This window comes from Moorena producens 3L, assembly GCF_000211815.1.
Taxonomy (GTDB): domain Bacteria; phylum Cyanobacteriota; class Cyanobacteriia; order Cyanobacteriales; family Coleofasciculaceae; genus Moorena; species Moorena producens.
Window position 1 is genome coordinate 52124 of the sequence record NZ_GL890848.1, and the last position, 57671, is coordinate 109794.

Annotated in this window: 52 protein-coding genes, 2 tRNA genes and 5 pseudogenes (1 of these 59 cut by a window edge); 22 read left to right on the top strand and 37 right to left on the bottom strand. The window is 43.4% G+C overall.

Annotated features, from left to right (window positions below; all coding sequences use genetic code 11):
- The 3 genes from LYNGBM3L_RS10190 to fba all read left to right on the top strand — a co-directional run.
- Nucleotides 1-478 (top strand): aldose epimerase family protein (locus LYNGBM3L_RS10190; RefSeq protein ID WP_044492596.1); only part of this gene is annotated, 478 nt, incomplete at its 5' end.
- Nucleotides 479-544: 66 nt separating this feature from the next.
- Nucleotides 545-616 (top strand) — tRNA-Lys (locus tag LYNGBM3L_RS10195).
- 542 nt (nucleotides 617-1158) lie between these two features.
- Nucleotides 1159-2238 (top strand): class II fructose-bisphosphate aldolase, encoded by a 1080-nt coding sequence (fba, locus tag LYNGBM3L_RS10200; protein ID WP_008182039.1) that lies wholly within the window; start codon nucleotides 1159-1161, stop codon nucleotides 2236-2238.
- A 136-nt stretch (nucleotides 2239-2374) separates the two neighbouring features.
- Here fba and LYNGBM3L_RS10205 read toward each other — a convergent pair whose 3' ends face one another.
- Nucleotides 2375-2689: a DUF3181 family protein gene (locus tag LYNGBM3L_RS10205; RefSeq protein ID WP_008182040.1), complete on the bottom strand. Its 315-nt coding sequence runs from the start codon at nucleotides 2687-2689 to the stop codon at nucleotides 2375-2377.
- Between the two features lie 238 nt (nucleotides 2690-2927).
- Complete coding sequence (locus LYNGBM3L_RS10210; RefSeq protein WP_008182041.1) at nucleotides 2928-3206, bottom strand: 2TM domain-containing protein; 279 nt, start codon at nucleotides 3204-3206, stop codon at nucleotides 2928-2930.
- 92 nt (nucleotides 3207-3298) lie between these two features.
- On the opposite strand from LYNGBM3L_RS10210, the gene moaB reads away from it, so the two are divergent.
- Nucleotides 3299-3820: a molybdenum cofactor biosynthesis protein B gene (gene moaB / locus LYNGBM3L_RS10215; protein ID WP_008182042.1), complete on the top strand. Its 522-nt coding sequence runs from the start codon at nucleotides 3299-3301 to the stop codon at nucleotides 3818-3820.
- Nucleotides 3821-3922: 102 nt separating this feature from the next.
- Here moaB and moaC read toward each other — a convergent pair whose 3' ends face one another.
- Entirely contained in the window at nucleotides 3923-4417 is a 495-nt protein-coding gene (gene moaC, locus LYNGBM3L_RS10220; protein ID WP_008182043.1) for a cyclic pyranopterin monophosphate synthase MoaC, read from the bottom strand.
- Between the two features lie 75 nt (nucleotides 4418-4492).
- Here moaC and LYNGBM3L_RS10225 point away from each other — a divergent pair.
- Nucleotides 4493-4566: transfer RNA gene (locus LYNGBM3L_RS10225), tRNA-Arg, on the top strand.
- Nucleotides 4567-4575: 9 nt separating this feature from the next.
- Here the strand turns inward: LYNGBM3L_RS10225 and LYNGBM3L_RS10230 are convergent.
- The 3 genes from LYNGBM3L_RS10230 to LYNGBM3L_RS10240 form a co-directional block, all read right to left on the bottom strand.
- On the bottom strand, nucleotides 4576-5844 hold the full coding sequence (locus LYNGBM3L_RS10230) for an MFS transporter (RefSeq protein ID WP_008182044.1): 1269 nt from the start codon (nucleotides 5842-5844) through the stop codon (nucleotides 4576-4578).
- Between the two features lie 555 nt (nucleotides 5845-6399).
- Nucleotides 6400-6744, bottom strand: coding sequence for a hypothetical protein (locus LYNGBM3L_RS10235; protein ID WP_008182045.1), 345 nt, complete (start codon nucleotides 6742-6744; stop codon nucleotides 6400-6402).
- A gap of 362 nt (nucleotides 6745-7106) precedes the next feature.
- Entirely contained in the window at nucleotides 7107-8291 is a 1185-nt protein-coding gene (locus LYNGBM3L_RS10240) for an NAD(P)H-quinone oxidoreductase subunit H (protein WP_008182046.1), read from the bottom strand.
- Nucleotides 8292-8593: 302 nt separating this feature from the next.
- Between LYNGBM3L_RS10240 and LYNGBM3L_RS10245 the strand changes: the two genes are divergently transcribed.
- Nucleotides 8594-10324 carry a sensor histidine kinase gene (locus LYNGBM3L_RS10245; protein ID WP_044492597.1) on the top strand — a complete coding sequence of 577 codons (1731 nt, stop codon included), beginning with the start codon at nucleotides 8594-8596 and terminating at the stop codon, nucleotides 10322-10324.
- A gap of 19 nt (nucleotides 10325-10343) precedes the next feature.
- On the opposite strand, the gene LYNGBM3L_RS10250 is transcribed toward LYNGBM3L_RS10245, so the two are convergent.
- From LYNGBM3L_RS10250 to LYNGBM3L_RS45625, 4 genes are all read right to left on the bottom strand, one after another.
- Nucleotides 10344-11780, bottom strand: coding sequence for a DICT sensory domain-containing protein (locus LYNGBM3L_RS10250; RefSeq protein ID WP_008182048.1), 1437 nt, complete (start codon nucleotides 11778-11780; stop codon nucleotides 10344-10346).
- A gap of 104 nt (nucleotides 11781-11884) precedes the next feature.
- Nucleotides 11885-13405, bottom strand: a complete 1521-nt coding sequence (locus tag LYNGBM3L_RS10255) for a UDP-N-acetylmuramoyl-L-alanyl-D-glutamate--2,6-diaminopimelate ligase (RefSeq protein ID WP_008182052.1) — start codon at nucleotides 13403-13405, stop codon at nucleotides 11885-11887.
- Between the two features lie 108 nt (nucleotides 13406-13513).
- A complete protein-coding gene (locus LYNGBM3L_RS10260) occupies nucleotides 13514-13786 on the bottom strand; it encodes a glutaredoxin family protein (RefSeq protein ID WP_008182053.1) in 273 nt (90 codons plus the stop codon).
- 8 nt (nucleotides 13787-13794) lie between these two features.
- Nucleotides 13795-14040 (bottom strand): hypothetical protein, encoded by a 246-nt coding sequence (locus tag LYNGBM3L_RS45625; protein WP_165691799.1) that lies wholly within the window; start codon nucleotides 14038-14040, stop codon nucleotides 13795-13797.
- Between LYNGBM3L_RS45625 and fghA the strand changes: the two genes are divergently transcribed.
- The 3 genes from fghA to clpB all read left to right on the top strand — a co-directional run bounded on the left by fghA (nucleotide 13927) and on the right by clpB (nucleotide 18891).
- Complete coding sequence (gene fghA / locus LYNGBM3L_RS10265) at nucleotides 13927-14778, top strand: S-formylglutathione hydrolase (protein ID WP_044492587.1); 852 nt, start codon at nucleotides 13927-13929, stop codon at nucleotides 14776-14778. The two genes, LYNGBM3L_RS45625 and fghA, sit on opposite strands and share 114 nt — an antisense overlap.
- A gap of 270 nt (nucleotides 14779-15048) precedes the next feature.
- Nucleotides 15049-15795 carry an MBL fold metallo-hydrolase gene (locus LYNGBM3L_RS10270; RefSeq protein WP_008182061.1) on the top strand — a complete coding sequence of 249 codons (747 nt, stop codon included), beginning with the start codon at nucleotides 15049-15051 and terminating at the stop codon, nucleotides 15793-15795.
- 468 nt (nucleotides 15796-16263) lie between these two features.
- Nucleotides 16264-18891: an ATP-dependent chaperone ClpB gene (clpB, locus tag LYNGBM3L_RS10275; RefSeq protein WP_008182063.1), complete on the top strand. Its 2628-nt coding sequence runs from the start codon at nucleotides 16264-16266 to the stop codon at nucleotides 18889-18891.
- Nucleotides 18892-18994: 103 nt separating this feature from the next.
- Here clpB and LYNGBM3L_RS10280 read toward each other — a convergent pair whose 3' ends face one another.
- Genes LYNGBM3L_RS10280 through LYNGBM3L_RS10290 form a run of 3 tightly spaced genes read right to left on the bottom strand, consistent with a single transcriptional unit; the run spans nucleotide 18995 to nucleotide 22040 of the window.
- Nucleotides 18995-19585, bottom strand: a complete 591-nt coding sequence (locus tag LYNGBM3L_RS10280; RefSeq protein WP_008182065.1) for a hypothetical protein — start codon at nucleotides 19583-19585, stop codon at nucleotides 18995-18997.
- A 41-nt stretch (nucleotides 19586-19626) separates the two neighbouring features.
- Nucleotides 19627-21783, bottom strand: a complete 2157-nt coding sequence (locus tag LYNGBM3L_RS10285) for an AAA family ATPase (RefSeq protein ID WP_008182068.1) — start codon at nucleotides 21781-21783, stop codon at nucleotides 19627-19629.
- 29 nt (nucleotides 21784-21812) lie between these two features.
- Nucleotides 21813-22040, bottom strand: a complete 228-nt coding sequence (locus tag LYNGBM3L_RS10290; protein WP_131826849.1) for a hypothetical protein — start codon at nucleotides 22038-22040, stop codon at nucleotides 21813-21815.
- 19 nt (nucleotides 22041-22059) lie between these two features.
- Here LYNGBM3L_RS10290 and LYNGBM3L_RS48550 point away from each other — a divergent pair, with 19 nt between their 5' ends.
- Nucleotides 22060-22182, top strand: a complete 123-nt coding sequence (locus LYNGBM3L_RS48550; RefSeq protein ID WP_267872010.1) for a hypothetical protein — start codon at nucleotides 22060-22062, stop codon at nucleotides 22180-22182.
- 460 nt (nucleotides 22183-22642) lie between these two features.
- Here the strand turns inward: LYNGBM3L_RS48550 and LYNGBM3L_RS10295 are convergent, their stop codons facing one another.
- The 14 genes and pseudogenes from LYNGBM3L_RS10295 to LYNGBM3L_RS43225 all read right to left on the bottom strand — a co-directional run bounded on the left by LYNGBM3L_RS10295 (nucleotide 22643) and on the right by LYNGBM3L_RS43225 (nucleotide 31248).
- Complete coding sequence (locus LYNGBM3L_RS10295) at nucleotides 22643-22840, bottom strand: hypothetical protein (protein ID WP_008182073.1); 198 nt, start codon at nucleotides 22838-22840, stop codon at nucleotides 22643-22645.
- A 341-nt stretch (nucleotides 22841-23181) separates the two neighbouring features.
- On the bottom strand, nucleotides 23182-24309 hold the full coding sequence (locus tag LYNGBM3L_RS10300; RefSeq protein ID WP_008182078.1) for an RNA-guided endonuclease InsQ/TnpB family protein: 1128 nt from the start codon (nucleotides 24307-24309) through the stop codon (nucleotides 23182-23184).
- 88 nt (nucleotides 24310-24397) lie between these two features.
- The gene (locus LYNGBM3L_RS47190; protein WP_229414420.1) at nucleotides 24398-24559 is read right to left on the bottom strand and encodes a hypothetical protein; all 162 of its coding nucleotides are present in this window, start codon (nucleotides 24557-24559) and stop codon (nucleotides 24398-24400) included.
- A gap of 77 nt (nucleotides 24560-24636) precedes the next feature.
- Complete coding sequence (locus tag LYNGBM3L_RS47195; protein ID WP_008182083.1) at nucleotides 24637-24903, bottom strand: MerR family transcriptional regulator; 267 nt, start codon at nucleotides 24901-24903, stop codon at nucleotides 24637-24639.
- Nucleotides 24904-25006: 103 nt separating this feature from the next.
- Nucleotides 25007-25804, bottom strand: a complete 798-nt coding sequence (locus LYNGBM3L_RS10310; RefSeq protein ID WP_008182085.1) for a PD-(D/E)XK nuclease family protein — start codon at nucleotides 25802-25804, stop codon at nucleotides 25007-25009.
- Nucleotides 25805-26151: 347 nt separating this feature from the next.
- Nucleotides 26152-26847: pseudogene (locus LYNGBM3L_RS50220) on the bottom strand (peptidylprolyl isomerase).
- Nucleotides 26848-27012: 165 nt separating this feature from the next.
- Nucleotides 27013-27423: pseudogene (locus tag LYNGBM3L_RS50225) on the bottom strand (beta-barrel domain-containing protein); the annotation flags it as partial.
- Between the two features lie 4 nt (nucleotides 27424-27427).
- Entirely contained in the window at nucleotides 27428-27574 is a 147-nt protein-coding gene (locus LYNGBM3L_RS47215; RefSeq protein ID WP_207554292.1) for a hypothetical protein, read from the bottom strand.
- Between the two features lie 224 nt (nucleotides 27575-27798).
- Complete coding sequence (locus LYNGBM3L_RS46440; RefSeq protein ID WP_008182093.1) at nucleotides 27799-27990, bottom strand: hypothetical protein; 192 nt, start codon at nucleotides 27988-27990, stop codon at nucleotides 27799-27801.
- 189 nt (nucleotides 27991-28179) lie between these two features.
- Complete coding sequence (locus LYNGBM3L_RS48555) at nucleotides 28180-28302, bottom strand: hypothetical protein (protein WP_008182097.1); 123 nt, start codon at nucleotides 28300-28302, stop codon at nucleotides 28180-28182.
- A gap of 18 nt (nucleotides 28303-28320) precedes the next feature.
- Nucleotides 28321-28752 carry a biotin/lipoyl-containing protein gene (locus LYNGBM3L_RS46445; RefSeq protein WP_008182098.1) on the bottom strand — a complete coding sequence of 144 codons (432 nt, stop codon included), beginning with the start codon at nucleotides 28750-28752 and terminating at the stop codon, nucleotides 28321-28323.
- 191 nt (nucleotides 28753-28943) lie between these two features.
- Nucleotides 28944-30204, bottom strand: a pseudogene (locus tag LYNGBM3L_RS10330) (peptidase domain-containing ABC transporter); the annotation flags it as partial.
- A gap of 195 nt (nucleotides 30205-30399) precedes the next feature.
- A pseudogene (locus LYNGBM3L_RS10335) lies at nucleotides 30400-30762 on the bottom strand (ABC transporter transmembrane domain-containing protein); the annotation flags it as partial.
- 345 nt (nucleotides 30763-31107) lie between these two features.
- Nucleotides 31108-31248, bottom strand: coding sequence for a hypothetical protein (locus tag LYNGBM3L_RS43225; protein WP_154659743.1), 141 nt, complete (start codon nucleotides 31246-31248; stop codon nucleotides 31108-31110).
- A gap of 527 nt (nucleotides 31249-31775) precedes the next feature.
- Here LYNGBM3L_RS43225 and LYNGBM3L_RS43230 point away from each other — a divergent pair.
- The gene (locus tag LYNGBM3L_RS43230; RefSeq protein WP_008182110.1) at nucleotides 31776-31952 is read left to right on the top strand and encodes a hypothetical protein; all 177 of its coding nucleotides are present in this window, start codon (nucleotides 31776-31778) and stop codon (nucleotides 31950-31952) included.
- Nucleotides 31953-32235: 283 nt separating this feature from the next.
- Here LYNGBM3L_RS43230 and LYNGBM3L_RS33845 read toward each other — a convergent pair whose 3' ends face one another.
- The 3 genes and pseudogenes from LYNGBM3L_RS33845 to LYNGBM3L_RS10355 form a co-directional block, all read right to left on the bottom strand.
- Nucleotides 32236-34350, bottom strand: a complete 2115-nt coding sequence (locus LYNGBM3L_RS33845; protein ID WP_267872013.1) for an FG-GAP repeat domain-containing protein — start codon at nucleotides 34348-34350, stop codon at nucleotides 32236-32238.
- 39 nt (nucleotides 34351-34389) lie between these two features.
- A pseudogene (locus tag LYNGBM3L_RS10350) lies at nucleotides 34390-35234 on the bottom strand (IS630 family transposase).
- Nucleotides 35235-35268: 34 nt separating this feature from the next.
- Nucleotides 35269-35946: a DUF4347 domain-containing protein gene (locus LYNGBM3L_RS10355; protein WP_008182116.1), complete on the bottom strand. Its 678-nt coding sequence runs from the start codon at nucleotides 35944-35946 to the stop codon at nucleotides 35269-35271.
- 734 nt (nucleotides 35947-36680) lie between these two features.
- On the opposite strand from LYNGBM3L_RS10355, the gene cbiQ reads away from it, so the two are divergent.
- Nucleotides 36681-37598 (top strand): cobalt ECF transporter T component CbiQ, encoded by a 918-nt coding sequence (gene cbiQ / locus LYNGBM3L_RS10360; protein WP_008182118.1) that lies wholly within the window; start codon nucleotides 36681-36683, stop codon nucleotides 37596-37598.
- 196 nt (nucleotides 37599-37794) lie between these two features.
- Nucleotides 37795-38694, top strand: coding sequence for an energy-coupling factor ABC transporter ATP-binding protein (locus LYNGBM3L_RS10365; protein WP_008182120.1), 900 nt, complete (start codon nucleotides 37795-37797; stop codon nucleotides 38692-38694).
- A 104-nt stretch (nucleotides 38695-38798) separates the two neighbouring features.
- On the opposite strand, the gene LYNGBM3L_RS10370 is transcribed toward LYNGBM3L_RS10365, so the two are convergent.
- Nucleotides 38799-39797: a beta-ketoacyl-ACP synthase III gene (locus tag LYNGBM3L_RS10370; RefSeq protein WP_008182122.1), complete on the bottom strand. Its 999-nt coding sequence runs from the start codon at nucleotides 39795-39797 to the stop codon at nucleotides 38799-38801.
- 413 nt (nucleotides 39798-40210) lie between these two features.
- Nucleotides 40211-41260 carry a phosphate acyltransferase PlsX gene (gene plsX, locus LYNGBM3L_RS10375; RefSeq protein WP_071986850.1) on the bottom strand — a complete coding sequence of 350 codons (1050 nt, stop codon included), beginning with the start codon at nucleotides 41258-41260 and terminating at the stop codon, nucleotides 40211-40213.
- 508 nt (nucleotides 41261-41768) lie between these two features.
- Between plsX and LYNGBM3L_RS10380 the strand changes: the two genes are divergently transcribed.
- Nucleotides 41769-43100 (top strand): D-alanyl-D-alanine carboxypeptidase, encoded by a 1332-nt coding sequence (locus tag LYNGBM3L_RS10380; RefSeq protein WP_008182125.1) that lies wholly within the window; start codon nucleotides 41769-41771, stop codon nucleotides 43098-43100.
- 549 nt (nucleotides 43101-43649) lie between these two features.
- Here the strand turns inward: LYNGBM3L_RS10380 and lptC are convergent.
- The 3 genes from lptC to metG form a co-directional block, all read right to left on the bottom strand.
- Nucleotides 43650-44792, bottom strand: a complete 1143-nt coding sequence (gene lptC, locus LYNGBM3L_RS10385) for an LPS export ABC transporter periplasmic protein LptC (protein ID WP_044492588.1) — start codon at nucleotides 44790-44792, stop codon at nucleotides 43650-43652.
- A 1018-nt stretch (nucleotides 44793-45810) separates the two neighbouring features.
- Nucleotides 45811-46413 carry a LabA-like NYN domain-containing protein gene (locus LYNGBM3L_RS10390; protein WP_008182130.1) on the bottom strand — a complete coding sequence of 201 codons (603 nt, stop codon included), beginning with the start codon at nucleotides 46411-46413 and terminating at the stop codon, nucleotides 45811-45813.
- A gap of 103 nt (nucleotides 46414-46516) precedes the next feature.
- Complete coding sequence (gene metG / locus LYNGBM3L_RS10395; RefSeq protein ID WP_008182132.1) at nucleotides 46517-48109, bottom strand: methionine--tRNA ligase; 1593 nt, start codon at nucleotides 48107-48109, stop codon at nucleotides 46517-46519.
- Nucleotides 48110-48721: 612 nt separating this feature from the next.
- Between metG and LYNGBM3L_RS47220 the strand changes: the two genes are divergently transcribed.
- The 4 genes from LYNGBM3L_RS47220 (at nucleotide 48722) to crtR (ending at nucleotide 51652) form a co-directional block, all read left to right on the top strand.
- A complete protein-coding gene (locus tag LYNGBM3L_RS47220) occupies nucleotides 48722-49009 on the top strand; it encodes a 1-acyl-sn-glycerol-3-phosphate acyltransferase (protein WP_008182133.1) in 288 nt (95 codons plus the stop codon).
- Nucleotides 49010-49046: 37 nt separating this feature from the next.
- Complete coding sequence (locus tag LYNGBM3L_RS47225) at nucleotides 49047-49337, top strand: hypothetical protein (protein ID WP_063747926.1); 291 nt, start codon at nucleotides 49047-49049, stop codon at nucleotides 49335-49337.
- 559 nt (nucleotides 49338-49896) lie between these two features.
- Complete coding sequence (locus tag LYNGBM3L_RS10405) at nucleotides 49897-50133, top strand: hypothetical protein (protein ID WP_008182137.1); 237 nt, start codon at nucleotides 49897-49899, stop codon at nucleotides 50131-50133.
- 616 nt (nucleotides 50134-50749) lie between these two features.
- Nucleotides 50750-51652, top strand: a complete 903-nt coding sequence (gene crtR, locus LYNGBM3L_RS10410; protein WP_008182138.1) for a beta-carotene hydroxylase — start codon at nucleotides 50750-50752, stop codon at nucleotides 51650-51652.
- Between the two features lie 211 nt (nucleotides 51653-51863).
- On the opposite strand, the gene aroH is transcribed toward crtR, so the two are convergent.
- Entirely contained in the window at nucleotides 51864-52250 is a 387-nt protein-coding gene (gene aroH / locus LYNGBM3L_RS10415; protein ID WP_008182140.1) for a chorismate mutase, read from the bottom strand.
- Nucleotides 52251-52324: 74 nt separating this feature from the next.
- Nucleotides 52325-53149 (bottom strand): signal peptide peptidase SppA, encoded by an 825-nt coding sequence (sppA, locus tag LYNGBM3L_RS10420; RefSeq protein ID WP_008182143.1) that lies wholly within the window; start codon nucleotides 53147-53149, stop codon nucleotides 52325-52327.
- A gap of 349 nt (nucleotides 53150-53498) precedes the next feature.
- Here sppA and LYNGBM3L_RS10425 point away from each other — a divergent pair, with 349 nt between their 5' ends.
- The 4 genes from LYNGBM3L_RS10425 to gifA all read left to right on the top strand — a co-directional run.
- Nucleotides 53499-54485 carry a DMT family transporter gene (locus LYNGBM3L_RS10425; RefSeq protein WP_008182146.1) on the top strand — a complete coding sequence of 329 codons (987 nt, stop codon included), beginning with the start codon at nucleotides 53499-53501 and terminating at the stop codon, nucleotides 54483-54485.
- 213 nt (nucleotides 54486-54698) lie between these two features.
- Nucleotides 54699-55967 carry a HEAT repeat domain-containing protein gene (locus LYNGBM3L_RS10430; protein WP_008182150.1) on the top strand — a complete coding sequence of 423 codons (1269 nt, stop codon included), beginning with the start codon at nucleotides 54699-54701 and terminating at the stop codon, nucleotides 55965-55967.
- Nucleotides 55968-56351: 384 nt separating this feature from the next.
- The gene (locus tag LYNGBM3L_RS10435; protein WP_008182152.1) at nucleotides 56352-57443 is read left to right on the top strand and encodes a glycosyltransferase family 4 protein; all 1092 of its coding nucleotides are present in this window, start codon (nucleotides 56352-56354) and stop codon (nucleotides 57441-57443) included.
- A 122-nt stretch (nucleotides 57444-57565) separates the two neighbouring features.
- Nucleotides 57566-57671 carry the 5' portion of a glutamine synthetase inactivation factor IF7A gene (gene gifA, locus LYNGBM3L_RS10440; protein WP_008182153.1) on the top strand. 95 nt of this gene lie beyond the right edge of the window, so the window shows 106 of its 201 coding nt (coding positions 1-106); its start codon is at nucleotides 57566-57568; its stop codon lies off the right edge, out of view.

The window sequence follows — 57671 nt, forward strand, 5'->3', positions numbered from 1 at the left end:
AGTTACCTTTACCTATCGATTAAAAGGCAACACCCTAGACATTGATCAGCGCTATACGAATCATTCCGCTGAACCGATGCCCTTTGCCACAGGTTTCCATCCCTACTTCTTGGCACCTGACAAAACTAAACTGGAGTTTGATATTCCTGCATCGGAGTATCAGGAGAAGCAAACTCAAGCAGTACATCCTTTCACTGGCAGTTTTGATTTTAGCTGTGATGAAATTGATGTATCGTTTGGGCAACTGAGTAATAATACGGCCAGTGTTACTGATGCTGAAAGGGGATTAGCGATCGCATTGACCTACACTGACGCTTACTCGACCTTGGTATTTTGGACAGTTCAAGGCAAGGACTTTTATTGCCTTGAACCTTGGAGTGCTCCCCGTAACGCTCTTAACACTGGAGAAAATTTAACTCACTTAGCTCCCGGAGAGAGTAGTGAGACATCGGTGAGGCTAACGGCGAAATTTTTCTAAATTTCCCTAGACATTTCCTTATCAATGTGATATTCTTAGTAAAGGTATGTTTGATAAAAGCTTACCGGGTCGCTAACTCAATGGTAGAGTACTCGGCTTTTAACCGATTAGTTCCGGGTTCGAGTCCCGGGCGACCCATTTTGACCTAACTTTTAGATAGCCGTATATCTCTATCGATACAAATTCTAGGTACTAGGTACAAGATAAACAGTTGACCACCTCTGTGGTTTAAGAGGGATACTTCCTGGGCTTGTCAGAACCCGCACTCGCCAACGAAGCTTAAATTATTGTTCCAATCAGAAAGGTTAGGAGCTATTATCAAAAATAATAGCAAAAACTACCTATACTTTACTGTTTATCCAGATTTTACCCAGGGGTGGTTGGGGATTATTTTCTATATTTGGGGATTTTTGTCAAGTTTTATAGATTCAGCTTTCTCTAGATGATCTAATTAAGAATTTGAATAAAAGCTGCAAAATATCTTAAGATTATCTAAAGAATTAACCTGTCTTGATGCAGTCGCTCATGGGGGTTTCCCCCAAGACCTCGCTGCATCGCTGTCTAGAAGCAACTAGATTTACATGTCTGGACTGGCGATTCTGTTCACGAGTCACTAGGGAGTGTCAGACGTGAGGCTTCTCGCCGGAATAGCTAACAAACAAAGTTAGGAGGAATATAATATGGCACTTGTACCCATGCGGCTACTGTTGGATCACGCAGCTGAGAACGGCTACGGGATTCCAGCATACAACGTTAACAACATGGAACAAATCCTGTCTATCATGCAGGCTGCTGAAGAAGCGGATAGTCCGGTAATCTTACAAGCTTCTCGTGGTGCCCGCAAATATGCAGGTGAGAACTTCCTCCGCCATCTGGTCACAGCAGCGGTGGAATCCTACCCTCATATTCCCATTGCCATGCACCAAGACCATGGCAATAGCCCAGCCACCTGCTATTCGGCAATTCGTAATGGCTTCACCAGTGTGATGATGGATGGCTCCTTGGAAGCTGATGCTAAGACTCCAGCCAGCTTCGATTACAACGTCAGTGTTACTGCCGAAGTAGTAAAAGTTGCCCATGCTATCGGTGTTAGTGTTGAAGGGGAACTGGGTTGCCTAGGTTCACTGGAAACCGGTAAAGGTGACAAAGAAGATGGTCACGGATTTGAAGGAACTCTGACTCGCGACCAACTATTGACCGACCCCGACGAAGCAGTTGAATTTGTTGAGCGCACCCAAGTTGATGCTCTAGCTGTAGCTATTGGTACTAGCCACGGTGCTTACAAGTTCACCCGCAAGCCGACTGGAGAAATTCTTGCCATTAGTCGCATTGAAGAAATTCATAACCGTCTGCCTAACACTCACTTGGTGATGCACGGTTCCTCATCTGTGCCTCAAGAGTGGCTTGACATGATCAACCAGTACGGTGGTTCTATTCCTGAAACCTATGGTGTACCCCTTGAAGAAATTCAAAAGGGTATTAAGAGCGGTGTCCGTAAGGTTAACATCGACACCGACAACCGCTTGGCTATTACTGCTGCTATCCGGGAAGCTGCTGCCAAAGATCCTTCTAACTTTGACCCCCGTCACTTCCTCAAGCCTTCTATCAAGTATATGAAGCAGGTTTGCTTGAAGCGTTACGAAGCCTTTGGTACTGCTGGTAATGCTAGCAAGATCAAGCAAGCGACTATCGATGTTTTTGCAACTAAGTATGCCAACGGTGAGTTAAGTGCTGTGGCGAAAAAAGCTGTAACTGCCTAGTTTTTCACGCTTCACAGGAAAACCTTTGCTGTTTTGGTGAACCAAGAACAAGCAGAATTATTTGGGTAGCTGTTCAAGTTACCCAATTTTTTGTTATTAGTGATTAGTTATTTTAAAATTGCCTATTTTCAGACACTTACAGCTGTCTTTGATACTCTTCGAGAATATCGATTAGATCCATCTGACACTGCATGGGTAGCAAATCTGCTAGGGGAACTTGCCGTTTACCACCACCTAGCTTCACCTGAATGCTTTGCAGGATTGGCATCATCTGGTCTTCTGTGATTGTATTAGTGTTACCGATTAATAGGGGATAAAATTGTTCAGCCAAAGTGGTATGTAGATGGGCATCCCTGAGGTAAAGATGCCACTTGGCTACATCAATATATACCTTGTCGCCAATTTCAGCAGCGAGAGTTTCGATTGCTTCTGTAGAAGTTGGATTAGCCATGGTAATTAGCTGTTTCTAATTAATTGCATGTTGGGATATCTAAGGAAGGTTTAAAGTTGAAGGTTTAAAGTTAAAGGTTTAAAGTTTAAATTTTCCCTCAAAACAGTTGGCTCATCACCTTGAATTAAAAGAGCCGAGTTTATTTGCTGGCTTTCAGTTAACCGTCAACAGTTAACCGTCAACCGTTAACCGTCAACAGTCAACCGAAAATCAATTACTACAATTATCTTGGGTGATTTCATCCTTGAGGGGATTCGGTTGGAGGTTCTTGAGTAGGCAGGGGGGTATAGTTTGCGATCGCAAATATATAAACCCCATGCCCTACTAAAATCAATCCCCACAGACCAGTAAACCAGTATGCCCAAGTCCATTGAGCATACTGTATAGTTTTGAAGAACCACACTCCGGAATTACAAGCAGCAAAAATTGCCACATGTACAGCAAAGTTCATGCGGTCATCTAGACGACGGTAGGCTGGATCACGTCGATCAGGTTTACGAGGCCAACGAGGAGGCATAGATATTTGTCAGTTTTTAGTTGTGTAACGGCTTGGTCTGATACCAACCCTAGTCAGTTAATTTAATTTTAGAACCTAATGTTGGATTGAAGATGATCCGAACCAAACAGTTTGTTCCTTTAAAGATTGCAGTGATGACGGTGTCCGATTCCCGTACCGAAGCCACGGATAAGTCCGGTAAGCTGCTGGTTGAGAGTTTAACCCAGGCGGGGCATCACTTAGCGGAAAAGGTTCTTGTTCCAGACAACATCTACAAAATCCGTGAGGTGGTTTCCCGATGGATTGCTGACGAATCCGTACAGGTAGTCTTGACTACAGGAGGAACTGGTGTTACTGGTCGAGATGGTACACCAGAAGCGATTCAACCCCTCCTGGATAAGGAAATCCAGGGCTTTGGTGAAATTTTCCGCATGATTTCCTACCAAGAGATTAAGACTTCTACTATCCAATCTCGTGCCCTGGCTGGTGTGGCTAACGGAACATACATCTTTTGTCTGCCTGGGTCTTCTGGAGCTTGTCGAACAGGTTGGGAGCAGATTATCAAAGACCAGCTCGATTTGGGAAATTCCCCCTGTAATCTTGTGGAACTGATGCCACGTTTGCGAGAAACCTAATCTGAGCCATAGATTTCCTGTTCAAACGGTAATTGGCAACTGAGTGCCTCAGTGGATCAGTGCTAAGTGCTGACCCAACTTGACTTGAGCTGATTCCTTAACTTAGCAATCCCCTGAGATTTGGTAATCCCCGGATTTACCTCCGGTCTTACTCAACAGGCGAATCGATTGAATCTCGATAGACTTTTCCAACGCTTTGGCCATATCGTAAAGGGTCAAAGCCGCAACAGAAACTGCTGTTAGTGCTTCCATTTCGACACCAGTTTCAGCTTTAGTAGTCACAGATGCCTGAATCTGGTATCCCGGTAGTTGGGGGTTAGGTTCAATTTGAACTTCTATCTTGTGCAAGGGCAAGGGATGACACAAAGGAATCAGTTGGGACGTTTGCTTTGCTGCCATAATCCCAGCCAGCCTAGCGGTTCCTAAGACATCACCCTTGGGGGCATTACCAGCTTGGATAGTGTTGAAGGTTGTGGTTTTCATCCGTACCTGAGCAGCGGCTACTGCCTGACGCTTCGTAAGCTCTTTGCCAGAAACATCGACCATCTGAGCTTGACCTTGACTATCGAGATGGGATAGCGAGCGATTGATTTCCACAAGAGTATTGCAAAATTTTTGATCTATGTGTTATGATAAGTAACTGTTGACCCACAGAAAAGTGGCAGCAGTTAAGGGCTTGTAGCTCAGTGGACTAGAGCACGTGGCTACGGACCACGGTGTCGGGGGTTCGAATCCCTCCTAGCCCGTTTAATAAGCTAAGACATTATAGTATCTACAGCATATAAATCCCGTTCACGACCGATGGCAAATCTGAGGGAACGGGATAAATTTTTGTTGGACTGGGTCATAAAGATAATCAGTGCCAAAAATGCTATACCAGCACCACAGGAAAAAATCCCTCGATATCCTAAGAGGTCAGCGAAATAACCAAAGATCGGCCCAGCTAGACCAATCCCTAAATCAAACCCACTAATGCAGACAGCGAATACCTGACCCCGTTGATCAGCAGAGGAGCGGTCAGCCATCAAAGCAGTCATCATCGGTATGAATAGTCCAGTGCCAGCTCCTTCTAATAAACCAGCTAGTAAAAATCCAACTCCGGTTTCAGCCTGGGAAATCATCAACATTGAGATGATATAGCAAACCACACTAGCGGTGATAAATACTCCTCGTCCATACCGATCAGATGCCTGACCAGTTAATGCACGAATCACAAAACTAGCGATCGCAGTAGCTGTGAAAAACAATCCTGGATTGAGATTAATACCAGTCTCTCGAATAAACAGAGAGACAAAGCTAACTTTTGTTCCAAATACTATACCGAACAACAGCATGACCAAAGCTGGAATTCCAAGAGGAGGGCTGCTTAACAGCTCCCATAGTTTGACCAATAGCTGCCAACTCGAGTTTAACCAAGATTCTGATTTTCTCGGCTTTTGTTTAGCATGCCTGATTGGTTCACGAATCTGACTCCCTAACAGCACACCCAGCCCACCTAGAGCTGCAGACACTAAGAATAAAACAGTGTAGCTAACCTCTTGTTGTAGAAAACCCCCCAGCGCAGGTCCGAGACCTAAACCAATCGGTGTTGCCAAACTCATGTAACCAATTAACTCACCTCGCTTGTCAACAGGGGACAAATCGGTGACTAGAGCCAGATAACCGATGGTAAAGGCTGCAATACTGATGCCATGAAACATTCGAACCAGCATCAACAGGCTAATCGACTGGGTAAATAGATAGCCCAAAGGCGCTAGAGCGACAGCGATAGTACCAATAATTACTACCAACTTGCGACTGCGCAGGTCTGCCATACGCCCCAGTGGGTTTCTAAACAGCAACAGACCAATGGCAAAGCAACCCATTACTAACCCTACCTGTTGCTTGGTACCACCCACGTCTTCAATATATTGTGGCAGCGTTGGCGACAAAGACGTTAAGCTTGACCAAAACAACAGACCAACAGTAAATAAAATCAGCAAACTTTGGCGTTGCTGCCCTTCCAGGGTCTGAAAAACTTTCACGCGCTCTATAATCCTGAGAAAACTGGCACTTGAGATAGTTAGATAAAATCCGGTTGACTAATCATCATAGTCCTTATCGGGTAATGACTATTTGCGCTTTGGCTTACAGGTAATTGACAATTACCTGTAAGCCAAAGCGCGAACAGCCAAAAATCCGGGGACTATTTGGGAAGTAATTAACTGGACTTTATACTACTTCTCTAGTTTACTCTTCTTAACATTTTGCCCAGAGGCTTAGATAGGGTGATCGGGTGATGCGGTGATCGGGGTTGGGGGAAGAATCTCATGACCTATTATTGTTCACAAATTAATTAGGATTGCGATGCTCTGAAAGAGCCGCTACGCGAACGCAGCAACAACTCAGGTCAAGCTTGGCTACCGGTAGCCCATAATGGAGCGCTTAATATGATCACAAAAGTATTCCCGAAAGCGTTTGTAGAAGGGATAGGGGTCTTGCTGTTAGCACCTTTACAGGTTTTACTGTATCAAGGATAATTTTGAGCAAGCCTTTGGCTTACGCGAAGGGTCACCATTTTCACTATTTTATTTTACGGTTCACGAGCCTCTAATAATCGATTTTCTAGCCCAGTCTTTAGTATTCTCCAGGTAAGTCACCAACATTTTCCATTCCCTAGCTTCTTTTGTCAAATCCTTAACATTGCTCAGGTAGACTAGAGTAATGCGGCGCTCTTCGTTATCAGAACAAACCTCTAGAATGGTTTTGTATAGCTTTTCCCAATGCTCTAACCAGTTATCTTCAATGGGATCAAAAATTGCCTCGAACAAATTACGCCATAACAACTCAATAGTTTTAATAGTTTTGAGATTTTCCTCGGTAGGCTTATCCCAGCCTACATGGCGCTGACGTAATACTTTAATAGGTGGGGGATTTTCACTCATAGACAGCAAGTTGACTATTCAGTCTTTGGAGCTACATTCCTAGAATTCCCTAAATGCTGTCTTAACATCACAGTTTCACAAAAAATCAAAAATTCCTCCTAGTTTAGCAAAGAATAGGAGGAATAGCCGATAATCTTAGCTGCCTAACTTCTAGATATGAGGCTAATGGTAAGCTATCAGCTATCAGCTATCAACCAAATACCAAGACCAAAGGCTGACGGCTGATAGCTGACGGCTGATAGCTGACGGCTAATGCTAAAAGACGGCTAGTTGAGAGCTTCCGTCCTTGAGGCGGAGCTAACTAACGTTGCCCCCGCTTAGTCTAAAACCTAGAGCCTATTACCTAGAACCATTAACCTAATTTAACGGTCTACTGACCCCATAATAATGTCAATACTACCGAGAATCGCCATAATATCGGCAACTTTGACTCCTCTGAGGATATGGGGCAGAATCTGTAAGTTATTGAAATCGGCTGGACGAATCTTCCAACGCCAAGGAAAGACATTATTATCACCAATAATGAAAATTCCTAGTTCTCCTTTCCCAGACTCAAGACGGACATAGTGTTCGCCCTTGGGAATCTTGAAGGTAGGGGCAATTTTCTTGCCCATGAACTGATAATCGAAGTCGTTCCACTGGGATTTGCGACCCTCTGCCATCCGCTTGGCTTCTAGGTTTTCGTAAGGACCACCGGGAAGTGCTTTTAAGGCTTGACGGATAATCTTAACGGACTCCCGCATTTCCCTAATCCGCACCACATACCGGGCAAAACAATCACCCCCGGTTTCCCAGTGTACTTCCCAATCGAAGTCGTCGTAGCATTCGTAGTGGTCAACTTTGCGCAAATCCCACTTGACTCCAGAACCTCGTAGCATCGGGCCAGAAAGTCCCCAGTTAATGGCTTCTTCCCGACTAATGGTACCGACACCTTCAACTCGGCGGCGGAAGATAGGGTTGTTGGTGATTAACCGTTCGTACTCATCAACTTTAGGGTCAAAGTAGTCACAGAAGTCTTCGCACTTATCTATCCATCCATAGGGTAGGTCAACAGCAACTCCACCAATACGGAAGTAGTTGTTGTTAATTAACCGTTGTCCACTGGCAGCTTCCCATAGGTCATAAATCATCTCCCGTTCCCGGAAGATGTAGAAGAATGGGGTTTGGGCACCCACATCTGCTAGGAATGGTCCAAGCCACAGCAGGTGATTGGCAATCCGATTCAACTCCAGCATGATCACGCGGATGTAGCTGGCACGTTTGGGTACCGGAATATCTGCTAATTTCTCTGGGGCATTGACTGTAATTGCCTCGTTGAACATCCCTGCTGCATAGTCCCATCGGCTCACGTAAGGGACATACATAATGTTAGTGCGATTCTCGGCAATTTTCTCCATGCCTCGGTGCAGGTAGCCAATTACCGGCTCACAATCTATCACATCCTCCCCATCTAGGGTGACAATTAAGCGGAGAACGCCATGCATGGAGGGATGGTGGGGACCCATGTTGATCACCATGGGTTCGGTTCTGGTCTCGATCTTTGCCATATTTTGATTAATTGCCCCAACTGTTAGCTGCTAGCTGTTAGCCGCTAGCTATTAGCTTACCAAAACAGAGGCAGATAGGTAGTGTATGTTGTTAACTCTAACAATGCAAGAACAATTTGATATTTTTAATTCAAACTGTTAATTTCTGTTTAAGCTCCTTCTTTCCAATGCTTAGGTTAACGGGAATTGCTACGTAGAAGTTCGGTTCTACGATCCTTAAACTATCAGCAATCACATTACCATCTTTATCAAAGGAGTTGATAGTTTGAATTACTGCACTAGCTGTGCATCGGGGGTGGATTGTGGTGCCAAGGTGGTTATTACCAAGTATAAGTGAAATTTTATCCCAACAGGAATTAATTGAAAGCGATGACAAGGTTACTGTTTCAGTAGAGCAAGCAACTGTGATTGACACTTGCTCAGTAGGTGCTAGCTGTCGCAGAACAAGAGAAGCGGCTAGCCCTAAGCATAGGGCAGCAGCAGCTAAAGCTCAACGGGAATGGCAAAGTGCGATCGCTACCTTGGAACAGTTGCTGTTGCCAGGGGTTTCAGGCAACCGATCAACAAGCCATAATCCCGAACACTCGTCGAAGCAAGGACTAATTATAGCTGGTCCTGCTCCAGTCTTAAGTGATCGAGAGCTACTGGCAAGTTTCGAGACTGGGATTTTTACGAACGACGCCTTGAATCCTTGGGCTTTTATGCCCTTCCAGCTACCTCCGGCTCAACCTGATACTACTCCTTTTGTACAAAATACGACCTACAGGTTACCCCTGTTTCCAGGAGACCCCTTAGCTAACGAGCAGTTTTGTTTAGTTTTTACTAAAGACTTTAGCTTAGTCATGGTCTCTGGGAAAGACCACTTTGGCGTTCCAGGCTTTCAATTCTCCTTTGACCCAGAGGATATCCAACATGTTTGGGCATCACTGCGCCATAGACTATTACTGAGCAGTTCTCATCATCTCAAGCAGTTGGAAGCTTTAATGGAAAAATTTGTGCCAAAGCCCCCCGATTACCGCATTGTAATGAACTTTGGTCGTGGGCTTCTGGAGAATTTACCAGAACTGCCTTCAGTAGAACTGAGCCAGACTATACCGGTTACAATATCCGAGTCAACAATGGTTCAGCCAAGACAACCTCAGCATCAGAGGGATAGGGTCAAAACTGGTAGTCACTCACAAAATGGGTCTTCTAGTACACCCTTTGCCAAGAAACAGAAAGTACAGGAGCCTAACTGGCAACGATTGGTGAAAAATGAAGCGCGAGGCTTTCCTAGAATCTCTGCTGTTCACCCAAAAGAAAATTCTGAAGCTACACCTGACGTTGAGCTGCTCCGAGCTCTGACCCATGAAATCCGGACACCCCTAACTACAATTCACACCCTGACTAAACTACTGCTTAGACGTCGTGACTTGCCTCCAGAAGTCATGCGGCGTATAGAAATTATTGACCATGAGTGTAGCGAACAAATCAACCGCATGGAGTTGATTTTCCGGGCAGTAGAATTAGAAACAACGGCAGCCAAGCAAACCCCTGTTAGCCTGACCTGTATATCTCTGGCTCGGGTTTTTCACAACAGCATCCCCCGCTGGCAAAAACAAGCACAGCGACGTAATTTAACCCTAGATGTAGTCTTACCGCAACAGTTGCCAACAGTGGTCAGTCATCCCGCCTTGCTAGATCAGGTGCTAACTGGCTTGATGGAAAATTTCACCCGGTCTATTCCAACAGGGGGTCACATCCAGTTACAGGTTACACCTGCTGGAAACCAGCTGAAGTTACAATTCCAGTCTCAGATTAATCACGAAACAATTGCTGACGACCATTGCCCGACATTGAAGTCCCTTGGTCAGCTGCTGACTTTCCAGCCAGAAACGGGTAGTATCAGTTTGAATTTGAATGTGACCAAAAATCTATTCCAGGCGTTGGGGGGCAAACTAATTGTTAAGCAACGACCCCAACAGGGTGAGGTGATGACAGTATTTTTACCGTTAGCTGACCTGGCTAAGACACCATTGCCTGGGATTGGTTAACCATTACCTCGACGATTTTTTAAGTTTCAGAGGCAATTGGTAGCAGCACTTTAAATTGGGAGCCTTGCCCGAATCGACTAACTACTGCAATTGAACCACCGCCCCGTTGTAATAACTGTTGCACAATGGTTAAACCTATCCCTGCACCAAGGTCTTCCCTAGGTGTTGACCTACCCCGATAAAAACTGTCAAAAATCTTAGGTATGTCACTTTCAGCAATGCCAATACCTGTATCACTAAATATCAGCTGAACATACTTGCCCTTACGAGTTCCCTGTACTCTAACTTTACCGCCAGCGGGAGTAAACTTTAAACTATTGTGCAACAGATTAATCACGATATGCCTCAAGCCCACCTCTGAAAACAAGACTGAGGGGAGATTGGCGGGAATTGTGTAGCCGAGCTGGATGCCTTTTTCTTGGGCAAGGGGTTGATAGGTGCTGACAATACCAGGAACAATGTCTGCTAGCTTCAACGGCAAGGTTTGATCCGTTTGGGGGTCACCCTCTAGCTGAACCAGTTCTAGTAATCCAGCCACTAAGGAATTTAAGCGATCGCATTCTTTATAAAGAAGCCCAATATAGCGTTGGCGTTGGGCGAGCTTCATTTGTGAGGCATCGAGCAGCTTCAGGGCAGTTTTCATGTTCGTTATGGGTGTCCGTAATTCCTGAGCCACTCGCTGAAGTATCTCATCACTCATATAAGGCTCGACCTTTGATAAGGAATTCTTCCCTACCACAACCGACTCAGGAACTGCTGGCGGTGATGGGGGAGATGGGTTAGTCTCCCCGATTGGCTGTGTTGCCAGGGTATTCTGAACAATTTCTTCTGTACGTTGTACTTGTTTAAGCAACAACTGGGTTAGTAGTGTACTATTAAGTGTTTCTGGGGGAGCTAAAAGGGTTTCCCAATGGCTGAGTTGGTCTGCTGTATTGCTCCCAATAACTGTACTTAACCCCTGTAAAAACTGCCGAATTACTGATTGCTCAAGGGTAAAAACAGCTAACAATGGTTGACTGAGTTCACTATCAGTTAGATTGTCAGATTCCGATAGATCAGGCTGGCAAGCCACAATTAAACTACTATAGTTCTCACCGAGAATCAGTAAGAAATACTCCTGTTGTAGTTGAGTTTCAGTCTCCAACGGTAGGGAAAACAGTTGAGAATCTCTGTTGAGGTTAACTCCGTTTTTCCAGTCATCTCCTAAACAGTGGCACAGATAAATTGTTTTGGGTAAATCAACCTGTTGTTGATACCGTTTTATTTCTCTGTGCCAGCCCTCACCCTGTGGCTTGACCAAAATTGTGGCTGAAATGTTTTGCTGAATTAGCAGGTCAAAGGTTGCTCTGACTAGCGATTTCAGGGTGACAGGAGTGATTGTTAGAGACTCGGGAGAGGCAAGAGTCTCTAAAACCAGCTGGTAGAGAGACAATTCTGGATTAGGTGGCAGGTTCATTTAGGGTTAAAGGTGGTTTGGTTAAAGGTGGTTTGGTTAAAGCTTAAACGTTGACCTTCCATGTGATAATCTACAACCTGCCCGCTAAAATAGCTGTCAACTTGCTAACCTATAACCTGTAGCCTACTCATCAAAGCATCTCGGGCTTGCTCTCGGTCATCGAAGTGGATTTTTTCAGTGCCCAGAATTTGATAATCTTCGTGACCCTTACCAGCAATTAAAACTCCATCCCCCGGTTTTGCTTGCAAGATGGCAGTCCGAATGGCGGTAGCGCGATCGCAAATTACCATTGGTTCCACTGATTGAGGAATCCCCTCTAAAACATCCTCTAAGATGCTTTCTGGGTTTTCGGTGCGAGGGTTATCCGAGGTGACTACAGCAACATCAGCTAACTGAGCCGCTATTTTCCCCATCTTAGGACGCTTAGTGCGATCGCGATCGCCACCACAGCCAAATACACAAATCATCTTGCCCTCAATAAAGGGTCGTGATGCCCTTAGTAAGTTTTCCAAACTATCTGGGGTGTGGGCATAATCGACAATAACACTAATATCCTGTTCCGGTTGAATTTGCACCCGTTCCATCCGCCCTGGCACTCCTGGAAATTGAGCCAAGGCTGCTGCTACTAATTCTAAATCCAAACCCAGCTCTAAAACTGTTCCTACTGCTGCGAGCAAGTTAGACAGATTGTATTGACCCACTAGGGGCGAATTAAAGCTAACCTCTCCTACTGGAGTATGCATAATTCCTCTAACCCCTGTTGGCTCGTAGCTTAAGTCCTTCGTCCAGAAATCAGCGGATGGGTTTTGGATACTATAGCTCCAGACTTGCTCAGTTGGTAACTGTTGGATTAACCGCTCTCCATAGGAGTCATCAGCATTAATAATTGCCCTGCCTTTGAGATAGTCGGAACTAAACAGCTTAGCTTTAGCGCTGAAGTAATCATCCATGTTCTGGTGGTAGTCCAAATGGTCTTGGGTGAGATTGGTAAACACCGCCACCTCAAACGGACAGCCCTGGATTCGACCTTGGGCTAAGGCGTGTGAACTAACTTCCATCACTGCCATTTGGGCACCTGCTTTGACCGCTAACTGGAGCTGTTGTTGCAATTGAACTGCAAATGGTGTAGTGTAGCTTGCTGTTTGCTCAAAACCTGGCCAACGGGCATAGAGGGTACCCAAAAGTGCTGTGGGGATAGGACTAGAGCTATGAGCGAGCAGAAATTCAATCAGATGGGTAGTTGTAGTTTTGCCATTAGTACCCGTGACTCCAATCAGCCTGAGCTTCTGTGCTGGGTAGTCGTAGAAGGCTGCTGCAGTTTGAGCAGACACGGTGGTCATGTCATCGGCAGCAATTACACAAACTCCTGTTTCCGGTGAAAGTTCCTGGGGGGGATGTTTGGCAGCCGCTTGGGGAGAAATTATCGCTGCTACTGCCCCAGATGCGATCGCACTTTCCCAGAACTCTCCACCATCTACCCTAGTGCCTGGCATCCCGATAAATAAATCTCCTGGTTGGCAGGCGTGGGAATTGGTACAGATGCCTGTAACCGTTACATCAAGACCCTCGGGGCTAGGAATTTCCACAATATTGGCAATTTTGGCTAATAATTCCCTTAGCTTCATAATCTATTGCACCAAATGACACTATAAGATCTACCGAATCATCACAGCCACCAGTCAACCGTCAACCGTTAAACCGTCAACCGTCAAACCGTCAACCTGATGTATCGCCTATTTTGGCTCACTAACAGGGAAATATTTCCGTAACATTCGCTGCAATTGTGCAACGCTAGCACGAGGAGAGGGGCGAGGCAGGAGCTGTTCCTGACCAAAGTGGTTGATACATAGTACTGGCACTTCATACTGATAGGATTGGAACCAATCCTCTCGACTGGTAATGTCTCGAACCTCTAGCTTAAAGGTTAACCCTTCAATCATCTCTAGCTTTTCAAGCAATCCCTCACAAAGATGGCAACCGGGTTTACTGTAAAGAATTAATTCCATCAGGCAAGTTAGTTGAAAATTGTTGATTTAGACGATAGTTTAGTAAAGATAAGTGCAGCTTCGGCAAACATAGCTGGAGAAACGCTAAAATGCTGGACAGCCACATTCGCCTTCATGGTACGTCCATTTGAACCAGCCCCATGTCCACAGACCTTCGCCTCGTCTCCGAAAACCGTTGCTTTGGCGGTACAGTAGGTTTTTACACTCATCAATCTCAGACTTGTAGGAGCGAGATGGGGTTTTCCGTATACCAACCCCCCCAGGCGAAAGTGCAATCCGTTCCAGTTCTATATTACCTGTCAGGTTTGACTTGCACGGAAGAGAATTTTATGGTTAAATCGGGTGCTCAGCGATTTGCAGCCAAGTATGGATTGATGTTGGTGGCTCCAGATACCAGCCCTCGGAATACAGGAATTCCAGGTGAGGACGATGAGTGGGACTTGGGGTCTGGTGCTGGTTTTTACGTAGATGCCACTCTTGAACCTTGGTCAGCTCACTACCAAATGTATAGCTACGTTGTCCATGAGTTACCCGAGGTAATTGCCAAAAATTTCCCCACGCAAGTTGAGAAACAAGGTATATTTGGTCATTCTATGGGCGGTCATGGTGCGTTGATTTGTGCCTTAAAAAACCCAAAGCAGTACCTATCTGTTTCTGCTTTTGCTCCCATTGCTGCTCCCATGCGCAGCCCCTGGGGTCAGAAGGCATTCACCAATTACCTCGGGACAGACCAAGAGCAATGGCGAGCTTACGATGCCAGCGAACTGGTGTTGACAGCCAACTATAACCATACAATTTTGATTGACCAAGGCACCGCTGACCCCTTTTATGAGAAGCAGCAGTTGCTCCCTGAGGTGTTTGAGAAGGCTTGTGAAAAAGCAGATCAGCCCCTGACTTTCCGTCTCCAGGTCGGCTATAACCATGGTTACTATTTTATCGCCACCTTTATAAAAGACCATATCAGCCATCATGCTGAGGCTTTGTTGGATTGAACAAAATTGAGATAATCCCTTGGTTGCTGAAAAAGTCGAGGTTGGAAGTGTGGACAATACTTCTGCTATTCAGGTTAATCAAAAACTCTAAAAAAACTGGTAATTTATAACTATTAAACCCAGTTTTATTTCTGCAAATCCTAGAATAATATACAGATTTTAGAATAATGTGTTGTTAAAAAAAACTCATTAACTAAGCGCATAAATCTTGTAAATACTAGGAAAATAAAAACAAATTAATGTCAACATCAGTACATTGAGGTTCTGAATATGGCTAATGAAGGTGAAATGTTGGCTTCAACTGTGAACCATCAGCAGTGGGTTTGTACCGTTTGTGGCTATAACATGATTGGTGAAATGCCTGATGTCTGTCCGTTCTGTAGAGCACGCCATGACAAATTCGTTACTTGGGATGAGGCAGAGCAAACCTATCGAGTGACCCCACACCAGATAAATAACTACGTTACACAATTGATTTCTGTGCCTCGTCTTGGTATGGAGCATGCTGCTTATCGCATTGAAACGGATAGTGGTGCGGTATGGATTGATTGTCCATCAGCATTCAATCGAGACTTGGAGCCAGTAGAAGCTATCTACTTTACCCATAAAGATTTCATGGGTGCATCCAACCAGTATCGTGATTTATGGGAAGCTAAAGTTTATCTGCACGTTAACGATGCTGAGCATCCACTTGCCGAGCAATTTCCGATTGACAACAAAATTTATGGTGACTTCACCGAGCATGGCATTGAAGCTTTCTATATTGGTGGACATACACCGGGCTTCATGATATATATCTATGACTTGGTCTTGTTTATTGGTGACTATGCCTTCCCTCCAGGGTCTAGTATGCAATTCAACCCCTTTGGACCAAAAGACAAAACCCGTAAACGTGCATCACGGATACTAGATATTGTTTCCGAGAGATCCCTTGAGGTTGTATGTGGCTTCAACTTTTTTACTGACTTCGATAGCTGGCGTGAGGATTTCAATCACCTACTTGATACAGCTAGATAAATTCAAGAAGCGGTGTTGCTTAATAATGGAATGATTAACCAACGCCGAAATTCAAACCATTAACCATCTAGGATTAATAGCAGCAATTATCGATTTTTATCTGTTATTACACATTGGAAACAGCATTTTGTAACTAGCAACTTGGGTTATTAAGCTGTTGCCCATTTAAATTGGTTATTATTCAGTCTCTTGCAGAGCGCGAGTGGGTGAAACCACGGCAGACCGCGAGTGGGGGAGACCCCCGGATGAAGGCACTGCCTCCCCAAGACCGCGCTACATCCCTTGGAAAAAACACCGTCAAACCCTCTCCCCTGCTCCCCTGCTGTCAAAACAATAGAATTTAAATGAAAACCAGCTTAGCTGGCTTTGAGGACGGCAATATCCCAAAAAGAAGACGTGAAGACCGATCTATGGGATCGCACTGGCTTTTTTAGAATTGTGAACAGTTAGAGGAAAGAGTGATTAGAGATGCAACCAAGTAACCCTAACCAGTTTACCGAAAAAGCCTGGGAAGCGATCGCACAAACCCAAGATGTTGCTAAAGCCGCACGGCAACAACAAATCGAAACCGAACACTTGATGAAGGCGATGCTGGATCAAGATGGACTCGCTACCAGTATTCTGAACAAAGCGGAAGTGTCTGTGCAACGGGTAAGGGAAGCAACGGAATCCTTTATCAAAAAGCAACCTAAGGTTTCTGGTAATAGCGACTCCGTTTACCTAGGACGCAGCATGAATAGCTTGCTAGACCGAGCAGAGTCCTATCGTAAAGAATACCAGGACGATTATATCTCCATTGAGCATCTGATCCTCGGTTATCTGAAAGATGACCGCTTTGGTAAGTCATTATTCCAGGAGTTTAAACTAGATGAAAATAGGCTTAAACTTACCATTGCTGACATTCGAGGGAATCAGAAAGTGACCGACCAAAATCCAGAGGGCAAATACCAAGCACTGGAAAAATATGGACGTGATCTGACAGAGGCGGCGCGGGAGGGAAAGCTTGACCCAGTTATTGGGCGAGATGATGAAATTCGGCGCACGATTCAAATTCTCTCGCGCCGTACTAAAAATAACCCAGTGCTGATGGGGGAACCTGGTGTTGGGAAAACTGCTATTGCTGAAGGCTTGGCACAACGGATTATAGCCGGTGATGTGCCTCAATCCCTCAAAGACCGACAATTGATTGCTCTGGATATGGGCGCATTGATTGCTGGGGCTAAGTTTCGGGGAGAGTTTGAAGAACGCCTGAAAGCGGTACTAAAAGAAGTGACCGATTCCCAAGGCAAAATTATCCTGTTCATTGATGAAATCCATACCGTTGTCGGTGCTGGTGCTTCTCAAGGAGCAATGGATGCGGGAAATTTGCTCAAACCAATGTTATCACGGGGTGAATTGCGCTGTATCGGTGCTACTACTCTCGATGAGTACCGCAAGTACATTGAAAAAGATGCAGCACTCGAAAGACGCTTCCAGCAGGTCTATGTTGACCAGCCTAGTGTAGCTGATACTATCTCGATTCTACGAGGTCTTAAAGAACGGTATGAAGTTCACCATGGGGTAAAAATTGCCGATAGTGCTTTAGTGGCAGCAGCTACTTTGTCTACTCGGTATATTAGCGATCGCTTTTTACCAGACAAAGCCATTGACTTAATGGATGAAGCGGCAGCACGGCTAAAAATGGAAATTACTTCCAAGCCAGAAGAACTCGATGAAATTGACCGCAAAATTATCCAGCTGGAAATGGAACGGTTGTCTTTACAAAAAGAAACTGATCTCGCCTCCATCGAAAGGCTGGAAAGACTCGAAAAAGAACTGGCTGATCTTAAAGAAGAACAGCGTACTTTGAATGCCCAGTGGCAATCAGAAAAAGATGTGATTGACCGGATTCAGGGGATTAAGGAAGAGATTGATCGAGTTAACGTAGAAATTCAACAGGCAGAACGGGATTATGACCTCAACCGAGCCGCTAAGTTAAAATACGGCAAGTTAGCCGAGTTGCAAAAATCCCTGGCAGCCGTTGAGCAACAGCTAGCCGAGAACCAAACCAGTAGTAAATCCCTGCTGCGGGAAGAAGTTACAGAAGCTGACATTGCGGAAATTATCTCTAAGTGGACTGGAATTCCCATTAGTAAGCTGGTTGAGTCTCAGAAAGAGAAGCTACTGCACCTGGAAGAAGAACTACACAAGCGGGTGATTGGTCAAGAGGAAGCCGTTACTGCTGTTGCCGATGCTATTCAGCGATCGCGTGCGGGATTAGCTGACCCCAATCGTCCCACCGCTAGCTTTATTTTCCTCGGTCCTACCGGTGTGGGTAAGACAGAATTGGCAAAAGCCTTAGCAGCCTATCTGTTTGACACCGAAGAGGCTATGGTGCGAATCGATATGTCTGAGTATATGGAAAAGCATACCGTTTCCCGACTGATTGGTGCTCCTCCAGGCTATGTGGGTTACGAAGAAGGAGGTCAGTTAACCGAAGCTATCCGTAGACGTCCCTATGCCGTAATTCTATTTGACGAAATCGAAAAAGCACACCCGGATGTCTTTAATGTCATGCTGCAAATCCTTGATGATGGTCGAGTGACTGATGCTCAAGGGCATACCGTAGATTTCAAGAATAGCGTTATTATCATGACTAGCAATATTGGCTCCCAGTATATTCTGGATGTAGCTGGGGATGACTCCAAGTATGAAGAAATGCGGAGTCGGGTCATGGAAGCAATGCGCTCTAGTTTCCGCCCTGAATTCCTCAATCGGATTGATGAGGTGATTATTTTCCATACCTTGCAAAAACATCAGTTGCGCAATATTGTCCAGCTGCAAACCCTGCGCTTAGAGCAACGGTTAGCAGAGCGCAAGATGTCCCTAAAACTCTCCGATGCAGCTCTTGACTTTTTGGCAGATTTAGGGTACGATCCAGTTTTTGGAGCACGACCCCTAAAGCGAGCTATTCAGCGGGAGTTGGAAACTCCTCTTGCTAAAGGAATTCTCAGGAGTGAATTTAATGATGGGGACACTATCTTTGTGGATGTCAACAATGAACGGCTTTCCTTTCAGCGATTGCCTGCTCAGTTGTTGCTCAGTGAGTCCAATTGAAGGGTAGAAAGGTTGAAGGGTATTGTGTGCTATACCCCTAAGCATTCAGCCATTAGGGATCAGCGATCAGCTGAATGCTTAGAGCCAAAAATATACCCTAACCCTAAAACCTATGCTCTGCATGCAGCGCCATAACACTTCCTTTTGGCAATACTTTTTGTCTCTCCCTATCCAAATACTTATCCAAATCAGTGAGAACTTCCTCAGCTGGAATACTTGATACTATAGCGCCATAGTCATTGACAACCCTAGGGAATTCCTGATTCACCTGATCTTGCAGTTCTGGAATTGCCCTTACTGAGGTTTGTAGTCTCCCTACAGGATGATTACCTGCCTTAATTCCCTTGGCTTTAGCGATAATCCAATTTGACAATAACTCTAATCTCAAAACCGCAAAGATAGGTTCATATCCTTCTCTCGCTTTTTTATTCAAGCCATCCACATCCTTCTGTCCTAGTGTCACCGTATGCTTGGTGGTGGTCTTTACTTCAATGGAAAGATTAGGAAAGTAGGGGTGATTCCAACTATCGATATCTACACCTTGAGAGGAATAGTTTTCTACCTGAAAACCCAAGCGACAGAAGGTAATCGCTAGGAAAATCTGGCAAGTTTTGCCAAACCCATTATCTTTTCTAGAGCGACTATTTAGGTGTTGTTGAATGGTGGTTAAATGGTTGAATGTTGATGCATCCATATTCTAAATTCTAAATTCTAAATTCTAAATTCTAAATTCTATTACCCATTACCCTCGATAGTTGGTCCACGAGTTGGTGTCCACTGTCCCAATCGGTATAGTTTGTTGGGCTTAGTTAGCTTGAAACTCAGCTGCTCGACGAAATCATCTTCTGAAGTCGCAATAATCAATTGCTTTTTATCCAATACCTGATCCAACACCTGAGCCAATCGTTCTTTATGGACTGGGTCGAGATTTTGCGACGGGTCATCTAGCACCATGAAACCGATATTATGAGTCAATTGCTCTGAAGTTGCTAGGGCTAGAAATATACTCAAAGCAGCACAATTAATATCACCCTTGTTCAACAGTCGTAAGGCAACTTCTGACTCTCCATATCCCACCGCCATCACTTCATATTTTTCTGGGTCAATCTCAATATCTGGAAAGTCACTGCGATGGGCGAGCTGACGATAGATACTAGAAATTGCTGCTCTGGTAGCATCGATTTTTTCTTTAGCTGAGTTTCCTAGCACTTCCTGTACAGCTTCACCAATAGTCAACAATCGGTCACAGAAGGCTTCCAAGTCAGCTTTTGCTGCTTCAACTTCTTTATAGTCAGGGCAATCTTGAATGGAAAACAAATTATCTACCTCTTGGCGATAACGCAAGACAGTAATAATCCGTTTAATGTTTTCCAAGTCTTGATCAATGCTATCGATACGCTGATTACTTTGCTCAACTGCGGTGCGAATCCTGGCTAATTCTTGATCTACTTCAGTAATGGCTTGATTGAGCAGAGCAAGAGCGTTAACAGAGTCATTAATTTCTGTTTCTAAAGCTACTGCGATCGCATTTTTTGCTTGTTGTAATCCCTTATCCTTATCTAATCGTTCCCGTTGCAACCGCTCCAAGGTTTTAATCAGTCTCTGTAACTCCTCTACTGCTGTTTCTAATTCCCGAATCTCCTTCTGAATCGGTTTTAGCTGTAACTTCATGTCTTGCTGCCAGGATTCTAATTCCTGACGCAACTGAACTGGATTAATTGGTGTAGAGCAAACGGGACAATCTTGGGCTTGATCTTCTTGTACTGACTTCAGAAATTTTAGGGTTTGGATAATGATACCGGCACGATTGTTGATAGTATTTAGACTCCCTTGCTTAGCCGGTAACTCTTCTTGTTCAATTTGATTTTTTTTTGCCAAAATTTCTGGTAGCATGCCGTATTGAGCTTCCAGTTGGTGAATCTCGTTTTCTTTTTGGTTGAGTTCCATAACCTTGGTCTCAACATTAGCTTTCAAACGATTTAATTCACTTTGCTGATTCAGCAATTCTTTCTGCCGTTCCCAGTCGGGCTGAGCATTACGTAATTGCTTAATCGCCTCCTTACCACCATCTACAAATCCTTCCAAATCATCAGTAGTTTGGTATTTTGGTAAAGAGGGCACCAGCAATCCATAGTCTTTGGCAAAATTCTCAACTGCATTTTCAACCCCTTGGCAAATAGCTTTTGCTCCATTTAGGGATAATTGGCTGAGCGGAATATCATGAAAAATGGCTTCTTCTTCTGCTAGACCTAAGTCATTTTCCTTAATCGCTTTTGCCGTTTCAATTTTGCTGATAATCTGACCAAACTCTTGATCAATTTTCTTAAACTCTTCCTGGGCTTTAGCTCGCTTAATTCCATCCAAGAGATTGCGCCAATCCGTCAAACCCATGAGGCGATCCAGAGCATTTTTGCGCTCTTTTGGTTCCTGAATCAGTAGCGCACTGATAGTTTCTTGATGTAGGTAGACACAACTCATGTAGTCAGACAATTCTAGACCCAGTAGCACCCGCAAGTCAGTTTCATCTTCCTGATACGAGCCATTATTAATCTGATAGTAAAACTTGGGATTACCACGACGTTTGCGGTCACTCCGATATACCTTTAGTATTTCCTCATTCCCTTCAAATATAACTTCGACACTAGTCTCCCTTGACGATTGGTTTTTCACTAACCAATTCTTGCGCTCTTCAATTTTAGTAGCACTTTTATTAGCGACATCTTTGCCAAATAGACACCACTCAATCGCATTCAGGGTACTACTTTTACCTCCCCCCTGAGCTCCTACAATTAATGTGCAGGCTTGATCAAAGCGAAATTCCCGTTCTCCCGCTTGTTCAGGAAAGCCTCTAAACCCCTTGATCTTGACTGATACCAGTCGATAGTTTTCCATAGACACTGTTCCTCATCAGACTCTCTTGCTCATAGACCAATGGTAGCCATCAGTTTTTTGTAGGCTTTTTTGTAAGCACTTCGATGTTTTTCCAACCGATAACGAGCCATATCAGTGACCCCTTGTGATGAACCGCTATCAAACTCTTTGAGCAATTCCTCACCAAGGGCTATCAAACCTTGCTCATGGTCTGAATCAATGGCTTGATCTTTCAGTTGCTCAAATAATTTATCATTGTCTTTCATTAGCGATCGCATTAATTAGTCATGTAACCATATGCCCTATGCCCATAGGCTGAGAGCTGAATGCTTAGGGTGTGACCCTCAGCCCTCAGCCGTCAGCCGTCAGCCGTCAGCCGTCAGCCGTCAGCCGTCAGCCGTCAGCCGTCAGCCGACGTAACAGAGATTAAACCAATGCTTACTTGTTGTCTTGATCCCAAGCGCGAGTGGGGGAAACCCCCGTGAGGCCACTGGATCGCTTATTCAAAAGCTGAGAGCTGATAGCTGATATATAGCAGAAGTCATTTGTCAGAAGTCAGAAGTCAGAAGTTAAACTCAAGCCAAACTGTAGTTTGAGACTTTTGTCATGTCCTAATTACCCTGGCGACTGCTATAGCACTACGCATTAAGGTGTTTGACATTTATAAAAGCAGCAAAAGCTATTATAATCAGCTATTGCTAGCATGCCTATTGCCTTGCGCGTAGCGCTATAGCACATTAAGTAGCACCATCTGTAGCGCATTAGCTGATAGCTGAGAGCTGATAGCTGAATGCTTACTAGACTATGAGCTGGTTACTGATAACTCAGCATTTAGCACTTACCATTCCGCATTCAGCACTGTTCAACCTATATCAGCCGATTAACTCTTCTTCTGCTTAGGGGATGAAGCAGCTTTATTTTCCTCTATCCATTCTTCGATCAACTCCAATAAGATATGATTCATGGTGACTCCTTTGAGAGCGCACATAGATTTGAATTTTGCCCGTAAGGATTCAGGCAAAAATAGTTTGTAGCTAACTTGTTTTTCTTCTGACACATCTTTTGACAACTTTGACATCCCAATTATCCTACTAAGGGTTAAACTATTCAATAGGTATTTTAAGTTTTTTGTGTTATTTAGAGATTTTGTGTTATTATAACCCTATGAAACCCAAAGAAGCCAGCGGCACTGAGTCTGGTAAAATTTTGTTCGACCAGACTTTGTAGCCTATGGGCTGGTTAGCGCACTAGCTACAGCAGAGGTTCCCCCGGGGATCTCTGCTTAACTGCATCATGAATCTTACACAAACCTAGACATTCGGTCTGAAGTTCAATTCCTGCTTCGTTTTCTTCTACGTGGGAAGTCGGCTTCTTCCACTCCACAGGCGTTTGATCGATTGCCATCGACAGTGAGAGCCCCTACCGAGCTTCCCAACGCTCTATGTTGATTGCCGCGTTGAGATCCCGGTCTTCAAGATTTCCACAACCTCCACAAATATACACCCTTTCCTTCAATGGCATATTCTGTTTATGTCCGCATTTGTGGCAAGTCTTTGATGATGGAAACCACCTATCTACTAGGGTCAGCTTGAATCCATGGAATTCTTGCTTGTAAGTCAGCAACTCTCTGAATCGGTAGAATCCCAACAAGGAGATGGCCTCCGCTAGTTTATGATTAGCCAACATTCCCAACACGTTCAAGTCTTCAATCAAAATTTCTTGATAAGTCTGAGCTAATCGAGTGGTTTCCTTTTGCAAAAAGTCCTCTCTAATGTTTGCAAGGTGCTTGTGTTGCTTTCTCAGTCTTCCATAGTAAGTCAGTGCGTTCTGACTTGGTTTTGTCTTTGTCTGACCGTTGCCTAACACCTTTTTGCGATTGCGCCACTGTAGCTTCGATAGCTTGGTTTTCGCTTTCTTTATCGATTCGGGCGTTTCAATCTGGGTGCGGTCAGACAATGTGGCAAAGCACTTGACTCCGAGGTCTATTCCGACTTTCTGCTGGGTGTGTTTGATCGCAGGAACGGGACAAGCATCGATTTTGAACGATATAAACCACTTCCCGACTTCTCTGGAAATCGTGAATGTTTGGGAAATACAGTTGTAAGGGATCCCCTCCTTTAATCTGAACCATCCCAAGGTAGGGATATTGATTTGTTTCCCGGCAAACAACAGTCGCTTACCGTTGCAGTCATCAACGGTGAAACTGCATTGATGACGCTTTGTCTTAAATTTTGGCATCTGAGCTTTAAGCTTAGGGTCGCGCCAACGACTCAAAGCTTTAGCTAAGTTCCGGAATGCATTTTGGTAAATACGACTTGGATACTTGTTACACCAAGCCAACTCAGTACTTTTCTTGGTGACATTAGTGAACACCTTCTTAATGGCATTCAACCGTTTAGAATCGGAAGCTTTGACATGATCAAACTCCCATGATGCTTTCATCATCCCTAGTCCGTAGTTGTAGACGAATCGGGAGAATCCTGCGCACTGAGCTAGCCAATTGGCTTGCTTGTGATTAACTTTGAGTTCTCGTTTGATAGCATACATGAGACGAAACCTTAGAATAAAGGAGCCTTAATTAATAAGTTTTAACCCTTTTACCCATGACCGACCAACTATAAAGGCTCCTTTATTCTTACGGTAACTTCAAGGGAATTTCGACCATTATTTGTACTTCCGATGCTAATTTAGCGCAATTTTCCGGATTGTCAAGGTTTTTGTCAATATTTTCTTGAATGGGTTGAATGTAACGCCTCAAACCATAGAGCCGACAAGAGAAACAGTGAATAATCGCCATCAGATCTTCGACCATCTCCTGTTGAAGACTCAGAGATTCATTATTGGTGATGACGATCTCACAGTCGGAGTACTCAGCTAATTGGAGGATAAGGTATCCATAGCTTTCACTTGGTTTTCCAGGTCGGGTCTTTGAGCCGGGGATGACACCCGACAATACACAACCACAGACCTTTTAATATCGTCATTGAGTAAGCCTTTGAGTTGATTAATGTGTTTTTGGGTGTAAACTCTATGGTTCCCTAAAGTCCGATCGGCTATTAACTTTCCCGATATATCCCACCGTTGTAAGGTTCGGACAGTCACACCAGCGATTTTGGCGAATTCGTGAGGTCTGTAATGCATAACTAGACAGGTCTGGGTCGGTTTGTTTAGTCTTGTCTAATATTTAACGACTAAGCGTCAACTCTTACTGGTGCTAGGAGCAAACCCAGTCAGGGGTGGTAGCTCAAAGGGAAACTTCTTGGATATCAGCTAAATCGGGTAGTAATTCTGTACTATCGTTGCTCAGCCTATTCCCGTAACGCTGACAACGCACGGCAAAGGTACAATCACCACATCGACCAAGGGATGCTGCTACTTGAGGAAAAGCTAAACCTTGATCTTGGTACCCTTGTAGCCACCCAGCCAACTGGGTCAACAACTGAGTCAAATCCTCCCTAGTTTTCTGGTGTTGTGCGCTATTGTAGGTAAATTTAAGACTCTGGGCACAGGGTTGGGATTTGACAAACCAGTAACTCATGGAAATTTGTTCTGGCCAATAATCGCTAGTTTCTGCTAGGACGTAGAGATACAGGCGTGTTTGCCAGTCTTGGGCTAACCAATCCCGGTTTTTAGGTTGAGGATAGGTCTTCCAATCAAGAATTTGAGCCGAGTCTTCCCCTGCAATCAATAAGTCATAGATAACTGTAAGTAGATAACCTTGGAAATACAGGGTTCGGCAATGTTCCGCTTCCCGGAAGCTTTCAGGCTCTGGGTTGGAAAGTTCTGGTGCGGCATTGACTAAACCACTCAGCCAGTAGTCGAGTTGGGTATCCTCTTCTACTAAGGATGTAACTGGTAACCCAAGTTCCCGCTGTTGCATTAATAGGTGAAAGCGGCTTCCCCAAGTAAGACGCTCTTGTTGTTCGGGAGACACGGGTGTTCCCAGCTGGTCAAAGTAAATGTGTTGGAACTTACGGGGACAGGTTTGTAATACGTTCAGCTGTCCTTGGGATAGACGAGTTAGAGGGGCGGGAGGAGACACTGGTCAATGATCTAATCAAATCTTGGAGACATTGGGTTTGTTTGTGATCTATTAGCTAGTGTAGCGGAAGATATCGAATGCGATCGCATTTTCTTATAACAGTCGAAATCCCCCATCCTCCGTTTGAGGTGGGATGAAAGGCGCGTCAGAGAACTTAACTTAGAAATATAAATCATCAAAAATGCCCCCTGATCAGCATCAGAGGGCATTTAATTTCAAAAGCTTAAAGACCAAGATTAGAATTCTAAATTCTAAATTCTAAATTCTAAATTCTGCATGTATAAGTTTCCACTCAAGACCTAGGCAGCTTGGTAACCTAAGTCAAGGTTTTTGGTAACTTCAAATTGCTAAACCTGTTGCTTAGTCCATTCAGAAAATAAATTTAAGAGGATTTGAGAGCGCAGCTTATCATCCAATTGGGGTTCAATAATCTCCTCCACCAAAATCAAGTGTACTCCCTTAGAGGTCACAATGGGTTTGAGAACCTCCGGTGGCTTAGCTGCAAAGACAGCAGCAGAAATCTCCGGCTTGATCTGCTCACGAGTTACTACTCCTTGATATCCCCCATAGCGACGTAATTCTTTATCCTGGATATACTGATGAGCAACATCATAGAAACTCATCTCCCCTTTCTGAATACCATAAAAGAGTTCCATGGCTAAATCTTGATCATCTATGATTACCTCATACATCACCACACCCGCATAATCTAGCTGATTTTCAAAGAAATAGGGTTCAACTTTATCGGCAAATAAATGCTTAGCTAACTTTCCATAAATAGCGCCATTATATACCATAGCTTCAAACTATTATAAGGTCATACCATGTTTTTCCAGCCATGCCCAAGTTTTCTCAGCACTCCCGAGTTGGCTAACTATCCTGAATTTATCTGCTGCGTCTTGAAGTTCTTCTGTCTCTACTTTGATACACGCCTCAGCGGCAGCAGCTGCGATTAACTTGCGGGTAGTAATTGCTTCGATAATCTCAGGAATCTTACCAGATAGCTTGATTTCTTCAAGAATATCGTCTTTGGTAATCGTGATAGCTGGTTACATCGTGTTTATCCTAGTAATTTAAACTGTGAAAGTTATAGTGCTGCATCGCTTTGCAAATTGAATTTTTCAACACTATTACACGCCGTGCTATAAAAAGCGATCGCACTAATTGATAATGCCCTGAATTGACTGATATGACATCCCGGAAATCACCTATAATTTCAAACCTCCTTGCTGCAACTTCTTAAACGGATCGAGAATAAAATCAATAATCCGACGCTGGCGCACAATTACCTCAGCAGTCGCTGTATCTCCAGGACGGAATCCAATACACTCCTTACCTGTGGGAAGACAATCCTGATTTAACGCAATTTCTATGTTATAGGCTGCTACCTCAGAGGTAGTTGGAGAAATTTCCACTAACTCTCCTGCTATCACTCCATACTATTGAAACGGATAGGCATCAAACTTCAGTTTGACTGGCATTCCTTTCTTTAAATAACCACTTTCAGTTGTTGCCATCTGGGCTCGAATAATTAATGATGAATCCTCTGGGGCAATTTCTGCTACCATAGTACCCTGCTGCACTACAGCACCAGGTCTTTGAATCGGTAACTGAAATATAGCACTACCCATTAAGGTGTTTGACATTGTCTTGATGCAATAGCGAGTGGGGGAAACCACGGCAATAGCGAGTGGGGGAAACCCCCAAGACCGCGCTGCCTCCCCAAGACCGTAATGGTGCGTTTTCCGCATTAAGAATTAAATTCGCCACGGGTCGCACCTCTGCATCGCTCCTAAACTCTGAAACGTAAGTCTAAGCTTACTTCTGACTTCTGACTTCTAACTTCTGACTTGCGCGTAGCGCTATACCATTCCACTTACCGGTGCGTCTAAGACTCGTTGCTTTAACTGAAGCTGCAACGAGTCAATCTGACGCTTACTCTGAGCAATTTATGAATTTAGGGTAGTAATTTTATTCTCTATATTATTCAGTTGTTATTCTATTTTAAGTACTGATAACTTACCGGAATGAATCAAACTCTGATAACTCCTTTCCTGCTCTTTTAATCGTAACTTTGCTTGCTCAATATCTGCTTGTGCTTGACGCATAGTCCGTTCATAACTACTTTGTTCTTCCCTAATCCGTAACTTAGCCTGTTCAATATCAGACTTTGTTTGTTCATACAACCGTCGCCTTTACTGTACCACATCATCCTTATCTAACACATCAATTTCTGGCACAACTCCTTGTTGCCAAAGTTTACGATAGCGTTGCACCTCTCCCTGGGCATTAGCTAAACGAATCTCTAGTAACTTAGAGGCTGTTTTACTAAGTTCAAGATTTTGCCTGGCCTGATTTCCTTGAGCTAATTTTTATTATTTTTGTAAGTTATAGGAATTACTCAGATCAATTATAGTCTGTCGCACTTGGTCAATTTGAGCTGGCTTTTCCAAGGCTTGGGCTTGATTTTGTTGCTGCTGAGTTGTCAAGACTACCACTAACTGATTTTTTAGTAATTATAACTGCGATCGCCTACTCAATTGCCCCTTTAATTTATCGTTAACTTGCTGCAATTCAGTACGGACTAACCCGGATTTCAAAATCACTAAATTTTGTCCAGCCTCAACCTTTTCCCCCTCTTTAACTTGAATTTCATCCACGGTACCGGCTACAGCAGCATCCAGCCTCACAGTCTTACCCTTTGGTTCAAGTCGTCCTCTAGCTGTACCGGTTTCATCTACCTTATAGAGCATCGACCAGGGTAAAATAATGGAAACAAATACTACTAGAAAGTACAGTAATCCCCTTGTCCAAACCTGAGGCCAACTATCGAGTAATTCTTTAGTGGCGTAAGACCAATCATCAGTAAATTTAGCTAGGTTTGGGGCGTTTAAACTATCTTGATCATGATTAGTGTCTTGTAGCTGAGTTGGAGGATGTCCATTCAAGTGTCCAAGTGTCCATTCAATGTATTGGGCATAATTTTATTTATTATTTATTGATACTAGTTATTTGGTATTAGGATTATTCATGAATAAATAAATTAAAATTTATGTAATTTTTCAGGATTAATGACTCAGGATTAAGGACTAATTTGCTGGGGATTAAAATAGTAATAATGTCCCCTTTTTGTCATTAATTACTGATGGGTTACCCTCTCAATCAATACTCCTCTATCCAGCACTAAAATTAAATCCGCATTCCGGACTGTAGACAACCGATGAGCAATGACGAATGTTGTCCTATAGCAGTCGCCAGGGCAGTTAGGACATGACAAAAGTCTCACACCCTTTGTAAGCGCAAGAGTTTGACTTCTGACTTCTGACAAAGGACTTCTGACTTTTGACTTCTGCTATACCTTTGAGAATTTGATTTAAATTCTGCTGAATAATTCGCTCTGATTCTGCATCTAAATGGGAGGTGGCTTCATCTAAAACTAATAACTTAGGATTGCCTAACAAAGCCCGTGCGATCGCAATCCGTTGCCGTTGTCCACCAGACAACATTCCTCCCCCTTCTCCTATCTGGGTTTCATACCCCATAGGTAAATTTTTAATAAACTCATCAGCACCTGCTAATCGTGCTGCTTCTATAATCTCTTCTAAACTAGCGGCAGGATGACCTAAGCTAATATTTTCCCGAATGGTTCCACCAAACAAAAACGTATCTTGGTCTACTACTCCCACTTGCGATCGCAAAGACCCTAAGGACAGACTGGTAATATCAAGGCCATCAATCAATACTTTCCCATCTGTGGGTGGATACAATCCCAACACTAATTTAGAAATCGTCGTTTTCCCTGAACCACTGCGTCCCACTAGGGCTACCATTTGTCCTGGTTTCACTTCAAAGGAAAGATTTTCCAGTACATTTAAATCACTCTCTGGGTGATAGCGAAAGGTAACGTTATCAAAGGCAATGTGACCCTGAATTGATGGTAACGATTGACGGGCTTGATTCAGTAAATCCTCCTCTGGTTCGGCATCCAACACATCATTAATCCGTTCCATAGCAATTACTACTTCCTGGAATTGATTCCATAACACGGTTAACCGCTGGAAGGGAGTAATAATATTTCCTAGCAGCATATTGAAGGCCACTAATTGTCCAATGGTTAACTGATTCTGAATCACTAACCACGCTCCATACCACAGCAGGCTTGTGGTTACTACGGCTTCAATAGCATTACTGAAAATTTGCAGCCGATTGCTGATAACTTGCCCATCAAAACTTGTCTTAATTTCCTTATTTAATAACTCCTCCCAATGCCAACGTACTGTTTGTTCTACTGCTGTGGATTTAACGGTACTTACACCGGAAAGCGCTTCAATTAGATAACTATTTTCCTTAGCCATCGATTGAAATATTTCCCGGGAAATCCTACGTAAAAACGGAGTCGCAATCGTAAGCATTCAGCTATCAGCCGTCAGCCGTCAGCTAATTAACTAATCAAGGGGAGATAGTAAACAAGCTTACGAACGAGTATGGCTGGTTGACATCCCTGCTCGTTTTACTGATCCGACCCAGTGCAATTAAAGCGCCTACTCGCTGATAGCTGATAGCTGATAGCTGACGGCTGAATGCTTACTCGCAATCAACGCTAGCAATAAGAATGGCGGCACAATCACTAAGGCCAATAATGCCATTTTCCAGCTGTACCAAACCATCAATCCTACATAGATAAATACCGTTAGTAAATCCAGCAGAATTGATAGCGCCTCACCGGTAAGGAACTGCTCAATCTTGCGGTTTTCCTGAACCCGTGATATGATGTCACCAACATAGCGGGACTCGAAAAACGAGAGAGGCAACCGCAGTGTATGGCGAATAAATCCTACAATCAGTGCTGCATCTACTTTATTAGCCGTATGGTCTAGTAGATATTGCCGCAACCCCATCATTGCCACTCGAAACAGGCTAAATATCAGCAGCCCTAACCCCACCGCCATTAAGGTAAGTCGGATCGTAGACTTTTTTGTAGCAGTTTGCGCTGAAACGCTGTTAAATATTTACCTGTACTAGTACATGCACCCTCAAGATCAGGTTTCGACTGATGTCCTGACATATCTGTAACTAAAAAGTCTTTAACTCATTGTTTTGATGATCGAGGGTGGATGTTGGCTTTTATGTTGGTTTTAATAGTCAAATTTACTTAGTATTGTGGACTTTTTGGATGATTTTGGGCAATTTTTGGATGATTTTGGCGAGTTTTTGGATGATTTTTATCCAATTTTAGATTTTGGTCGAATTTTATATTGTTTGTGTAAAGTTTGATTTAATTTTTGGATGAAGATAATCAGGCACTAGGGATTAAGTACTTTTAGGGAGAAGTGAGAGTAATGGAGGAAGTGGGGGGAGTGGGGGGATGAGGAGTCAGAACAATAGTAATGGGGCAAGGTGTAGGGAATAAGAATGCGATCGCACCGGTCCTGCCTACTTTTCAAATCCCTTGTCACCCCTTCAGCCCTATCCTTTTAACTCTAGTACTGATTCTGATTCCACCCAAGATTTATCTTGGGTGGAATTGTTTTATGACGTTTGCTCAGGTCTAGCTTTCAAGGGAGCAACGCAGAAGCCAAAAAAGTATAACTAATTTAATTTTAGTTATAAAAACCTAGAGATTTGGCCAAGTTTACGTAATAGTTATCCTGACTTGATCCACTAGTAGGGGTATTTTTCAAATCAACCAAGACATCACTGAATTACTTTTGTCACTTTTTTCATTGATTACCCCCTTGAAATCCTGGAATAAATCCCAGATTATAGTCATGGTATAAGGCAATAAAACCTCTAAACACCCTAGTATATATATTGTTAAAATCGACCAAGATATAACTGAATTACTTTTGTCACTTTTTTCATTCATTAATCCCTTGAAATCCTGGAATAAATTCGAGATGAGAGTCATGGAATGAGGCAATAAAACCTCTAATCCTAAACAAGACAACTTGACTGAATATAAAATTTGCGAATGGCTAACATTACAATCTCTGACCTCGCTATTTCACCTGTTTATGAAAGCTTCATTACTGAACTTGATGAGCAGAATATCAACGGGATTATCGGCGGAAGAACAGTAACAACAACTGTCTCTCCAAATGGTGAAGTTAAGGTTGTTGTTAAAGAGTGCTCAGCATCAATAGCATAACTATAATAATTTCAATCCAGTAAACCATCGATAACTAGTATCAATGGCTAGGATTAAAATCTCAGCTCTATATTCGGCTGAACTAGAGGAAAATTATCTGTTAACTTAAGTATCAGCCGAAGAAATTTATGCTATGCTGGGAGACGCTGCTGAAGAGGTGTTTTACCCACTAAATACCTAATTAGGTATCAAATAATCCTCTGGTATCTATCAGAGGATTATTTGATTAATTCAGCTACTTCTCCATAGACACTACCGAACTAGGTTAGTGTTTAAACAGTGTTTAAGCAATGTTTAACCAACTAGTAGCAAAGAAATTATTGTTATTATTCCAAAGTTCAACTATATCAGACTTATTATCACCATTTAAATCGGTAACTAAGTAATCAGTATCATTTCGAAAGTCCCCTACTTGTGTATTACTGCCCAGGCTAAATCCTCCGCTACCATTACTAATCCAAGTGGCAGCAAAGAAATTATTGTTATCATTCCAAACCTCGATTAGATCAGAGTCACCATCCCCATTTACGTCAGCGACTAAGTAATCAGTATCATCTCGAAATTCTCCTACTTGTGTATTACTGCCCAGGCTAAATCCACCGCTACCATTACTAATCCAAGTGGCAGCAAAGAAATTATTGTTATTATTCCAAACCTCGATTAGATCAGAGTCACCATCCCCATTTACGTCAGCGACTAAGTAATCAGTATCATCTCGAAAGTCTCCTACTTGTGTATTACTGCCCAGGCTAAATCCACCGCTACCATTACTAATCCAAGTGGCAGCAAAGAAATTATTGTTATTATTCCAAACCTCGATTAGATCAGAGTCACCATCCCCATTTACATCAGCGACTAAGTAGTCAGTATCGTTTCGAAAGTCCCCTACTTCTGTATTACTGCCCAGGCTAAATCCACCGCTACCATTACTAATCCAAGTCGCCGCAAAAAACTTATTGTTATTATTCCAAAGTTCAACGAGATCAGAGTCACCATCCCCATTTACATCAGCGACTAAGTAGTCAGTATCGTTTCGAAAGTCCCCTACTTCTGTATTACTGCCGAGGTTAAATCCTCCGCTACCATTACTAATCCAAGTCGCCGCAAAGAACTTATTGTTATTATTCCAAAGTTCAACGAGATCAGATTCACCATCCCCATTTACATCAGCGACTAAGTAGTCAGTATCGTTTCGAAAGTCCCCTACTGCTGTATTATTGCCGAGGTTAAATCCTCCGCTACCATTACTAATCCAAGTGGCAGCAAAAAACTTATTGTTATTATTCCAAAGTTCAACGAGATCAGATTCACCATCCCCATTTACATCAGCGACTAAGTAGTCAGTATCGTTTCGAAAGTCCCCTACTTGAGTTGTTGAACCTAGAGCAAACATGGAAGAGGAGGTAGTGTTGAGCAATACTGAGACGTTGTTGGAGCCAGAGTTGGCCGTCGCAATGTCTGGTTTACCATCGCCGTTGAAATCCCCTACGGTGATGGAAGAGGGATTACTGCCCACATCAAACTGACCAGAAGGGGTAAAGCCTCCTGCACCATTCCCTAATAGCAGTGAGACTTGATCATCACTTGCTGCAGCAATGTCCAAGTTGCCATCACTATTGAAATCCCCCACGGCGACTTCAGAACCTCCACCCGTTGTAAATGGCATGGGAGAACCAAAGCTACCATTTCCATTCCCCAACAACACTGCGATTTCGTTCTCAGCACCAGAACCACTTCCTATCACTAAGTCCAGATTGCCATCTTTGTTGAAGTCTCCCACAGCATCAGGAGCAGCAAAAGACACACCTGTTGGAATCGATATACTAGGCTGAAAGGTTGTTGTCCCGTTCCCTAACAGCAGCGAGACTTCGTTACTGCCACTTCCTGTCACTATATCCAGGTTACCATCGTTGTTGAAGTCCCCCACAGAGGTAGAAAATCCACTAACCCCGGTTGTAACGTCGTTAGTAAATGGAAAGCTCCCCGTCCCATTTCCGAACAACACCGAGACTATACCTGGTGAGGAAAATCTTCCTACGGCTATATCCAAATTTTGATCGCGGTTGAAGTCCCCCACGGCCACGGATAGAGGAATATCCCCTTCGTTGACTTGGGTGGCAGAACCAAAGGTGCCATTGCCATTTCCTAGCAAGACTGAGACCGTGTTATCCGTAGAGGATGTAAAAGGAGTACCAAAGTCTGCGGTCACCAAATCCAGGTTACCATCTTTGTTGAAGTCTCCCACAGCAATGTCAACGGGCAAATTTCCTACGGCAAAGTTCCCACTTAAGCTATAGCTTCCTGCGCCATTATTTAACAGCACCGAGACGTTATCAGAGTCTGAGTTAGCTGTTACCAAATCCAAATCACCATCACCATCAAAGTCTCCGGTGGCAATAGCAGCAGGACTATAGTTATTTTAAATAAGGAGGAGACACTAAGAAGCACAATATTCACGAATTACTTCATCCAGAGAAGTGTCTATAGAAGTATACATTCTGGCTCTCTTTAAAGCACTAAAATCATGCTCTATATCATTGAAATCTGGAGAGTATTTCGGCAAAAATAATACTTGATGACCGGCTGACTCTACTAATTCTCTAATTGCATTTTTTCTATGAATTGGTGCATTATCCATAATTAATACTGAAGGAATTGTTAATGAGGCTAATAAATATTGGCTTAACCATCCTTCAAATACTTCTGCATTAAGACTACCACTAAACAAGGGGCTATTAAATCTTTTGATTTCTTCCTTCTTCCTGCTACTAAATTTTCTCTTTTTATTCGTTTTCCTGTTTGTTCACCATACAGTTTTTTCCCTTTTTTTGACCATCCATAAAGGCATGACTGTATTTTGTCAAACCCCGACTCATCAATGAATACAAGGCTTTTAATTCCAGATATTTTTATTAATTCTCTTAATGCTCTTAAATACTTTATTCTTTCTTTCCTATCTCTTTCCCGATAACGAAGTTCTTTTTTTTTACGAGTTATTTTCATTTTTTTGAGTGCGTATAATATTGCACTTGGGCGCACTCCAAATTTTTTGGCTCTCTCTATTAATTTAGCATCTGGATTTTCTTTGACATCTTGTTCTAAGGCTTTCCAATCTAGCTTTCTTTGACGACGTTCTACTTTATTAGCCTTTAGTTCGGAACGATTCAACCACTTGTATATTGTCGCTCTTCCTATCCCAAATACTTTCGCTGCCTCTGTAATTTTTCCACCTTTTTCTATATAGTTTATTACTTTTTTTCTGAAATCTAGACTGTATGGCATTGCTGTCAGTTATTGAAAATATACCCTTTTCATTTTACCTCATCACCGTCTTATCCTTAATTGAAACAACTATAGTTCCTACTGGAAAGTTGTTAGCGTTGCTAAAGGACACAGCAAAAACTCCTTGATATACCTGCATCAATTCTGGCAAAAATGCTGAATCTACACCAATCTGACCCGTACAACATTCTAGATTCCAATCACCACCCAAGGCAGCATTACCCGTGCGGTTCGCAGAAGCCGCAATGTCAGTACCAGTTATTTGGTGTAGTCGTTCCAAAAATTCTGTACCAGCATCTCCACCAGCAACATTGCAGCCGTAGAGGAGAATAGGAGTGGCTGAATCAGTCGTTGACCAAGTTTTTAATTGAGGGAGGTAATGGTTTAAAGTATCTAGACTAAGTTGGCTATTCCCTAAATACAAACACCCCGGTGAACCGTGAGAAACGATGTGAATAGCAGAAATATCAGTGCGTCCTTGCAGAGCCTTGGTAATTTGTGCCACGCCATCCTGTGTAGATTCCAGGACAATTACGTCACTTTCCGGTACCGTACCATTAACTAAACTCTGATAATCATCAACCCCTGAGTCAATAAAGATAATAGTCCTAGAGATTTTGGAGTCACCTATTAAAGGGTTGTGTTGATCAGTTACGTAAAAGTTTAAGGACTTATCGAGATCGTTGCTGCTTACATCTTTGGTGGTTAGCATTCTATAATCCTGATTTGGAATTTTAGATTGACTATAAGGCGTTGTATTTATGCGAGATGATTTAATCCGGAACACCTCTCACTTGGTTAATCAATCCAAAAACCTAATTTTTCTACAGTTTTATATAAACTTTTGTAACTATTTTGATAAACTTTTGTAACTTATACAAAACTATATAACTAACTGAATATTGGAGGCTCTAATTACACTATATATAATTTAATTATTACACCTCTTGCATAAGTCTCATAAACCGTGGGTGTTGACAAGGCATGCATGCATGCATGCTAGAGGCAAAAGGGATAGATTTTGATTTCATATTTATTTGTGTATAGTTAAAAAAGAAAGGCTAAACGTGTTTAAGACAAAAGCACAGCACTTTGATGATATAGTGCTTGCTCATATCCTCGTGATCACTTGTGGACTAATCTAATTTGGGCGAATCTCATGTGCCGATCTGAGCTGATGGGAATATGGGGGCATGGGGGCATGGGAAGAGGTATTGACGTTTTTCCCCCAATACACTGTATGAGTGAATTTAAATTCTGATTAGCTTAGGGATTGATCCTAACTGAGTCATAGGTCATGGAGAAAATATGAAGGATGAAGGGTGAAGTATCAAGTATGAAGTATCAAGTATGAAGTATCAAGGGTGAAGTGGAGCGATAGAATCTATGGCTCCTATGTTGATTAGACCCAATTAGCAATCACCAATAACAATCATAAATGACTAAATGAAACATGGACTTGATGCCTACGCTCACTTGGACTCCCCCATCCACAGTTGGGAACCTCGTGCTAAGCTAATTGCCCTATTAACCCTAATTTTCGCGTTTTCCTTTGTACAGCATTTGATAGTGCTACCACCGATGGTGGCTCTGACCCTAATTTTTTATCGAGTCTCTCGCCTGCCACTGTCCTTTCTGTTGAATCGGTTGCGCTATCCGGGATTTTTTCTGTTAGGGATTACACTGCTACTCCCCTTCACAGTAGGCACTACCGTGATCATCCACCTTGGTCCAATCGCTCTGCGACAGGAAGGACTGCTAACCCTAGTGCTGATTGCCACCCGTTTCCTATGTATTCTCACCATTAGTGTGATTTTATTTGGCACCGCACCCTTTTTGACCAACATCAAAGCTATGCGATCGCTTGGTCTGCCATCACTGCTAGCGGATATGACTCTGTTGTCTTACCGCTATATTGAGCAATTTAGTAACGACCTAGCTAAAATGAAGCGGGCAATGCAGCTGCGAGGTTTTCGTGCCAAAGGACCAAAGCTTTCATGGCAGGAATTTGGAGGTCACCCAGTTGCTTCGCTACTGGAATCCTTCGCCCGTACTTACCGTAACCTGAGACTTTTAGCTTCCCTAACCGGAACACTTTTGGTGCGCAGTTACCAGCAATCCCAGCAAGTCTATAAAGCGATGATTTTACGAGGGTATAGTAACACCTCTCAATTTATGGTTTCTGAAAGTTCTGGTGTGACAAGAGAGACTAGAACACAGAGCTTTTCATTACCCCTTCCTAGGGGAAAGCGTATGGGGTCTAGTACAAACACTGCTAGTTTCCACCACTACATTGCTTTGGGACTGACTAGCTTGATTTCAGTAGGATTTGTGATCGCCGAAATTCTGTTAACAGAAGCATGACCGAAGCGAATTAAGACTCATCAATGATAACTAATTAATGGTAATCAAATCAAGGTAATATTGATTCCGGTTAACGACTTATAAGTTTAGGGTTTGGGTTGGGGTTTTGTTAATTTAAATTAAATAAAATTAATAATTAAATTAACACTTAACACAATTCCCTCACCCCGACTATAAGTGATTAGCCGTAATTAATATGGCTGCTGAATTTATCCTAGCCTACACCGAACGCTATCAGGCGAAACGACTTCATTCTTGGCCTTTCGGCCACGCTACGCGAACAGACTTCATCCTTCAGACTTTTACCGTGACCCAGCAACAACAAGAATTTTTTTACCGAGAAGATTACATTGAACCCTATCAGTCACCTACTTCCTTACACTACGCCCTTGCCATTGATAGTCTGTATTTTTCTTACCCAGACCAACCGGATAGTTTACGCAATATCAATCTCACCATTAAGCCAGGAGAACGGGTGGGTTTAATTGGTCCGAATGGTGCTGGTAAAACTACCCTATTTCTGACCATCTGTGGCATTTTAAAACCAACTAGGGCAAGAGTGATGCTGTTATTTGGCAAACCTGTGGTAGCGGGTGAGTTTCGCCCAGAAATTGGTCTGGTGTTTCAGAATCCCGATGACCAGTTATTTTCCCCTTCGGTCTGGGATGACGTAGCCTTTGGACCAGAGAATATGGGGTTACCAACGGTTGAGGTTGAACAGCGAGTTCAAGAAGCCCTATCCCTGACGGGTGTGGAACACTTAGCGGCTCGAGTTCCCCACAACCTGTCTGGGGGTCAGAAGTGTATGGTAGCGATCGCAGGGGTTTTAGCCATGGGTCCATCCCTAGTGCTTTACGATGAACCCAGTGCGAATCTTGACCTTCGTTCCCGGCGTCGCTTGATTAGCTTTTTGAAAGGGTCCCAGGAGACAATACTGATTTCCTCCCATGACCTAGAACTGATTTTAGAAGTATGCGATCGCGTTTTGCTACTTGACGAAGGGCAAATTATTGCTGACGGTCCTCCTCAACAGGTGATGGCTAATCAGGAGCTGATGGAGGCTCATGGTTTGGAAAAGCCTCACTCTATAGTTTAAGTTATCAGTAATCAGTGAAAAGTTAGTCGTTGGCGGTTGACTGTTGATTGTTAACCGTCAAGAATGATTAACTTGGTCAGCAGGATGGTGCTGGAGTAATTCAATTACCTTCCCCACTTAAAAACCGCTGCTCCCCAAGTCAATCCTGCACCAAAGCCGGAGGTAGCTATAATATCTCCTGATTTAATTTTCTCAAGCCGCACTGCTTCATCCAACACTATAGGTATAGAAGCCGCTGACGTATTACCATATTGAGCGAGATTACTTAGAACCTTGTGCTTAGGAATCTTCAGACGTTGGGCAACTGCATCCAGAATCCGCTGATTAGCTTGATGCAAGACCAGCCAATCCACCTGTTCAGTGCTGAGATCGGCTCGGAATAATGCTTTTTCAATCACTTCTGGTACCTTTTGCACTGCAAAGCGATAAACCTCTTTGCCACTCATGGTAATGGGCTGATAAGTCCCTTTACCAACAGTCAAACCCTTGACAATTTCCTGCTGTTGTGATTTATAGGCTAACTGAAGACAGCTATTTTGGGTACCATCACTACACAGTGCAAATCCCAGTAAGCGATCGGATTGATTTCCCTGCAAAACTACAGCCCCAGCACCATCTCCAAATAGTACACAAGTACTTCGGTCTGACCAATCCACCCACCTTGAGAGAATATCGGCACCAATTAGTAAGACATTTTGGTAAACGCCAGTGCGGATAAATTGGGACGCTGTAGCCAGTCCAAAGACGAACCCTGAGCAGGCTGCGGTTATATCAAAGGCAACTGCTTTTGATGCTCCCAGGAGTGCCTGAACTTGATTAGCACTGCCAAACAGATCATCCGGGGTTGAGGTGGCTAGGATAATCATATCTAGGTCATCAGGAGCAATTCCAGCCATAGCGATCGCATTCCTTGCTGCCCCAGTAGCCATCTCACTTAGACTCCCTTGTGCATGCACCAGATGCCTTTGCCGAATTCCGGTACGGGTGGTAATCCACTCATCCGATGTATCAACCATTTGGCTTAGTTGATGGTTATCGAGGGTAACCTCTGACGCTGCGGAACCGCTTCCGGTAATAGCAATGCCTGTTCCTAGTTGATTCAAGGCTATTCTCCATCAGTTGCATCCCATGTTTTTCTCTTCCCAAGTTCGCTGCTTAGGGAGAAGGCGGAAAGACTGGTGATTGGTCAATCTTGCCATCAATGCCACACTCAACTATAGCACACAAGCCTTAAACAACTATGTTGTGAGGCTTGTGGGACGCTCAAGCTAACAATCTGCCATTATCACGGAACCCTCTTGTAATTACCGTTATCGATCGCCACCCTAATACGGTGGGCAATTCCGCTAAGGAATTCTAACACGAGACTTGATCAGCTAGTCAAAGTTTAGTCCCCATGCTTGACACTCTTAAGGTTAACGGTTAACCATAAACTTTCAACCGCCAACGGTCAACCGTCAACAAAAAAACAGTTGCGCTAATGGTAGCCTTGAAATGCTGATCAGTCGATCATGCCTTACTCCTCACTGCTGGAATTAGTAGCCACTGATTTCTTAGACTTTTTGAAGTGATTAGCTTTAATCCGCTCTAGTACTCGGTGATCAATGGCTTCTTGAGCCAACCGAATGGCGTTAAAAATCGATGGGGCTTGGGAGCTACCGTGACTAATAATACAAATTCCTGCCACCCCCAAGAGTAGAGCACCGCCATGTTCGGCATGATCCATACGCTGCTTAATCCGCTTCAAGTTGGGTTTTAACAACGCTGTACCTAGCTGACCTTGTATCCCTTGAGGCAGTTCTTCTCGGATAATTTGCAGCATCACCTCCCCTACTGCTTCGGCAAACTTGAGCAGTATATTGCCCACAAAGCCATCGCACACAATTACATCAAACTGACCTGAGAGTACATCTCTACCCTCAGCATTGCCAATAAAGTTTATTCTGGAATTCTTTCGTAGCAGTTGATGAGTGCGGATGGCCAAATCATTGCCTTTACACTCTTCCTCACCAATGTTTAGCAGACCCACCTTAGGCTCTTCCATGCCCAAGACATACTTGCTATATACTGACCCCATGATGGCAAACTGCTCTAGATATTTAGGGCGACAATCCACAATTGCCCCCACGTCCATTATAATCACTGGCTTGCCAGCCATGATGGTAGGAAACACTGCGCCAATTGCGGGACGGTCAATCCCTGGCAGACGCCCTAAGCGCAATAGAGCCGCTGCCATGGCTGCCCCAGAGTGCCCAGCACAGACTACAGCGTCAGCACGTCCTTCCTTGACTAAGTCCATGGCTACGTTAATAGAAGCGTTGGGCTTACGCTTCAAGCTCACCAAGGGTTCTTCACCCATGGCAACGACACCATCAGCAGCTACAATTTCTATCTGACTTGATCCGTGGTGTTGGGCAATAGAGGATCTGATTTGCTCAGGATCCCCTACCAACAATACCTCTACCCCTAACTCAGCTTGTGCTCTAATAGCTCCAGCAACTATTTCATGGGGGGCATAATCCCCGCCCATAGCGTCTATTGCGATTCGTGCGCCAGTCGATGCCATTGCTCAAAGTTTATAGAAACCTTCCACATCTTACCAGAACCATTACCTGGAATAGTAAACAATGTGATCTGTTTAACTTGAGATTTGGGACCCGAAAGACTTGCATGGTGACATGTTCTCAACAGAACTGTTCAGATACATTTAACCCGGTAATTCCGCCCCATAGCCGGAATCCGTGTATAGCACGTCAATTAACAATTGACGAGGAGGTATCTGTGTTGGCTTTGCCGGAAAATCCCAAAAGCGCTTTTGCTTACAGCCAATGCATTTACTACAGAACAACTTAACTGTTGTTTGATACAACAATTGCTCTTAGCTCGATTATTGCTTAGGTCGTCTTGATCAGCAGACTCCCAAATCTCAAGCTTCTGTGGCTGTTAAGACAATTATACCAGATAAACCCTACGACAAACCGGAAACTTCCTGAGAATCATTGATTAGGACTTAACAGTAGCAGCATTCAGTATCTAAAATAGAGCAGCCTCAAGAAACAAATGTGGTGTAGTGAATGCTAAAACAACTTGCTGCTGGGATGCTGGCCGGTGCGTTTGTCGTTATATCTGTGAAACTTTGGAGAATTCTGCAACCGATCAACCTTGATCAAGCTCAACTGATGGCTTGGCGGGATACCTCCTTGTTTAGCTTGCCAGCTGAACCAGACCCGTCTGCTGAAGCGATTGTGGCTGAATTCATAGAAAAATGGCGTGTTCAAGGTTCAGCAGTTAAGCAAGGAGTATGGATTCAATCGGGACTGACTAGACTGGCGACCCACCGGGGAAATGTTCCAATACCCGCAGCTTCAATCACGAAAATTGCCACTAGTCTAGCGGCATTACAGCAATGGGGACCAGCTCATCAATTTGAAACTAGAGTCAGTGCCACCGGAATAGTTAAAGATGGGGTATTGCAGGGAGATTTGGTAATTACTGGTGGTAGCGACCCGTTTTTTGTGTGGGAAGAAGCGATCGCATTGGGTAATAGCCTAAATCAACTGGGAATCCGCCGGGTCACTGGGAATTTAGTCATCATTGGCCATTTCACTATGAATGATAAGGACAACCCAGAAATTGCTGGTGGACAACTCTTGCAAGCCTTAAAATCCAGCAGCTGGTCTTGGCAGATTCTCCGCCAATATCAAGCCATGCCCAAAGGAACCGAGAAACCCCAATTAGAAATTGCTGGGAATGTAGTTGTATCTGATACTCCCATTCCCAAGCAAGAATATCTGTTACTCCACAAGTCTTTGCCCCTGGTAGATATTCTTAGAGAGATGAACATCTACAGTAACAACGACGTATCTCAGATGTTGTCTCAAGCCATTGGCGGTGCTCAGACAACCGCTCGGTTGGCGGCTAGGTCAGCTGGTTTACCCGGTAGCGAAATTCAGTTGATTAATGGCTCTGGCTTAGGTATGGAGAATCGAATTTCCCCCCGTGCTGCTTGTGCTATGCTCATGGCTATTGAGCGCTTTTTACAGCCTTACCAGCTTAATCTTAGGGATGTCTTCCCCCTAGCTGGACGGGATACTAAGGGGACCATGCTCGACCGTAACATTCCCCCAGGGGCTGTGATTAAAACCGGAACTCTCAGAGAAGTTAGTGCTCTAGCTGGTTTTCTCCCAACACGCGATCGCGGTTTAGTGTGGTTTGCCATCATTAATGGTGGCAACGATATCCTAGAATTTCGGGCAAAACAGGATCAGCTACTGCAACGCCTGTCTGTCGAGTGGGGTGCCCTTACCCAAAAGAGTAGCAATCAAACCCATAAACCATTGATCATTGGTGATCCCAAGCGTATTGAAAAAATCAGCAGTACCTTGCTGATTGAAAATAAAAAATAGCAAATAGATATTGAGTCGGCTTGAAATTTTGTTGAAGGTTGAAGGTTGAAGGTTGACCGTTGACGGTCAACCTTCAACAGTTAAGTTCAAGGGTTGAGCAACGGCTCCAAAGCCAGTCTCAGCAATAAATTAATTTAGCTGTCCGGCAAAATTCATCCCACACCTAATGCGTAGCATTAGGTGTGGGATGAATTTTGCACAGGGTATTATAAAATTGCTATAATATATGTACTGATAAACAAAGCCGTTCGCGTAGCGTGGCCTACGGCCTTAAATGCTGGGCAAGTCAGCCACTTACGTGCCTAAAAAATAGAACTTATTGTATTGTTCCGGTGGGTCGGGGCATCCCGTGTCGTTAATAAAGTAACCCGTGTATCCGTTCGCGCCCCGCGTCGGCGAAAGCCGATAGTGATGGCTGGAGTTGGTAAGAAGCCCACACTGTAATCTTCGATGAGCGTGTGGGAGTATGTCACGTTATAGTCAACCTTGGCCAAAAGGCCACGGGTTCGCGTTCAACCTTTAACCTTAAACTTTCAACTTTCAACCCGCTCAAGGAATAATTTCTGTTACCACTCTTTCCCCAACACCACTAGTTACTAAAATATCTTGAGCTTCCAGGTTACCCACTGCTTTATCACCAGTCGTATTAAATTGGGGTGAAACTTGTTCATATATTACATTACCTGAGGCTTCCATCTGTTGGGTGGGGATATCCCAAGTTAGCTGATTAGCGTATAGTTTGGATTGCTTACGGCTTCCCTCCCCTTGTACTCCTCCAGTTAATCTAACTACTTTCTTGCCCAAATCTACCCGTCCCCTGTTAGCTGTTACCATCACTTTCTCCTGCTGGTGAACAATTCTAACCGGCTGATCGGACACAACAGTTTTATCATTCAAATTCCAAACTGCTGAATTACTCGATATCACGACCGGTGGTTCAACCGAAGTCAACTGCACATTTTTCTTGAGAGTTGCTATATTTGCCTTAAGGTTTACCTCAGAATTGTCTGCTTCCACTCGTTCTGTTACTACCTTATTTTTATAGCGCTCAATAAATATCCTTTTGTTACCAATTACCTTCTGTTGTTCGATTTGCCAGAGCAAACGTTCCGTTTTCATTTGCAAGTTTGGGTCTTTCGATATGGCTGCTACTTGACCAATTAATTCCAAATTCTGGGTGCGACTTAAGTAACGCCCTTCTTTTGCGGATGCTTGTAGTTTAGGGTGATTACCTTTAACGTTATTGCGGATAACTAACAAATCTTCCTTAGGTTTCCACTCAGACTCATCACCTCGTAACACAGCACCATTACGGGGATCTGTAGCCGTGACCTGACCTTTGAGAAACACTATCTCACCATTCTCTAGGATTTCCCCACTCTGGGCTGAGACCTGTAAGATCAGTTTCCCATCTTGATACAAATCCCCATTGGGTTTCTCAATGTAAGCGATTTTTCTATCTGGAGAGTAAGTCGCTTTATCTCCAGTAACTTTCCATAGAGGACGACCTTGCTTATCTGACTGATCTAGAGTGACGTTTTTAAAGACTAGACTTCCTTCAATTTTTTCAGTAACGTTAGTGTCTTCCTGAACTTGATTTAATGGTTTCGGCTCACTCTTACAGCCAGATAATGAGTAAACCATGAAAATCAAAATAAAAAATTTAAGACATCTCTTGGAGTATAAAAACATATGGCTTAAGAGCGTGTGGTTAGGATAAATGACTATAAAATAATCGATACAAAGCTTAATCATAAAGACTTGTATCGATTTAAAAAAGGAATTTTTATAAAAATTGCTTACTAGGAAACGCTATAGTAGTTATTACTAGTTATTAGAAGTTTTTATAACCTCTATAGTTCCTGGGGGGCGACAAGCCCCCCAAAGTCCTTGTCAGCTCTAGGTTTAAGGTCACTATCATCCCAAACTATACCTAGACAATCATGAGCATATTTTCAATGACTGAGAACTCAATCCCTGATTCTTTCGTCCAAGTGGTCGAAAAATCCGGTTGATAAGTTGGGTAACTGAATTGACGCGCATCATGACCAGATAAGGATTATAGCCTACCTTTCACCCCCTCAGCGCTCGGCAGAATATTTTCAATGACTGAGAACTCAATCCCTGATTATTTCCTTCAATTTGGATATAAGTTTTGTAACTGAATTGACCAAACCCAGATGAGTTAATGATTATAGGCGATCTGTTACCCCCTCAGCTATACTTGACGTAGTTGCTTAGCTTTAAGTTTTTAGATGTTTTACCCTACTCCATGAATAAGGTCTGTATGTCAACTATAGGAGGGCAAAGCATCGGACATAAACTATAGGGTTTCAGCCACTAATTACTGCCCGAATGCTACAAGACATGAGAAACAAACGCCCACACACCTACATCGTAGTTTCGACCCCATCAGACAGACCATAATCACCAATGACAATGACTAATGACTAATGACGTAAGTATTCAGCCGTCAGCTCTCAGCCGTCAGCCGTCAGCCGTCAGCCGTGAGCTAAAAGCTCACGCTGCGCGAACAGCCGTCAGCCGTCAGCAGACTTAACTGAGATTAAACGAATGCTTACCTCTTTCATTCAAAAGCACCTCAAGTAGCAACTCAAGTAGCGCATTAGCTGATAGCTGATAGCTGATAGCTGATAGCTGAATGCTTACCTAATGACTAATCACTAATCACTAATCACTAATCACCAAACTATTTGTGCTGTTCATCCATCACATTGAACCCAGACAACGGACGGTAAGTATAGTTTTGTTTGGGTGTTTTTTGGATACTTTCTTGGATGGTATCAAGGTCAATATAGCGGTCGGCTACATTAATTAGACTGTCACTGGTCATGGAGCGTAGGCTGACCACCTCAACCCGAACTCCCCGATAACTTACAGAATCCACTGCATAGGCAAGATCGCCATCTCCACTGACTAGAACTGCTGTGTCGTAGGAACCCACTAGTGCCATCATGTCAACAGCAATTTCTACATCCAGATTCGCTTTTTTTGAGCCATCTGGTAGCTGCACTAAATCTTTGGCAATTACTCGGTAGCCATTACGACGCATCCAAAGCAGAAAGCCCTGCTGCTTCTCATTAGTACGATCAACACCAGTGTAAAAGAAAGAGCGTAGTAGCCTAGACCCTGCTGTCAAACGACACAATAGCTTAGTGTAGTCAATTTCAATCCCTAGTTGAAGGGCAGCATAAAATAAGTTTGAACCATCGATAAAGATGGCAACACGACCACGGTTTTCTAGGACTTGTTCAGGTGTAAAAATTGGGTCATGATTATAATGGCTCAGCATTTTTATTATACCTCTTTGTTAAAAAAAAATTAAAAAAATTTTTACTTAATCAGCATTAAGGTAAGATGCCGATTAAGTTTTTGGTTAATAAGACGGAACCAAATTAGGCGAGTTCCAGTCGTGCAAATACCGGTTTGGGTTTTCCTAGCTTCTGGTTTTGAGCTAAAACCCCCCAAGATGCATGGGATACATAGGGCGCAGCCAAAAAGATGTGTTCTTTTTGGCTAAAGTCGATGGCAAAACCTAGTTGTTGGTAAATCTCCGTACTAATACTGGGAATAATCGGTGATAAGAGATAGGCAGCTAAGCGCACTGACTCTAAAACTGTATATAACACTTGTTCAACCTCTTGCTGTTTTCCTTGTTTATACAAGCTCCAGGGAGCTTGCTGATCTAGAAATTTGTTACTGGCTCGAATCAGAGTAAATATTTTTTGGCAAGCTTGGCTAAACGCTAGGGATTCATAAGCCCTAGCGACTTGTGAACCGAGATCTAAGCCAATTTCGAGCAGAGGATTGACCTGTGAAATATCTGAGCCAGTTAAACCTGGAACAATACCTTGACAATACTTTTTAGCCATTCCCAAGGTGCGATTGAGCAAATTACCTAGGTCATTGGCTAAATCGGCATTGACGATATCGATAAAACGGGTTTCACTAAAATCCCCGTCTCGCCCAAATTCAATCTCTTTTAGAAAATAATAGCGAATTGCATCAGCACCGTATTTATCTACCAACTCCACTGGGTCTAGGGTATTGCCTAGACTTTTTCCCATTTTTTGACCATCTTTGGTCAGAAAGCCATGACCAAATACTTGACCTGTAACAGGTAGAGAGGCTGACATTAACATGGCAGGCCAGTATACAGCATGAAAGCGCAGGATGTCCTTACCGATAAGATGTAAATTGATCGGCCACCATTTTTGTAAGGCATTATCAAGGGTTGGTTCACTATCGGGATCCAATAGGGCAGTGACGTAGCCTAGTAAGGCATCAAACCAGACATAGATGGTGTGGCTGGGATCAACCGGTACTGGGAAGCCCCAATCGACATTCAATCGCGAAATCGAAAAATCCTGTAGTCCCTGACTGACAAAACTCAACACTTCATTACGGCGACTTTCCGGTTGGATAAAATCTGGTCGCTGTTGGTAAAGTTCTTCTAGCTGTTTTTGGTATTTAGATAGCCGGAAAAAGTAGTTTTGCTCATCCCGCCACTCCGCTTCTTGATTGGGGTGAATCGAGCAGCGGTTTCCAGCTAGGAGTTCCCGTTGCTCTTTGAATTCCTCACAGGAGACACAGTACCAGCCTTGTTGTTGACTCAGATAAATGTCACCATTATCCCAAACCCGCATGAAAAATTCTTTGACAATGGCTTGGTGGCGGGTAGCGGTAGTGCGGCTGAAACGGTCATACTGGATATTGAGCTTTTGCCAGAGGACATCAAATCCAGCAGCTATCTTGTCGCAATGTACTTGAGGATCTACCCCTTGAGTTTCAGCAGTCCGCTGAATTTTTTGTCCATGTTCATCTGTGCCAGTAATTAACAGTACGTCTTTGCCCCGTAACCGTTGAAAACGAGCTACTGCATCAGATGCCATGGTGGTATAGGCACTGCCGATATGGGGTAAGTCGTTCACATAGTAAAGGGGTGTTGTAATGGCAAATGTATTTTTAGTAGTATTCGTATGAATCATATGAGTGTTAAAAACGCCCTCCAGCCAACTGATTTAACTTATTTAAGTGATTTTTAACGTAGTGTATGCCTACTAGTATTAATTTTAGTTGTTACTTTATGTAGTATTTATCTAATCAGATTTACTTAAGTTTTAACCTTTTCTAAAAAGTATCTGTCGCTACTTTTTAGTTTACGTTACTCAAAATTGTTTATTCTCTTGTAACTCATTCCACGTATTTTAGTTGTGGGGTTTGGAGTCATTAGTCCTTAGTATGTTACTCATGAGTAAGGACTAATGATAAGCAGCCGATGAGTTATCCCACTGCCTTGAAGGAATGGAATCAAGGCCACCTTCTGTCACTTGATTATAAGGAAAATTAATTATTAACATAAGTTAGTAGTCTAGTTTAGATTTAACAGGCTTTTTCTACTACTGGCTTAATGCCTAATGTGTCAAGCTACACACTTGTAGTCACTGGCAGTCTATCACCATTAGTTGTGTTGCACCTGATTATCTCTACTTTAAGGCATCTGTCAATAGATAGAATTTTAAAACAATGTTAAGAAATGTTAATTTAGATTAGAAATTGATGACTGAAACTGATGTCTGACCATCTTCCCCTACAGCTTTATGATGCGCTGCTTGCTGCAATGGGAAGACAAATGTTCCAATATCGATGAGGATCCCATTCCTCATAAATCTGCCGTTGTAGTAGTGAGCAACCATCGTGGCTTTCTAGATGTCCCGTTGTTGATGGTAGCCTTAGGGCAACCAATCCCCATTGCTTGTGATCATTACATCGGACAAGTACCAGTGATGCGGGTGGGTTGTCCAGCAGATGGGTTGTTTCCCTCTAGAAAAACCAGAACATATACTGTGGACGTTTTTACAACAGGCAAGTCCGTTTCTCGAACATAATCATTGGGTTGGGGTGTTTATAGTCCGAGCCCAACCAATGGTGAATTTGACTCAGCCTTTGGCAATAGGTAAGTTTTATAAAGGCTTTGCCCACTTAGCTTTGTGGACATCAGTTAAACAGGCAGCGCCGCGCCTATTAGCGATCGCTTCCCAAGAAAAAATCGTACACTCAGTGATACCGCTGCGATGGTTAGGTTTGTTTGACCGATCTGAACCCCGATTTGAACAAATGGGTTGGCATCCGATGGTTATTCATCGTTGTGTGGCAGTATTAGTTCGACATTGCTATTGGATTACAGATAAACAGCGGAACTATCAAGGGAAATAGATTGTGTGGTCCATTACTAAGAGGTTGTCTGAGAAGTCTCATTTGCTACATTCAAGCCCCCTAAATCCCCCAATTTTGGGGGACTTTTACCAACAAATGGATTCTTGTTCCCCCCAGAATTGGGGGGCTAGGGGGGCAAAATTCAGTATCAAAAAACTTTTCAGATATCCTCTAAGACCTGCCGGTATTAAATTGCTAGGTTACTACAGGGGATCAAGGATAAAGTATGAAGTATCAAGTATTAAGCCTCAAGGATAATATGGGCTTGTTAGTGTCTCACTTATGGTTGACTAAAAACTTGAGCCATTCCCATAATTTAAACTACCTATTTTATCTATGGTTTTGCACATATTATCATCCCAATAAAATTGACTAATACTTCAATTAATTGGCGGTTTTAATAGGAATAATTATTCGTTATAATTACGCAAAAAAAATGTTGATATCTATAATAATTAATTATGAAAATAAACAATACCAAAAGTTAATATTTATCAGTTTTTATTGACTCCGTGATAGTTTAATTGGTGATTATCCACTATTTGTTTATTTACCAGGGATGGTTCTAACGGGTGAGCTGTTGGCAGTACAGACTAAACATTTAGAAACTGCTTTTGATGTGCGTTATTTGGCGATCCCAACGGATGATTTAAGCAACTCTCAGAAGTTGGCAGGGGTAGTGGTTAACCTGATTGAAGCGGAACTCAACCAGGGAGCTTCACAGGAGGTTTATCTGTGTGGCAAGTCGAAAGGAAGTCTGTCTGGCTTTGAAAGTAGCTCTGAAAACCCCCCATAGGATTGAGCGGATTATTTTGAGTAATCGAGCTACTTCTTTTAACCAACGACCTTTCTTAATGCAAAGCGCGAGTGGGGAAGGGCTGCATCAAGACAAGGCTCCCCTCTCCTTACGGTAATTGATTTGACCGCGCTGCATCGCTGAAAGCCCAGTGGAAACCCCCACAGGTCGGCGCTGCCTCCCTTTGACCTCACTGGCTCCCCTGTTCCGAAGCTGCATCGCTAGCTTAAATAGGGGGCACAATTGATCTGCTGGCTCCGGTGAGTAGGTCTATCAAGCATCAGCCTTGGGACTTTTGCGGTTCTGATTAACGTTAGGCAGAACTGTTTCCCCAAAGGAAAGATGGTGGTGCTTCCCCAGAGTGGTAACCCCTGCCTAATCGAAACAGAGGTTAACCTGTAGAAGATTATCAGCTTCACAATTGAAAACCCCTGTGCGTCCCAGAAGCAGAAGGGGATGAAAACTAGTGGCGGAGGGTGACTCCCCTCGTGACGAGAGTGATTTTCCTGACATTGAGTCTAGTTTATGATATGAAGCTCTAATCTTAACAAATCTTTATGATTGAGCCATTCTACCTTATACTACCAAAAGACAGTAGAAAGGAGAGAAAACAAGTATGTCGGAGGCCATCAAGCCGCTGACAGTGCCCAAGGAGTTCCTGGGTGCCCCGGATAAGTTTAACTTAACGTTACTCATGTTTGTGGCGGCGATCATCTTGGTGGTCTGTTCCACCGGTGGTTACTGGCTTTGGGATTTGCCTAACGCTTGCTGCTTTAGCATTAATGTCCTTGCCTTACACATGGTAGGAACAGTCATTCACGATGCCTCTCACCATGTTGCCCACAAAAACCGTTACGTCAATGCCCTCATGGGTCATGGTAGCGCCCTGATGTTAGGTTTTACCTTCCCAGTGTTCACGCGGGTTCATATGCAGCATCATGCCAATGTTAACGATCCCGAAAACGATCCCGATCATTTTGTTTCTACTGGTGGTCCGCTGTGGTTAATTGCAGTTCGCTTCTTTTATCACGAAATATTTTTTTTCAAGCGCCGTTTGTGGCGTAAGTATGAGCTATGGGAGTGGTTTTTTAGCCGTCTATTCATCGCCATCATCATATATCTTGGTTGTCAATACGGCTTTTTAGACTACATCATGAACTATTGGTTTGTGCCGGCATTAGTTGTAGGTATAGCGCTAGGATTGTTCTTTGACTATTTGCCCCATCGTCCATTTAAAGAACGTGATCGCTGGAAAAATGCTAGAATTTACCCCAGTCCCATCATAAACCTGCTAATTATGGGACAAAATTATCATCTAATTCATCACCTGTGGCCGACCATACCCTGGTACAAGTATCAGCCCGCCTACCGTGCTGTTAAACCCCTTTTAGATGAAAAAGGTTGTGATCAATCTCTAGGACTTCTGGCCCAAAAGAGTTTTTGGAACTTTGTATACGACATCTTTTTAGGAATTCGTTTCCACCGCAAATCATCTGATAGACAAACGGAATCAAGCTGAAAATGTTTTTGTTGATGGTTGACCATTGACGGTTGACCATTGATACATTTCACTCAATAAAATCCCATGCCTGTTAATTGTTAATTGTTAATTGTTAATTTACTATTGACCATTAACAATTTTATTTTGACTAATGAATAATGACAACTTGAACTTAGCGCTGGCTAATGGGTAAGGGCAAGCCGCGTGGTTAGTAGAAATAACCTAACAACTAACGGCTGACTTGAGCTAGAGTCCAATCAGGCCTTAAATTTTTGGCCTGACGTAAATAGGGATGATAAATCTCAAGTTGAGAAACAGGAGTGTTGATGTGGATTAAACATCGGATACAACGCTCTAGGCTACCCTCGACATGCATCTGTTGCAGATCAAGTAAAGGAACATGATCCCAATTGGGACGTTCTCGTGCGATCGCAGCTGGAAATTTAGCATCCAAATCACGGGTCGTGGTGAAAATGGCACTAATAATTTCTTGATGGTCGATTTCATTATGAGCTTCGAGTTGATCTAGCAGTTCCATCACTGCTTCTCGAATCGCTGCTACTGTATTTTCTGAGGCAGTTGTTGCGCCTCGAATTGCTCTAACTCTCCAGTGCAAAGTAAGATCCTCCGAATTTCCCTGGGAGATTTGAGATATTAGACTCTTGTGAAATCTCAAATCTCCATGTTATCTTATGGTCGGTACAACCATAGGGGCTGACCGCTAGTTGATAGTTCAAATTCTAGCCAATCTATACCAACAGATATCTGAGATCTATTGCGAATACGGTTACCCGGTAGCAAGCGACTCAACAATGGTTTGGGTTCTTCGATGGTGAAAGACTTGGTTTTCTCTGGGTCAAGACCCACCAATTCCGCTGCCCAGCAACGGGCATCTTCTTCAGTTCCCAGCCGATCAACCACCCCCAAGTTATGTGCTTGCTCACCAGTAAAAATCCTACCATCAGCAAAACTTTTTACTACATCTACATCTAGGTTGCGACTCTGGGCAACAGTTTGTACAAACTGCTGATAACTGGTATCGATCAACTCTTGAAGAATAGTTTTTTCCGGCTCAGTCAGTTCCCGGTCAAACGCCAATATATCTTTGTATGGACCTGACTTAATCACCTTAAAGGAAACACCGATTTTATCCAACAAGCGCTCTATATTGTTTCCCCGCAGAATCACACCAATACTTCCAGTGATTGTACCAGGGTTCGCTACTATATGTTCCGCTCCCATCCCAATGTAAACACCCCCAGATGCGGAGATATTGCCAAAGCTAGCTACAATCTTCACCTTTTCTCGCAACCGCACCAAGGCGCTATAGATTTCCTGAGAATCTCCCACTGTACCACCAGGACTGTCAATCCGTAATAGTAAGACGGGAAATTTCTTCTCTTCAACAGTTTTCAGGGCTTCGAGGACCCGTTTACGGGTACCACCAGCGATCGCCCCCGTGATTTCAATGCGAGCAATTTGTTTGAGAGATTTGCGTTTAAACGGCCAAGGCATAGGTGATTGTGAGTATCTAGTCTAGATTTAAGTGATTACTGGAGCTTGTATATATAGTTTGCATCATTTTATAAAACGGTTAGCTACTCAGGGGCTTTAAATAAATAAATAAATAAATAAATAAATAAATCTATACAAGTGTTTAACCAAATATGAAAAGCGGCTTTAAGCTGTCGCCCATTGAAATTGTATGTTATTGAAGTAAGCTCGAAAAACTCCAAAACTCACTACTGTGCTCCTGAGCCCCCTGCTCCTGAGCCAAGTTAATATCTAAAGTCAATATCTAAATCAAATATATGACAGCTGCTTGAGTGTCGGTTATTTTCGTTATTCACTATAAATCAGGATTATGCAACTAAAAGCCAACACCATACTGTCACCAAGGTCACTACTAGGTTCACTACTGCTGATTTCCCCCTTTTTCCTATGGGGTACAGCTATGGTAGCCATGAAAGGGGTGATCCCTAACACAACCCCTCTGTTTATGGCTGGGGTGCGGTTAGTACCAGCAGGAGTTTTAGTATTAGGAGCAGCAACTGTGATGGGTCGTCCCCAGCCGAAAGGTGGGTTAGCCTGGCTGTGGATTAGCTTATTTGCCTTAGTCGATGGGGCAATGTTTCAGGGTTTCCTAGCCCACGGATTGGTTAGCACTGGCGCGGGTTTGGGTTCGGTGATGATTGATAGTCAACCCCTAGTGGTTGCCCTGCTATCAGGATTGCTCTTTGGTGAACTGATTGGACTTTGGGGTTGGTTAGGATTAGGATTTGGTATAGTAGGAATCAGCTTGATTGGCTTGCCGGATCAATGGATTCTCAGCCTTTTTACTGGCAACGCTCAAGCTATAGAATTAAGCTGGCAACAGCTGTTTGATCATGGGGAGTGGCTGATGCTGTTAGCATCCCTTTCCATGGCAGTAGGCACCGTAATGGTTCCCATTATCAGCCGCTATGCAGACCCAGTTGCTGCTGTTGGTTGGCACATGCTCCTAGGGGGATTACCGTTATTTGCCCTCTCTAGTGTGATAGAATCCCAGCAATGGGTCAATATTGATGGAGTTGGCTGGATTGCATTAGCTTACTCCACTGTTTTCGGGAGTGCGATCGCATACGGTATATTCTTCTACTTTGCCTCCAAGGGCAATCTCACTAGTCTGTCTAGCTTAACCTTTCTGACACCAGTATTTGCCCTACTATTTGGGAATTTAGTGTTGTCTGAGGTACTCAGTTCCCTACAGTGGACTGGTGTGTGCCTGACATTGCTCAGCGTTTATCTAGTGAATCAGCGGGAACAAATAGCAACTCGGATCAAAGCAAGGCTGGCAAACAATAGCGGCTAGCCAGAGCGGAAAACTGGCAGTGGAAACAACAACTGAGTCTGAAGAAGGTAGTGCTAAGCTACCAGAAACCCAGCAGTGAAGCCGATTTGATACAATTGAGATTAATCGAGCCAAAATTCTGTTGCTCGAACGACTAAAGCACATGGGATTTAGCGTTGTGTGTTAAGTGCGTAAGCTAGAATTGGCGTTCACATTCGAGTCCTGTAGAATTTTATGACTCGCCATTGGTCTATCATACTTGTAGCTACCTGTTTGAACTGCCTAGGCTGGGTGCTGGGAAGCAGTCAAGCGGCGAAATTAGAAAAAGCGAACGCATTTTCAACCAACAACCTCCCTGACCCGTTGCTCATCGCTCAATCTCCCACTTCTGCCACAGAAACTGACCAACCAATTCTGCTCAAAGGGAGTCGGGGAAAAGAGGTGGCTCTTGTGCAAGCCAAGCTAAAGCATCTTGACTTCTACGATGGGCTTGAAGATGGTGTTTATGGTGAGGATACAGAGAAAGCAGTCGCTTTATTCCAAGAATCCGTTGGATTGAGAAAACTGGGTGTTGTTGATTCTGTTACTAGGAAGGAATTGGAGCAAGCCTACGCTGCTAAGACGACAACCACCAGCACGAGTTCAGCTCCAAAGTCAGGTGAATCAGTGTCAGCCGAATCGACTACTACGGAGCCTTCGACTCTGGAAAAGAGCCCGTCATCATGGTTGATCATCCCAGCCATCATCATGGCTGGTGGCGGTTTTTTGCTATTCAAGTGGCTGACTAAACCAAAACGACCCGTAGACTCAAAATTAGCGCCCTCCACAGAAAACCAAGCTAAACAAGATCCTAGAGTCAATAACCTCAAAGTCCAAGTGTCAACTGACTCCCAAAACCACCATCCTCAAAGGGATTATAACCATAGCGTTAGTTATGATGTCGCCAATCCTAGCAATCCTCAACCTCAGTCTTTAGCTGATTCCTTACATGTCAAAAAGACCACTCGCCTGACTAAATTTAGTATTGTTGAGGAATTAATCAGAGAATTAGAAGACCCAGATCCAAAAAAGCGACAACAAGCTATCTGGGAATTAGCCCAAAAGGGGGATTCGAGGGCAGTAAAGCCCCTAGTGGACTTAATGCTAGATTCTGATTCTAAGCAGCGTGGCTTGATTTTGGAAGCCTTATCCCAAATTAGCACCAAAACCCTCAAACCGATTAACAAAGCCCTAGCCATTTCTTTGCAGGATGACAACCCCCAAGTCCGGAAAAATGCGATTCGGGATGCAACGCGAATTTATGAATTACTAAATCAAGTCTTGCAGATGTTGCGTCACGCTACGGATGACCCGGATTCTGAAGTGCGAGAAACGGCAAAATGGGCAATCGATCAGTTTAATAAAATTCGCCCTGCAGCGAATCTGGATAGTTTGCCACCAGCACAAAATCACCTAAATTCATCAGAAAATACGTCAAACCATTACCAAGATAATAGCGACTAGTTAGGGAACTTCAGAACAGGTAATAAAAGTTTCATAACCTTTAATTAACGTGTTATAATCTGGAACAGGTAATAAAAATTTAATAAGCTTTACTTACCGTGCTTTAAGAGATTTAAAATCAACGTTTTGAAGTTAACGTTTGATTAATTAATTTGAAGTTTATACTTATAGTTTTGATGTAAGCATTCAGCCCTTAGCGGTCAGCCGTCAGCCGTGAGCTAAAAGCTCACGCTGCGCGAACAGCCGTCAGCCTTGGCCACGCTACGCGAATGGCTGAAAGCTTAATACTGATAGCTGATAGCTTAATACTGATAGCTGATAGCTTAATACTGATAGCTGATAGCTGATAGCTGATAGCTGATAGCTTACGTTAATTTTAAATTAATGAGCCAATTAAATTCCCTGAAATTGCTATTAATTTCCACCCCAGTTGGTCCGTTGGGTTCAGGGTTAGGTGGTGGCGTTGAGTTGACTGTACGTAACATTGCTACGGAATTGATTAATCGGGGTCACAGGATCACAATTGTGGCAACTAAAGGATCTACAGCTTGGGGAATGCCTCTGGTAGAAATTGATGGTGTTCTCGAAAGTAGTATTCAAACTCAAACAAGAGACACTCCTACTATCATCCCCCCATCCTCCGTATTGGCTAATATGTGGGACTATGGGCGACAAGTTCAAACCAACTATGACTTGATTGTAAACTTTGCCTACGACTGGTTACCGTTTTACCTAACCCCCTTTTTCACTCGTCCCATTGCTCACCTAGTTAGTATGGGCTCATTAACCGAGGGGATGGATCAGATCATCGAACAAGTTGCCATTAATTTCCCTGGCACAATCGGGGTTCATTCAATGGCTCAAGCGGCAACATTTGCCTTCAAGAATCGCTGTCGTTGTTTGGGCAATGGCATTGATTTGTCTGTGTATTCCTTTTGTGACTCCCCCTCACCCTGGCTCGGCTGGGTGGGTCGAATTTCTCCAGAAAAAGGCTTAGAAGACGCAGTGGCAGCATCCGATTTCACGGCTATGCCACTAAAAATTATGGGTCTTATACAAAATAAACCCTATTGGGAGCAGATTCTCCAGGATTACCCCAATGCCCCTATAGAATACCTGGGTTTTCTGCCAACTGATCAACTCCAAAAACACTTGCGCCAGTGTCGAGCCTTACTGATGACGCCTCATTGGGTGGAAGCATTTGGTAATGTGGTAATTGAAGCCCTCGCTTGTGGAGTACCAGTCATTTCCTATGACCGTGGTGGATCAGCAGAAATTATCGAAGATGGTAAAAATGGCTTTTTGGTAGAACCCGATTCTGTGGAAGGCTTGGTAGAAGCCTTGGCAAACTTGGATAAAATTGACCGCCGTCAATGCCGTCGCCTCCTCGAAGTTAAATACTCTAATCAGGCCATGGGCGATCGCGTAGAGCAGTGGCTCTGGGATATTTTGAAGGACAGTGGTGATAGTTGCTAGTTCATTAAGATTTGTAACTAAAAGTAATTTTGTAGTTTTTGATACAGAATCTATGATATAGTTGTATATGTAAGGGAAGTGAATCCCATCAAAATCTTATATAAGCAATCGGAGAAAGGAAAATGTCTACTCAAGAAAAAGCTAGGGCTCTGATGATGAATCACCATCACATGATCAAAAATCGTCAGCAATCTATGCTCGGTCGCGTTGCTTCCGAAGTAGGACTAG

What these genes read in the sequence shown, in the direction of transcription:
- LYNGBM3L_RS47220 (WP_008182133.1), top strand. Translation starts at nt 48,722, where the DNA reads ATGATGCGCTGCTTGCTGCAATGGGAAGACAAATGTTCCAATATCGAT.
- fghA (WP_044492587.1), top strand. Translation starts at nt 13,927, where the DNA reads ATGTCCACAGACCTTCGCCTCGTCTCCGAAAACCGTTGCTTTGGCGGT.
- crtR (WP_008182138.1), top strand. Translation starts at nt 50,750, where the DNA reads ATGTCGGAGGCCATCAAGCCGCTGACAGTGCCCAAGGAGTTCCTGGGT.
- LYNGBM3L_RS47195 (WP_008182083.1), bottom strand. Translation starts at nt 24,903, where the DNA reads ATGCATTACAGACCTCACGAATTCGCCAAAATCGCTGGTGTGACTGTC.
- LYNGBM3L_RS48550 (WP_267872010.1), top strand. Translation starts at nt 22,060, where the DNA reads ATGCCCTATGCCCATAGGCTGAGAGCTGAATGCTTAGGGTGTGACCCT.
- LYNGBM3L_RS10355 (WP_008182116.1), bottom strand. Translation starts at nt 35,946, where the DNA reads ATGCTAACCACCAAAGATGTAAGCAGCAACGATCTCGATAAGTCCTTA.
- LYNGBM3L_RS10255 (WP_008182052.1), bottom strand. Translation starts at nt 13,405, where the DNA reads ATGAAGCTAAGGGAATTATTAGCCAAAATTGCCAATATTGTGGAAATT.
- LYNGBM3L_RS10240 (WP_008182046.1), bottom strand. Translation starts at nt 8,291, where the DNA reads ATGGCAAAGATCGAGACCAGAACCGAACCCATGGTGATCAACATGGGT.
- LYNGBM3L_RS10235 (WP_008182045.1), bottom strand. Translation starts at nt 6,744, where the DNA reads ATGAGTGAAAATCCCCCACCTATTAAAGTATTACGTCAGCGCCATGTA.
- LYNGBM3L_RS10300 (WP_008182078.1), bottom strand. Translation starts at nt 24,309, where the DNA reads ATGTATGCTATCAAACGAGAACTCAAAGTTAATCACAAGCAAGCCAAT.
- LYNGBM3L_RS10380 (WP_008182125.1), top strand. Translation starts at nt 41,769, where the DNA reads ATGCTAAAACAACTTGCTGCTGGGATGCTGGCCGGTGCGTTTGTCGTT.
- LYNGBM3L_RS10290 (WP_131826849.1), bottom strand. Translation starts at nt 22,040, where the DNA reads ATGCGATCGCTAATGAAAGACAATGATAAATTATTTGAGCAACTGAAA.
- LYNGBM3L_RS47190 (WP_229414420.1), bottom strand. Translation starts at nt 24,559, where the DNA reads ATGGCGATTATTCACTGTTTCTCTTGTCGGCTCTATGGTTTGAGGCGT.
- clpB (WP_008182063.1), top strand. Translation starts at nt 16,264, where the DNA reads ATGCAACCAAGTAACCCTAACCAGTTTACCGAAAAAGCCTGGGAAGCG.
- LYNGBM3L_RS10390 (WP_008182130.1), bottom strand. Translation starts at nt 46,413, where the DNA reads ATGCTGAGCCATTATAATCATGACCCAATTTTTACACCTGAACAAGTC.
- LYNGBM3L_RS10280 (WP_008182065.1), bottom strand. Translation starts at nt 19,585, where the DNA reads ATGGATGCATCAACATTCAACCATTTAACCACCATTCAACAACACCTA.
- metG (WP_008182132.1), bottom strand. Translation starts at nt 48,109, where the DNA reads ATGATTCATACGAATACTACTAAAAATACATTTGCCATTACAACACCC.
- LYNGBM3L_RS10365 (WP_008182120.1), top strand. Translation starts at nt 37,795, where the DNA reads ATGGCTGCTGAATTTATCCTAGCCTACACCGAACGCTATCAGGCGAAA.
- fba (WP_008182039.1), top strand. Translation starts at nt 1,159, where the DNA reads ATGGCACTTGTACCCATGCGGCTACTGTTGGATCACGCAGCTGAGAAC.
- LYNGBM3L_RS43230 (WP_008182110.1), top strand. Translation starts at nt 31,776, where the DNA reads ATGGCTAACATTACAATCTCTGACCTCGCTATTTCACCTGTTTATGAA.
- cbiQ (WP_008182118.1), top strand. Translation starts at nt 36,681, where the DNA reads ATGAAACATGGACTTGATGCCTACGCTCACTTGGACTCCCCCATCCAC.
- LYNGBM3L_RS10210 (WP_008182041.1), bottom strand. Translation starts at nt 3,206, where the DNA reads ATGCCTCCTCGTTGGCCTCGTAAACCTGATCGACGTGATCCAGCCTAC.
- LYNGBM3L_RS10405 (WP_008182137.1), top strand. Translation starts at nt 49,897, where the DNA reads ATGGTTCTAACGGGTGAGCTGTTGGCAGTACAGACTAAACATTTAGAA.
- LYNGBM3L_RS10430 (WP_008182150.1), top strand. Translation starts at nt 54,699, where the DNA reads ATGACTCGCCATTGGTCTATCATACTTGTAGCTACCTGTTTGAACTGC.
- LYNGBM3L_RS10205 (WP_008182040.1), bottom strand. Translation starts at nt 2,689, where the DNA reads ATGGCTAATCCAACTTCTACAGAAGCAATCGAAACTCTCGCTGCTGAA.
- lptC (WP_044492588.1), bottom strand. Translation starts at nt 44,792, where the DNA reads ATGTTTTTATACTCCAAGAGATGTCTTAAATTTTTTATTTTGATTTTC.
- LYNGBM3L_RS10435 (WP_008182152.1), top strand. Translation starts at nt 56,352, where the DNA reads ATGAGCCAATTAAATTCCCTGAAATTGCTATTAATTTCCACCCCAGTT.
- LYNGBM3L_RS10425 (WP_008182146.1), top strand. Translation starts at nt 53,499, where the DNA reads ATGCAACTAAAAGCCAACACCATACTGTCACCAAGGTCACTACTAGGT.
- sppA (WP_008182143.1), bottom strand. Translation starts at nt 53,149, where the DNA reads ATGCCTTGGCCGTTTAAACGCAAATCTCTCAAACAAATTGCTCGCATT.
- LYNGBM3L_RS10285 (WP_008182068.1), bottom strand. Translation starts at nt 21,783, where the DNA reads ATGGAAAACTATCGACTGGTATCAGTCAAGATCAAGGGGTTTAGAGGC.
- LYNGBM3L_RS10270 (WP_008182061.1), top strand. Translation starts at nt 15,049, where the DNA reads ATGGCTAATGAAGGTGAAATGTTGGCTTCAACTGTGAACCATCAGCAG.
- LYNGBM3L_RS10250 (WP_008182048.1), bottom strand. Translation starts at nt 11,780, where the DNA reads ATGAACCTGCCACCTAATCCAGAATTGTCTCTCTACCAGCTGGTTTTA.
- LYNGBM3L_RS47225 (WP_063747926.1), top strand. Translation starts at nt 49,047, where the DNA reads ATGGTGAATTTGACTCAGCCTTTGGCAATAGGTAAGTTTTATAAAGGC.
- LYNGBM3L_RS10260 (WP_008182053.1), bottom strand. Translation starts at nt 13,786, where the DNA reads ATGGAATTAATTCTTTACAGTAAACCCGGTTGCCATCTTTGTGAGGGA.
- moaB (WP_008182042.1), top strand. Translation starts at nt 3,299, where the DNA reads ATGATCCGAACCAAACAGTTTGTTCCTTTAAAGATTGCAGTGATGACG.
- plsX (WP_071986850.1), bottom strand. Translation starts at nt 41,260, where the DNA reads ATGGCATCGACTGGCGCACGAATCGCAATAGACGCTATGGGCGGGGAT.
- LYNGBM3L_RS10295 (WP_008182073.1), bottom strand. Translation starts at nt 22,840, where the DNA reads ATGTCAAAGTTGTCAAAAGATGTGTCAGAAGAAAAACAAGTTAGCTAC.